General features: G+C 69.3%; 53 protein-coding genes (2 of these 53 only partly in view). 11 read left to right on the top strand and 42 right to left on the bottom strand.

From position 1 onward, the window contains the following. The 20 genes from BN3560_RS13555 to mtnA all read right to left on the bottom strand — a co-directional run. Positions 1–1,053: the 5' end (the start) of an FtsX-like permease family protein gene (locus tag BN3560_RS13555; protein WP_096228459.1), read on the bottom strand. 1,140 nt of this gene lie to the left of the window's left edge; the window shows 1,053 of its 2,193 coding nt (coding positions 1–1,053); the start codon lies at positions 1,051–1,053; the stop codon falls past the left edge of the window. Beyond that, positions 1,043–1,879, bottom strand: a complete 837-nt coding sequence (locus BN3560_RS13550; RefSeq protein ID WP_096228458.1) for an ABC transporter ATP-binding protein — start codon at positions 1,877–1,879, stop codon at positions 1,043–1,045. Before BN3560_RS13550 ends, BN3560_RS13555 begins: the two co-directional genes overlap by 11 nt. 256 nt (positions 1,880–2,135) lie before the next feature. Continuing rightward, positions 2,136–3,161, bottom strand: coding sequence for a sensor histidine kinase (locus BN3560_RS13545; protein ID WP_096228457.1), 1,026 nt, complete (start codon positions 3,159–3,161; stop codon positions 2,136–2,138). A 16-nt stretch (positions 3,162–3,177) separates the two neighbouring features. After that, the gene (locus BN3560_RS13540) at positions 3,178–3,846 is read right to left on the bottom strand and encodes a response regulator transcription factor (protein ID WP_096228456.1); all 669 of its coding nucleotides are present in this window, start codon (positions 3,844–3,846) and stop codon (positions 3,178–3,180) included. Positions 3,847–4,060: 214 nt separating this feature from the next. After that, positions 4,061–4,525: a hypothetical protein gene (locus tag BN3560_RS13535; protein WP_197702195.1), complete on the bottom strand. Its 465-nt coding sequence runs from the start codon at positions 4,523–4,525 to the stop codon at positions 4,061–4,063. Positions 4,526–4,530: 5 nt separating this feature from the next. Beyond that, positions 4,531–5,208: a TetR/AcrR family transcriptional regulator gene (locus BN3560_RS13530; RefSeq protein ID WP_231897409.1), complete on the bottom strand. Its 678-nt coding sequence runs from the start codon at positions 5,206–5,208 to the stop codon at positions 4,531–4,533. Positions 5,209–5,534: 326 nt separating this feature from the next. Next, complete coding sequence (locus BN3560_RS13525) at positions 5,535–6,038, bottom strand: SH3 domain-containing protein (protein ID WP_087191619.1); 504 nt, start codon at positions 6,036–6,038, stop codon at positions 5,535–5,537. Between the two features lie 187 nt (positions 6,039–6,225). After that, positions 6,226–7,158 (bottom strand): tyrosine recombinase, encoded by a 933-nt coding sequence (locus BN3560_RS13520; protein WP_096228695.1) that lies wholly within the window; start codon positions 7,156–7,158, stop codon positions 6,226–6,228. A gap of 25 nt (positions 7,159–7,183) precedes the next feature. Then, entirely contained in the window at positions 7,184–8,611 is a 1,428-nt protein-coding gene (gene trmFO / locus BN3560_RS13515; RefSeq protein ID WP_096228453.1) for a methylenetetrahydrofolate--tRNA-(uracil(54)-C(5))-methyltransferase (FADH(2)-oxidizing) TrmFO, read from the bottom strand. A gap of 140 nt (positions 8,612–8,751) precedes the next feature. Then, positions 8,752–9,048 carry a DUF2442 domain-containing protein gene (locus BN3560_RS13510; RefSeq protein WP_087191621.1) on the bottom strand — a complete coding sequence of 99 codons (297 nt, stop codon included), beginning with the start codon at positions 9,046–9,048 and terminating at the stop codon, positions 8,752–8,754. 18 nt (positions 9,049–9,066) lie between these two features. Then, positions 9,067–9,333, bottom strand: coding sequence for a DUF4160 domain-containing protein (locus BN3560_RS13505; protein WP_096228452.1), 267 nt, complete (start codon positions 9,331–9,333; stop codon positions 9,067–9,069). A 47-nt stretch (positions 9,334–9,380) separates the two neighbouring features. Next, positions 9,381–10,379: a DNA-processing protein DprA gene (dprA, locus tag BN3560_RS13500; protein ID WP_096228451.1), complete on the bottom strand. Its 999-nt coding sequence runs from the start codon at positions 10,377–10,379 to the stop codon at positions 9,381–9,383. Further along, complete coding sequence (locus tag BN3560_RS13495) at positions 10,370–11,863, bottom strand: YifB family Mg chelatase-like AAA ATPase (protein WP_087191646.1); 1,494 nt, start codon at positions 11,861–11,863, stop codon at positions 10,370–10,372. Before BN3560_RS13495 ends, dprA begins: the two co-directional genes overlap by 10 nt. A 5-nt stretch (positions 11,864–11,868) precedes the next feature. Beyond that, the gene (locus tag BN3560_RS13490; RefSeq protein ID WP_096228450.1) at positions 11,869–12,405 is read right to left on the bottom strand and encodes a YraN family protein; all 537 of its coding nucleotides are present in this window, start codon (positions 12,403–12,405) and stop codon (positions 11,869–11,871) included. Positions 12,406–12,756: 351 nt separating this feature from the next. Continuing rightward, positions 12,757–13,545 (bottom strand): ribonuclease HII, encoded by a 789-nt coding sequence (locus BN3560_RS13485; protein ID WP_096228449.1) that lies wholly within the window; start codon positions 13,543–13,545, stop codon positions 12,757–12,759. Positions 13,546–13,867: 322 nt separating this feature from the next. Further along, entirely contained in the window at positions 13,868–14,215 is a 348-nt protein-coding gene (gene rplS / locus BN3560_RS13480; protein WP_015538852.1) for a 50S ribosomal protein L19, read from the bottom strand. A 270-nt stretch (positions 14,216–14,485) separates the two neighbouring features. Continuing rightward, complete coding sequence (locus tag BN3560_RS13475) at positions 14,486–14,818, bottom strand: AzlD domain-containing protein (RefSeq protein WP_087191626.1); 333 nt, start codon at positions 14,816–14,818, stop codon at positions 14,486–14,488. Next, positions 14,818–15,504, bottom strand: coding sequence for an AzlC family ABC transporter permease (locus tag BN3560_RS13470; protein WP_087191627.1), 687 nt, complete (start codon positions 15,502–15,504; stop codon positions 14,818–14,820). Before BN3560_RS13470 ends, BN3560_RS13475 begins: the two co-directional genes overlap by 1 nt. 222 nt (positions 15,505–15,726) lie before the next feature. Continuing rightward, complete coding sequence (locus tag BN3560_RS13465) at positions 15,727–16,770, bottom strand: deoxyguanosinetriphosphate triphosphohydrolase (protein WP_096228448.1); 1,044 nt, start codon at positions 16,768–16,770, stop codon at positions 15,727–15,729. A 30-nt stretch (positions 16,771–16,800) separates the two neighbouring features. Next, entirely contained in the window at positions 16,801–17,877 is a 1,077-nt protein-coding gene (gene mtnA / locus BN3560_RS13460; protein WP_096228447.1) for an S-methyl-5-thioribose-1-phosphate isomerase, read from the bottom strand. A 182-nt stretch (positions 17,878–18,059) separates the two neighbouring features. Here mtnA and BN3560_RS13455 point away from each other — a divergent pair, with 182 nt between their 5' ends. From BN3560_RS13455 to BN3560_RS13445, 3 genes are all read left to right on the top strand, one after another. Continuing rightward, positions 18,060–20,909, top strand: coding sequence for a cation-translocating P-type ATPase (locus BN3560_RS13455; protein ID WP_096228446.1), 2,850 nt, complete (start codon positions 18,060–18,062; stop codon positions 20,907–20,909). A 158-nt stretch (positions 20,910–21,067) separates the two neighbouring features. Continuing rightward, complete coding sequence (locus BN3560_RS13450) at positions 21,068–21,736, top strand: DUF1847 domain-containing protein (protein WP_096228445.1); 669 nt, start codon at positions 21,068–21,070, stop codon at positions 21,734–21,736. A 143-nt stretch (positions 21,737–21,879) separates the two neighbouring features. Next, entirely contained in the window at positions 21,880–22,812 is a 933-nt protein-coding gene (locus BN3560_RS13445) for a MarR family transcriptional regulator (RefSeq protein WP_096228444.1), read from the top strand. A 342-nt stretch (positions 22,813–23,154) separates the two neighbouring features. Here the strand turns inward: BN3560_RS13445 and BN3560_RS13440 are convergent, their stop codons facing one another. Genes BN3560_RS13440 through BN3560_RS13425 form a run of 4 tightly spaced genes read right to left on the bottom strand, consistent with a single transcriptional unit; the run spans position 23,155 to position 26,884 of the window. Further along, on the bottom strand, positions 23,155–23,874 hold the full coding sequence (locus tag BN3560_RS13440; protein WP_096228443.1) for a hypothetical protein: 720 nt from the start codon (positions 23,872–23,874) through the stop codon (positions 23,155–23,157). Between the two features lies 1 nt (position 23,875). After that, positions 23,876–25,726 (bottom strand): FAD-dependent oxidoreductase, encoded by a 1,851-nt coding sequence (locus BN3560_RS13435; RefSeq protein ID WP_096228442.1) that lies wholly within the window; start codon positions 25,724–25,726, stop codon positions 23,876–23,878. Then, a complete protein-coding gene (locus BN3560_RS13430; protein ID WP_096228441.1) occupies positions 25,723–26,229 on the bottom strand; it encodes an FMN-binding protein in 507 nt (168 codons plus the stop codon). The genes BN3560_RS13435 and BN3560_RS13430 overlap by 4 nt, the downstream gene beginning before the upstream one ends. A gap of 22 nt (positions 26,230–26,251) precedes the next feature. Continuing rightward, the gene (locus tag BN3560_RS13425) at positions 26,252–26,884 is read right to left on the bottom strand and encodes a cytochrome c3 family protein (protein ID WP_231897407.1); all 633 of its coding nucleotides are present in this window, start codon (positions 26,882–26,884) and stop codon (positions 26,252–26,254) included. A 323-nt stretch (positions 26,885–27,207) separates the two neighbouring features. Here BN3560_RS13425 and BN3560_RS13420 point away from each other — a divergent pair, with 323 nt between their 5' ends. The 3 genes from BN3560_RS13420 to BN3560_RS13410 all read left to right on the top strand — a co-directional run bounded on the left by BN3560_RS13420 (position 27,208) and on the right by BN3560_RS13410 (position 31,691). Beyond that, the gene (locus tag BN3560_RS13420; RefSeq protein WP_096228440.1) at positions 27,208–27,825 is read left to right on the top strand and encodes a TetR/AcrR family transcriptional regulator; all 618 of its coding nucleotides are present in this window, start codon (positions 27,208–27,210) and stop codon (positions 27,823–27,825) included. 109 nt (positions 27,826–27,934) lie between these two features. Beyond that, positions 27,935–28,972, top strand: a complete 1,038-nt coding sequence (locus tag BN3560_RS13415) for a DUF5692 family protein (RefSeq protein ID WP_096228439.1) — start codon at positions 27,935–27,937, stop codon at positions 28,970–28,972. 307 nt (positions 28,973–29,279) lie between these two features. Continuing rightward, positions 29,280–31,691, top strand: coding sequence for a cation:proton antiporter domain-containing protein (locus tag BN3560_RS13410; protein ID WP_096228438.1), 2,412 nt, complete (start codon positions 29,280–29,282; stop codon positions 31,689–31,691). 241 nt (positions 31,692–31,932) lie between these two features. On the opposite strand, the gene ppdK is transcribed toward BN3560_RS13410, so the two are convergent. The 15 genes from ppdK to BN3560_RS13335 all read right to left on the bottom strand — a co-directional run bounded on the left by ppdK (position 31,933) and on the right by BN3560_RS13335 (position 48,285). Further along, a complete protein-coding gene (gene ppdK / locus BN3560_RS13405) occupies positions 31,933–34,671 on the bottom strand; it encodes a pyruvate, phosphate dikinase (protein ID WP_096228437.1) in 2,739 nt (912 codons plus the stop codon). Between the two features lie 65 nt (positions 34,672–34,736). Then, positions 34,737–35,633, bottom strand: a complete 897-nt coding sequence (locus BN3560_RS13400) for a pyruvate, water dikinase regulatory protein (RefSeq protein ID WP_087191639.1) — start codon at positions 35,631–35,633, stop codon at positions 34,737–34,739. Between the two features lie 4 nt (positions 35,634–35,637). Further along, complete coding sequence (glyS, locus tag BN3560_RS13395; protein ID WP_096228436.1) at positions 35,638–37,728, bottom strand: glycine--tRNA ligase subunit beta; 2,091 nt, start codon at positions 37,726–37,728, stop codon at positions 35,638–35,640. After that, entirely contained in the window at positions 37,721–38,683 is a 963-nt protein-coding gene (locus BN3560_RS13390; protein WP_087191641.1) for a glycine--tRNA ligase subunit alpha, read from the bottom strand. The genes glyS and BN3560_RS13390 overlap by 8 nt, the downstream gene beginning before the upstream one ends. A 67-nt stretch (positions 38,684–38,750) precedes the next feature. Beyond that, the gene (gene lepB, locus BN3560_RS13385; RefSeq protein ID WP_096228435.1) at positions 38,751–39,323 is read right to left on the bottom strand and encodes a signal peptidase I; all 573 of its coding nucleotides are present in this window, start codon (positions 39,321–39,323) and stop codon (positions 38,751–38,753) included. Positions 39,324–39,505: 182 nt separating this feature from the next. Next, positions 39,506–40,078, bottom strand: a complete 573-nt coding sequence (gene lepB, locus BN3560_RS13380) for a signal peptidase I (protein WP_096228434.1) — start codon at positions 40,076–40,078, stop codon at positions 39,506–39,508. 30 nt (positions 40,079–40,108) lie between these two features. Continuing rightward, positions 40,109–40,864: a tRNA (guanosine(37)-N1)-methyltransferase TrmD gene (gene trmD / locus BN3560_RS13375; RefSeq protein ID WP_096228433.1), complete on the bottom strand. Its 756-nt coding sequence runs from the start codon at positions 40,862–40,864 to the stop codon at positions 40,109–40,111. A gap of 38 nt (positions 40,865–40,902) precedes the next feature. Next, positions 40,903–41,424 (bottom strand): ribosome maturation factor RimM, encoded by a 522-nt coding sequence (locus tag BN3560_RS13370; protein ID WP_096228432.1) that lies wholly within the window; start codon positions 41,422–41,424, stop codon positions 40,903–40,905. After that, on the bottom strand, positions 41,425–41,679 hold the full coding sequence (locus tag BN3560_RS13365; protein ID WP_087192342.1) for a KH domain-containing protein: 255 nt from the start codon (positions 41,677–41,679) through the stop codon (positions 41,425–41,427). Positions 41,680–41,684: 5 nt separating this feature from the next. Beyond that, the gene (gene rpsP / locus BN3560_RS13360) at positions 41,685–41,930 is read right to left on the bottom strand and encodes a 30S ribosomal protein S16 (protein WP_087192343.1); all 246 of its coding nucleotides are present in this window, start codon (positions 41,928–41,930) and stop codon (positions 41,685–41,687) included. Positions 41,931–42,321: 391 nt separating this feature from the next. Beyond that, entirely contained in the window at positions 42,322–42,828 is a 507-nt protein-coding gene (locus BN3560_RS13355; RefSeq protein ID WP_096228431.1) for a GNAT family N-acetyltransferase, read from the bottom strand. 294 nt (positions 42,829–43,122) lie between these two features. Continuing rightward, positions 43,123–45,564, bottom strand: a complete 2,442-nt coding sequence (locus tag BN3560_RS13350; RefSeq protein WP_096228430.1) for an ABC transporter permease — start codon at positions 45,562–45,564, stop codon at positions 43,123–43,125. Positions 45,565–45,577: 13 nt separating this feature from the next. Next, positions 45,578–46,351: an ABC transporter ATP-binding protein gene (locus BN3560_RS13345; RefSeq protein WP_096228429.1), complete on the bottom strand. Its 774-nt coding sequence runs from the start codon at positions 46,349–46,351 to the stop codon at positions 45,578–45,580. 63 nt (positions 46,352–46,414) lie between these two features. After that, on the bottom strand, positions 46,415–47,593 hold the full coding sequence (locus BN3560_RS13340) for a sensor histidine kinase (protein ID WP_096228428.1): 1,179 nt from the start codon (positions 47,591–47,593) through the stop codon (positions 46,415–46,417). Further along, positions 47,590–48,285 (bottom strand): response regulator transcription factor, encoded by a 696-nt coding sequence (locus BN3560_RS13335; RefSeq protein ID WP_096228427.1) that lies wholly within the window; start codon positions 48,283–48,285, stop codon positions 47,590–47,592. Before BN3560_RS13335 ends, BN3560_RS13340 begins: the two co-directional genes overlap by 4 nt. Before the next feature lie 182 nt (positions 48,286–48,467). On the opposite strand from BN3560_RS13335, the gene BN3560_RS13330 reads away from it, so the two are divergent. The 5 genes from BN3560_RS13330 to BN3560_RS13310 all read left to right on the top strand — a co-directional run bounded on the left by BN3560_RS13330 (position 48,468) and on the right by BN3560_RS13310 (position 53,237). Continuing rightward, the gene (locus BN3560_RS13330; RefSeq protein ID WP_096228426.1) at positions 48,468–49,139 is read left to right on the top strand and encodes a response regulator transcription factor; all 672 of its coding nucleotides are present in this window, start codon (positions 48,468–48,470) and stop codon (positions 49,137–49,139) included. Next, entirely contained in the window at positions 49,126–50,349 is a 1,224-nt protein-coding gene (locus BN3560_RS13325; protein ID WP_123649932.1) for a sensor histidine kinase, read from the top strand. The genes BN3560_RS13330 and BN3560_RS13325 overlap by 14 nt, the downstream gene beginning before the upstream one ends. Positions 50,350–50,429: 80 nt before the next feature. Beyond that, entirely contained in the window at positions 50,430–51,908 is a 1,479-nt protein-coding gene (locus BN3560_RS13320) for an ABC transporter permease (protein ID WP_096228424.1), read from the top strand. Positions 51,909–51,921: 13 nt separating this feature from the next. After that, complete coding sequence (locus BN3560_RS13315; RefSeq protein WP_096228423.1) at positions 51,922–52,617, top strand: ABC transporter ATP-binding protein; 696 nt, start codon at positions 51,922–51,924, stop codon at positions 52,615–52,617. Next, positions 52,614–53,237 (top strand): hypothetical protein, encoded by a 624-nt coding sequence (locus tag BN3560_RS13310; protein ID WP_096228422.1) that lies wholly within the window; start codon positions 52,614–52,616, stop codon positions 53,235–53,237. Before BN3560_RS13315 ends, BN3560_RS13310 begins: the two co-directional genes overlap by 4 nt. Before the next feature lie 50 nt (positions 53,238–53,287). On the opposite strand, the gene BN3560_RS13305 is transcribed toward BN3560_RS13310, so the two are convergent. The 3 genes from BN3560_RS13305 to ftsY all read right to left on the bottom strand — a co-directional run. Further along, positions 53,288–53,800, bottom strand: coding sequence for a ClbS/DfsB family four-helix bundle protein (locus tag BN3560_RS13305; protein WP_096228421.1), 513 nt, complete (start codon positions 53,798–53,800; stop codon positions 53,288–53,290). Positions 53,801–53,850: 50 nt separating this feature from the next. Further along, positions 53,851–55,266, bottom strand: coding sequence for a signal recognition particle protein (gene ffh / locus BN3560_RS13300; protein WP_096228420.1), 1,416 nt, complete (start codon positions 55,264–55,266; stop codon positions 53,851–53,853). Between the two features lie 174 nt (positions 55,267–55,440). After that, on the bottom strand, positions 55,441–55,900 hold the 3' portion of the coding sequence (gene ftsY / locus BN3560_RS13295) for a signal recognition particle-docking protein FtsY (RefSeq protein WP_096228419.1). Its footprint extends 461 nt past the window's final position; the window shows 460 of its 921 coding nt (coding positions 462–921); its start codon lies off the right edge, out of view; its stop codon occupies positions 55,441–55,443.

Here is a 55,900-nt window from a genome sequence, read left to right as displayed (position 1 = left end):
CATCTGCGCGAGCGCCTCGGGGTCGCGCGTGCCGCCCTGGTTCAGGTACACGTTGGCCGTGAGCGTGGCGTCGTAGACCGTGCCGTCCTCGATGTTTCCGCTGAAGGCGCGCGCCAGCCCCATGCCGGTGGAGAACACGGTGAGCGAGAAGAACAGCATGACGCACACCACCGAAAGCGACACGAACGCCGTGTTCACCTTGCTGGCTATCTGGCGCATCGTGAACATCATGAGGCCCTTGAAGTACACGCCGCGCGTGCGCTCGATCACCGCGATGGCGAAGCCGGCAAGCGACCAGAAGAGCAAAAACGTGCCGACCACCATGAGCGCCGTGGCCTTCCAGAACCCGTCGTCGAACTCCAGAAGGCCGTTTTCGACGAGCGTGGCGTACGCCCATGCGATCAGGCCCACGGCCGCAACGAACCCGGCGAGGCTGATCCACGGGTTGCGCACGCGGAAGCGCGCGTTCTTCGAGCGGGCGGAGAGCAGGTCGATGAGCTTGTAGCGGCGGATGGACACGGTGTTGAACAGGGCCGTCACCGCGAAGATGAGCGCGAAGCACACCAGCGTGAGCAAAAAGGCGTCGAACGAGAATATGAAGCGGTACTGCGTCATCTCGATGTTGAACAGGCCCGCCGTGACGAACGACATGCCCTGCGAAAGCGCGAACCCGAGCGCCAGGCCCACCACGAGCGACACGAGGCCCACCACCGCCGTCTCCATGAGCACGATAGCCGACACGCTGCGGGGATTCATGCCCAGCATGAGGTACGTTCCGAACTCCTGCTTGCGCCGCCTAATGAGGAAGCCGTTCGCGTAGAGCACGAGGAAGCCGAGCACGCAGGCGATGAGCACGCTGAACATGCCGAGGAACTGCCCCGTCAGCGAGAAGACGCTGGCCGAGGCCGTGTCCTCGAGGTCGAAGAGAATGGACTGGCTCGACACCGAGTTGAACGCGTAGAACACCGCCACGCCGAAAACGAGCGTGACGAAGTACACGCCGTAGTCCTTGACCGAGCGGCGGATGTTGCGGAAGGCGAGTTTAGCGAGCATCGCGCACGTCACCGCCCAGGAACGTGACCACTTCCATGATCCGGTTGAAGAAGTCCTTGCGCGAGGTGTCGCCCTTGCGTATCTCGTTGAACACGGCGCCGTCCTTGACGAACAGGATGCGGCTTGCAAACGAGGCGGCGTAGGAATCATGCGTGACCATCATGATGGTGGCGCCGAGCGAGGAGTTCATCATCTCGAGCGTCTCCAGCATGACGGTGGCGCTGCGCGAGTCGAGCGCGCCCGTGGGCTCGTCGGCAAGCACGAGCTTCGGATCGGCCACCATGGCGCGGGCGGCGGCGATGCGCTGGCGCTGGCCGCCCGACATCTGGTAAGGGTACTTCCCCAGCACCTCGGACACGCCGAGCGTGGCCGCGATGGCGTCCACCTTGGGTTTCACCCGGCCGGTGGGCTCGCCCTTCACCGTAAGCGCGAGCGCGATGTTCTCGAAGCCGGTGAGCGTGTCCAGCAGGTTGGAGTCCTGGAAGATGAAGCCCAGGTCGTCGCGGCGGAACTTCGCGAGCGCGCGGGAGCGCAGCCCCGTGACGTCGCGCCCGTCGACGAGGATATGGCCGCTCGTCACGGTGTCGATGGTGGCCACGCAATTGAGCAGCGTGGTCTTGCCGGAGCCCGAGGGCCCCATGATGCCCACGAACTCGCCCGGCATCACGTCGAAGCTGATGTCGCGCACCGCCTTGGTGACGGAATCTTTGCTCCCGTACACCTTCTCTATCTGGCGAACCGACAGGATGGGCCGGGAGCCGGACGCATAGGCGGCCGGCGCCTGCTGCGCGCAAGCCGCCGACGGGGTCGCGTAAACTTCGGTCATGGCAAATCTCCTTCTCTCGGGGTCTGCCAAGATAGTACGTCCGCGGCGCCGCACCCGCCATCGAAGAGGCTTACCGCAACCTTACGAATTTGCAAGGGTGGGGCGCCCGTGACAGGATGCGACAGGGGGATGGGGGTAATATCACGTTCCCTGATGTCTTCCAAACACGCCAGGATCAGGGGGAATGCGACATTGTCCGCGTCCCTCTGCCACGCCAAACGAGACATCATCCCCGTCCCCGCGTCTCACCCGCGTCTCACCCGACGTCCCTGCGCCTGCGGTCGTGCGGAAACGCGAGCATGACGCGGGTACCGGTGCCCTCCTCGGAGGCCAGGCCCACGCCGAGGCCCATCTTCTCGCAGAGCGTGGCCACCAGGTACAGGCCCATGCCGGTGGCCGAGCCCTGGGCGCGGCCGTTCTCGCCGGTGAAGCCGCGGTCGAACACGCGCGGGACGTCCGCAGCGGGGATTCCCCGCCCGTTGTCGGCGATCTCCAGCACGGTGCGCGCCGCGCTCGTGCCCGTGCCCTCCTCGCGCGCGGTGAAGCGCACGGCAGTCGCGCCGTATTTCGCCGCGTTCACCACGACCTGCCCCAATACGAAGGAGAGCCAGGAGGCATCGGCAAACACGGAGACATCGTCCCCCACCTCGATGGACGGGATGGCGCCGTGCTCAATCAGGTAGCGCGCGTTCTTCTTGCAGGCCGCTCGCACGGCCTCGGCCAACGGCAGCTCGCGAATGGCGTAGTCGCGCGCGAGCGAGGTGGAGCGCGCATAGTAGAGCGCCTGCTCCACGTAGGACTCGATACGGTCCAGCTCGGCCTTCAGCTTCGCAGCCACGCCCCCGTGCAGGTCGGCCGCCATGAGATGGGCGGCGGCGATGGGCGTCTTGATCTCGTGTATCCACAGCTCGATGTAGTCGCGGTACGACTCGGCCTGCCGCCGATGGAACGCCACATCGTCGGCCGCGGCCTTTCCCACCGCCTCGAGCGCCTCGTGGGCCAGATGCCCCTCGAGGAAGCCGGGATCCTCCACGAGCTCCGAGGCGAAGTAGGTGCTGTCGAGGTCCTCGACGATGCGCGCGAGCTCGGTATAGAAGCGGCGTCTGCGCACGTAGCCGATGCCGAGCACCACCGCGCCGCACAGCGCCACGAAACACGGCACGAGCACCGTGGCGTCCGTGCCCACGCCCAGCACCGCCAGCATGCCGGCCACGCCCAGGCAGCACAGCACGCCCACGCCGATGGCCGCGAGGTTGTCGCGCAGATAGGCGGACAGGCTCATGGCAGCGCACCGCCCATCAGACGAGGTAGCCCTGCCCCCGGCGCGTGGCCAGGAAGCCTTCGGGCACGCCGATGGAGGCCAGGCTCTTGCGCAGCCGGTTCACGTTCACCGTGAGCGTGTTGTCGTCGATGAAGGCGTCGGACTGCCACAGCTCCATCATGAGCTCCTGGCGCGAGATGATGGCCCCTTTGTTCTCCATGAGCAGGTGCAGCACGCGGAACTCGTTGCGGGTGAGCTCCACCCCGCGGCCCTCGTACTCCACGCGGCTTTTCGCCACGTCCAGCACGACGCCCTTGTGCTCGATGCGCGCAGGCGGCTCGGTGCGCGCCGCGCGGCGGAGCACCGACTGGATGCGCGCCAGCAGCACGGCGGGGTTGTAGGGCTTCGTCACGTAGTCGTCCGCGCCCAGGTTCATGCTCATGACCTCGTCGAACTCGTTGTCCGACGAGGTGAGCATGACGATGGGCACGTCGCTTGCGCGGCGCAGGTCGCGGCACACGGCATGGCCGCCGTCGCCGGGCAGCTTGAGGTCCAGCAGGACGCAGTCGGGATCGGCGGCCAGCGCCTCGTCGGCAATGCGGTCGAACGCCGTGCTGGCCAGCGCAACGTGCCCCTGCAGCTCCAGCAGGCGCATGAGCTCGCCGCGCAGCGCCGCGTCGTCCTCCACGACGAATATCCGGGCCACGGGGCCTCCTTCACACTCGGTTTCTCGCACCGCGCCTCGGGGCCGATGCCATGGTTCGCCCCTCATACTATGGCAAGGGGGCGCGAACGCCCCCGAGCCGTAACCGTTTCGTCAACGTGCCGTCAGCGAACCCGTTGGTTTCGGGCGGTGCCGGCACCGCTTCCTCCGCATGGCGCAACGATGCGCGCCGCAGCAGCTCTGGCAGACCGGCCGGTCAGCCGCGCTTCGCGTAGGTGCGCGGCAACAGGGGGCACCCCGGCTCCACGTTCATGAAGTAACGCAGCAGGAAGGTGAGGCCCGCCACCGTGAGCGCGATGCCCAGGCCCGTGTAGAAGAACGCGATGAACCAGTCGGGCACGAGCCCCGACATGCGCAGGCCGATGCCGCCGCCCATCATGATGGCCATCATGATGTAGCCCTTCTTGTCGAAGAACTTCAGGATGTTCGTCTTGGCCTCCTCGTAGCCGCCGATGCGCTTGGCGTGCTTGCCCACCATCTTCTGGAAGATGCGCGAATGGAACAGCACGAAGATCACCGCCGAGCCCACGAGGAGCGCCCAGATGACCCAGCCCCAGTCGTGCCGGTAGGCCGTGAGCCCGATGTTGGCGATGTTCGCGCCGGCTATGGCCCACACGATGCCCGCTACGAGCATGAGCTTGTTCGTTGAGATCTTGAGCATTGCCATCACCTTTCCCCGGCGGCCGCCGCGGCCGCCCCTTCCGTGCTGCGCGCGGGGGGCTCCAGCCTTCCCGCGCCGTCTGCCGCATCTTCCGCACCCGGCGCGTCCGGTCCATAGAGCCCCGCGCGCAGCAGCGCCGAGAGCACGCGGCAGTCGGGCTCGCCCGCGCACAATCCGGCGATCATGCTCTCGAGCACGAATGCCACGAGCTCGGCCGGCTCGATGCCCGCGCGCCCGGGGTCGGCCTGCGCGTCGGCCTCCAGCACGCCCCGCATGCCGGCGCGTATATGGTCGAACGTCGCGGACTCGCGCATTTTGCCCTCGTCGCGTCCTTGGATGGACAGCGCGCTGATCTGGGGCAGCCAGTCCGAGCGGAACGCTGCGAGCGCCGAGGACATAGCCGCGTAAACCCGACTGACGAAGGCGTCGAAGCGCTCCCCCTCCACGATGAGGCACAGGTCCTCGTGGAAGGCGCGCTGCCAGAACGTGCCGATAACCTCCACCAGGAGGTCGTCCTTCGTCGGAAAGTAGTTGTAGATCGTGCCCACGGACACGCCGCAGGCCTCGGCCACGCTGCGGATACCCAGGCCCGCCAGCCCGCGCTCCTCCGCCAGCGCGTAGGCCGCCTCGGCTATCGCCGCCCGATCGATGCCCTGCCGCGCCATGGCCGCACCTCCCATCATTCTTTGAACCTCGTTCATTTTGCTTATCCCATTATAGCGGGGCGCTAGAACAAGGCAAGCGGTTTATGAACAATGTTCATAAACCGCTTGCGAAAGGTGGGGCGCCCCGCTGCGCGAGAGCAAGAGGGCCGCACGGTGCGAAAAGGCGGCCCGTTGCGCGGCAGGTCGGCACCGGTACGAGGCCGAGCGGCCTCGCAGAACCAGCACGGGCCCGCTCGGAGCCGGGCCATCGTGCTGCCGGCTGGGAGCTGCGCAGGCCGGCACGAACCGAGGATGCAGGCTGCCGCTCCCGACGGGGTCGTCCTTCGCGGCAGGCAGGAGAGCCGCTACTGGTCCAGGCCCTGCTCCGCGGCCGCGGAGCTCACGGCGCCGTCGGCGTTGGATTGGAGTATCTCCAGCTTCGAGGGCCGGAAGTCGGGACCGTCGCCCGAGCCGCTCATGACCACGATCTGGTCGGCCGAGACGGTGGGGTCGTCGACGACGGCGCCGGACTCGTCCACGATGACGACGTCGCCCTTGTTGAAGGTGACCTCGTCCTCCTGGGCCTCGAACTTCTGCAGGCCCTCGCCGTCCGCGGCGCTCAGGTCGCCCAGGACAACGGTGATCTCGTCGCCGTTCACGCCCATGACCTGGCCATAGTAGACGACGTCGCCCTGGCTGCCCGTGTTCTGCTGCTCGGATCCGTTCTGCTCCTGCTGCTCGGTCGAGTTCTGCGAGCCGTTGTCGTTCGAGGAGCCGCCGTCGTCGGTGGCGCACCCGTGCAGAAACGGCGTCATCGCCAGCACGCCGGCCAGAACCATGCCCATCATTCTCATCTTGCGCTTGTTCATAATCGTGTCCCTTCGACGCAGGTGTCCGCGCGACGAGGCGCGCGTGGTATCGGGTTCCGATTGTGAGGGACATCGGCGCCGTGCGCGAGGGGTTCCGGGCAACCGTCAGCCGTCGGTCACGGCGCTGCAACCTTCGCGCAAGGAGCGTCTCGCGGAGCGGAGAACCGCTGCACGAGGGGCCGTGCGATCAGCCGCGCGGGTGGGCGCGACGGTGCACCTGCTTGAGGCGCCCCGGCGAGAGGTGGGTGTAGACCTGGGTGGTGGACAGGCTCGCATGCCCCAGCATCTCCTGCACGCTGCGCAGGTCGGCCCCGCCCTCCAAGAGGTCGGTGGCGAAGGTGTGGCGCATGTCGTGCGGCGAGAGCGTCTCGTCGAGCCCGGCCGCGCGCAGGGACTCCTTGAACATCTTGCGGATGGCGTCGGTGGTCATGCCGTTGCCGCGGGTGGACACGAAGAAGAACGGGCACTCCTTCTCCTTGAGCAGCCGGGGGCGCCCGAGCAGCTGGTAGGTGCGCATGGAGGCGAGCGCCAGGTCGTGCAGCGGCACGATGCGCTCCCTCGCCCCCTTGCCGAACACCTTCACCTGGCCACGCTCGAAATCGACGTTGTCTGCGAGCAGGCCCGACGCCTCGGACACGCGCGCGCCGCACGCGTACAGGAACTCCAGCAGCGCCAGGTTGCGCAGGTCGGCGGGCGACTGCTCGCGCGGGTTGCCGACTCCGTCCCGCTTGCCGTGCACCGAGAGCAACCTCGCCATGTCGGCTGGGCGGATGACGTGCGGCAGGTCCTTCTGCTTGCGAGGGCCCGAGAGCATGCTCGCCGGGTCGCAGTCGCACACGTCCGTCACGTTGAGCCAGCGGAAGAAGCTGCGCAGCGCCGAGAGCCGCCGGTTGACGGTGGTGCGCGAGTACTGCGCGCTGTCGAGCTCGCCCAGGTAGCGGCGCAGCTGTCGATGGGTGGCCGCAAGGGGGTCGATGCCTTCCCGGGCAGCCCAGCGCACGTAGTCCATGAGGTCGATGCGGTAGGCACGCACCGTATGCACCGAGGCGTTGCGCTCTACGCGCAGGGCGTCGCAGAAACCCTCGACGAGGGATGCGGCGCGCGGATCGCATGCGGGCATGCCGTCGTCGGGCACGGGCACGGCATCAGGCACGGGAGCTGCCTTCTGGCAGGCCTTCGACCGGCGCATCAGCGGCGGGAGCCGTTTTCGGCATGAGGCCGCGGTCCGCAAGCTGGGCACGGTAGGCCGCGAGCGCGTCGGCGCCGCGGGCGGCGTAGGCGGCGTAACGCTCGCGTTTGTTGCGCACATGCTCCGCCAGCGGCTCCATGATGCCGAAGTTCACGTGCATCGGTTGGTAAGCCCTCGTCTCGGGGCTCGTGGCGTAGGCCAGAAGCGCGCCGAAGGCCGTCTCGCGCGGCAGCGGCGGCAGGCCGGTCCCCGAGAGCTCGGCCGCCACGGCGAGCGCGGCATGCAGGCCCGAACGCAGCGCCTCGCAGTACCCCTCGGTGCCCGCGAGCTGGCCCGCCACGAACACGGGCACGTCCAACGCGGCGGCCCCGGAAGCCGTGAGGCGCAGGCTGGCGTCGAGCAGGCGCGGTGCGTCCAGGAACGTGTTGCGGTGCATGACGCCGAAGCGGGCGAACTCCGCATGCTCTAAGCCGGGGATCAGGCGAAACACCCGACGCTGCTCGGAAAACGTCAGGTTCGTCTGGAAGCCCACCAGGTTGTAGCACGTGCCGTGCGCATCCTCGGCGCGCAGCTGGAGCGCGGCCCAGGGGCGCCTCCCCGTGCGCGGGTCGGCGAGGCCCACGGGCTTGAGCGGGCCGAAGCGCGGGGCGTCGAGGCCCTTGCGCGCGATCTCCTCTATGGGCTGGCATGCCTGGAACAGCTCGCGCGTCTCGAAGTCGCGCAGCACGACGCGCTCGGCGGCCACGAGCTCGGCGGCGAAGGCCTCGTACTCCTCGCGCGTGAAGGGCGCGTTCAGGTAGTCGCCCGCCCCGTCGGACCCGTCCTCGTAGCGGCTCTGCCGGAACAGGCGCTCCCCGTCCAGCGAGTCGGCCATGACGATGGGCGCGGCGGCGTCGTAGAACGCCAGGTGGCCGGCGCCGGCGACGCGGGCGAGGTCGGCGGCGAGGGCACCGGACGTGAGCGGCCCCGTGGCCACCACGAGCGCATCGGCGCCGCGGGCCTCCTCGGCCAGGCTTGCAGCCTCCCCGCGCACGAGGTCGACCAGCGGGTGCCCTTCGATGAGCGCCGTGACGTCGCGGGCGAACGCCTCGCGGTCCACGGCCAACGCGCCCCCGGCGGGCACGGCGTGCCGGTGCGCGGCGGCCAGCAGGTGCGATCCCAGCGCCTCGAGCTCGGCCTTGAGCATGCCGGCCGCGCTCTCGGGCTTGGTCGACTTCAACGAGTTCGAGCACACGAGCTCGGCGCACGCGCCGGTGGCGTGCACGGGCGTGGGCGTGCCGGGGCGCATCTCCACGAGGCGCACACGGAAGCCGCGGCCGGCAAGCTGGAGCGCCGCCTCGCTCCCCGCAAGGCCGGCGCCGAGTATGGTCACGTTGTCAGACATGCCTGCAAGGATACCAAACCTCGGAGCCGCGGGAAACGGCAGGCGAGAAAAACCGGCGGATCGCCGGAGGGGCGCAGCGCACCGGGCGCGCCAGGCAGGCGCCCGGTGCAGCCGGCCAGAAGCGGATGCCGCCTGCGCCGCTACCCGACAGGCGTGCTGAACTCGTACAGGGCCTCGGGGTATACTTCCTGGCCTTCAGGCCATCCAAGGGCCAAGCCCCCGTCGATGATGCGCACCTGCGCGAAGTATCGCTCTTCCGCCAAGCGTCCGTACGATCCGCCGCAGTCGATAAACGGGGCGGCGTCGAAAAGGCGCCTCTCCCCCGTTTCGAACTCGAGCAGAAGCTCGCTTCCGCCCTTCGGCTCGACCTTCGTCAAGTCGGGCTGGCTTTTGCCCATCCCGCAGGCAACCTCGTCGGCCAAGACCGGCTCCCCCATGAGCGCACCACCTCCTCCCTATCGCAACGGATCGATCTTGAAAGCATCGAGTCCCTCCGAGAGGAGCCTCCAGTCGGCCTCGAGCTCTTCCCGATGAAGGACGACCCATGCTCTAAGCAGCGTCAGCTTCCTCGGCGGGAGGTACCCGTAGAGAACCTCGCCCTCGAAATCGAGCGAGCAGCTGAACTCCGCATAACGGGCGTGGACATGCGGTGCGTGATGCTTTCCAGCCGACTCATTATACATGATGACCACTATGCCGAAGAACATGGAGATCGTCGCCATCTCGCCCCTCCTTCCGCCTTCCCGCTCATCCGCCGATGCGATGCCCCTCACCCCGCCGGCCCCCAGCGGCCGTCGGGATAGCGGGCGACGAGGCCCATGCGCTCGGCCTCCACGAGGCGTTCCATGAGCCAGGCGCGCGGCTCGGCGGAGCCGCAGGACGCGCGGGCCACGGCGTAGAGGTCCTCCATGCCCAGCGGCTGGGCGGCGAGGGCCGCGGCCACGGGGTTGGCGGCGAGGGCGGGCGGGCGCATCCCCGCACGGCCCGCGGCGCCGTCCGCCGTTGCGGCCGCCCCGCCGCCGGCATCGCCCGGGCCCCCGACGCCCGCGCCGGCGGCTGCCGCATGCTCCCCCGCAGGCGGCCACTGCTCCTGCCTCAAACATCCGAACAGGGAGAACAGGGCGTCCTCGAACGTCTCGTCGTCCACGACGGGCAGCGCCCCCTGGTACAGCAGGCGGTTCGCGCCGCGCGACGAGGCCGCCGTGATGGCGCCGGGCACCACGAGCACGTCGCGGTTCGCCGCGAGCGCCTCGTCAGCGGTGGAGAACGTGCCCGACGGCAGCCCGGCCTCCACGATGAGCACGGCCCGGGCGAGTCCCGCGATGAGGCGGTTGCGCTGCCGGAACATATAGGGCCGCGGCTTCCGGTCCCACGGCTGCTCGGACGCCACCGCCCCGCCGCCGTCCACGATGCGCTGGAACAGGCCCGCGTGCGCCGCCGGGTACGGCTCGTCGCAGCCGCCCCCGAGGAACGCCACCGTCGGCGAGCCCTCCGCGAGCGCGGCCTCGTGGGCCGCCGCGTCGCATCCGCGCGCACCGCCCGATATCACCACGACGCCCCGCCGCGCCGCCGCGCCGGCGAAGCGCCGGGCGCAGCCCGTGCCGTAGGGCGTCGCCTTGCGCGCGCCCACCACGGCCAAACCTTCTTGGAGCGCCGCCGGGTCGCCCACGACGTAGAGGCGCCGCGGCGGGTCGGGAACGCGCGCGAGCGCCGCAGGGAAGGCGCCGTCGCCGGGCAAAAGCTCGAAGCGGGGACCCCTCAGCCGCATGCCCCCACCCCCTCCCGCAGGCGGAACGCCAGCGCCTCGCACAGGTGCCCCCGCCCCACCGACGCCGCCTCCTCCATATCCGCGATGGTGCGCGCCACCGCGAGCGTGCGCATGATGGCGCGCCCGCTCATGCGGGCAGCCCGCGCCGCGTCCTCGAAGAAGGCCTCGTCGGCCGGCGCGAGGGCGCACGAGCGCACGAGCGTCTCCGGCCCCTCGCCGCCGCCGGCGCGCGCCCGCCGCCACGAGGCGTACTCGCGCGCGCCCCGCACGGCGGCGCGCATGTCCTCCGACGATGTTCCGCCGCCCGTCCCCAGCACGTCGCGCGGCGCCGAGCGGCGCACGTCGACGTGCAGGTCGATGCGGTCCATGAGCGGCCCTCCGATGCGGTTCTGATAGGCGCTCACCTGGGCCGGCGTGCACGTGCAGGCATGCTCGTCGTCACCGAAGTAGCCGCAGGGGCACGGGTTCGCAGCCGCCACCAGCATGAAGCGCGCCGGGAACGACACGTTGCCGTCGGCCCGCGTGACGGTGACGCGCCCGGACTCCATGGGCTGGCGTATGCCCTGCAGCACCGAGGGCCGGAACTCGGGCAGCTCGTCCAAGAACAGGACCCCTTGGTGCGCGAGCGATACCTCGCCCGGCCGCGGCGGCGTGCCGCCGCCCACGAGCCCGGCGGTCGTGGCCGAGTGGTGGGGGCTGCGGAAGGGTCTCACGCCGCCGAGCAGGGCGCCCATCTCCTCGCCCGCCACCGAATGGATGAGCGCGGCCTCGAGCGCCTCGTCCTCCTCGAGCGGCGGCAGGATGGAGGGCAGCCGCGAGGCAAGCATCGTCTTGCCCGAGCCGGGCGGCCCCATCATGAGCACGCCGTGGCGGCCGGCGGCGGCCACCTGCAGCGCACGCTTCGCCATGTCCTGGCCGGCCACGTCGCGGAAGTCGGGCGCAGGCAACGTTCGGGAGGGTCGCCGGGGAGCGAGGGCGGGGAACTCGCCGGTGCGGAAGTCGGCGATCGTGCGCACGGCACGCTGCTCGAGGCCGTCGATGGCCACAAGGCGCTCCGGCGCGTCCGCGCAGACGAGCGCGCATCCCAGGTCGCGCGCGCACAACGCATAGGCCAGCAGGCCGTCCACGGGCCGCACGGCCCCCTCCAGCGAGAGCTCCCCCACGATGAGCGCGCCCTCGGCCAGACGCGGGTCCACCTGCCCCGTGGCCGCGAGCAGGCCCACCGCGATGGGCAGGTCGAACCCCGACCCCGTCTTGCGCAAGGCACCGGGCGCCAGGTTCACCACCACCCGCTCGTTCGGCATGGAGAAGCCGCCGGCCCGCAGGGCGGCGCGCACGCGCTCGCGCGCCTCCTGCACGGCGGCGTCGGGCATCCCGACGATGCAGAACGCGGGCATGCCGCTGCCCACGACCACCTCCACGTCCACCGGCACGGCCTCCACCCCGCGCAGCGTCGCGCCCTGCACGGCAAAGCGCCCGAACACGCCGCTCACCCTGCCGAGAACGCGCCGATATGGTGCCGTATGAACGCCCGGTCGGGCGGCACCACCACGATCGACACCACGTCGAAGCGCACCGGCACGTCCACCACGTCGTAGTCCACTAAGAACAACGCCGCGATGCGCTCGTAGCGACGGCGCTTGCCTGCATCCACCGCCTCGGACGGCAGGCCCTTCTCGGTGTTCGAGCGCGTCTTCACCTCCACGAACACGAGCGCCTCCCCGTCGCGCGCGATGATGTCGGCCTCGCCCGCCGCGCATGTCCAGTTGCGCTCGACGATGTCGTAGCCGCGCCGGTCCAGGAATCGCGCCGCCGCATCCTCGCCGCGTCGGCCAAGCTCCCGGTTACGGCAGCCGATCGCCTCGGCGCCCCCGTCGTCCTCGGACCGCTCCCGCTTCGGCTTCGCCTTCGCGCGCGGCTTGCGGCGCTTGGCGGAAGCCCCCGCCGGGCGCTCCCCCTCCCCCTTCACGGCGCTCGGTTCCTCCTGCAGCCGCTCCTGCACAGCCGCCGTTCCGTTCTCGTCCATTCGTCGCCCCTTTCTTCTCTAGGGGCATCATAGGGCCGCAACCTTGCCGGGGAACCGTCGCGAAGGCCCGCTCGGAACCGCCCCGATCATGCACGGCCCTTGCACGGCAGCCGCACGAACCTGGCGCGCTTCTTGCGCGGATATGGCAGAAAACCGGCGGAAATTCGGCAGCCGGCCGATGCGGGGACAACTCCGCAGGTGGAACACGCAGGAGCGCTGGCCGGCACCTTGTGCGCCGGCGGCAAGAGGGGCGCGCACGATGGTGGAAAACCGCGGAGCGCGGTAAGGGCCGCCGGAGCGATATGCGCGGGAGCGTCGGCTCGGCGAGTATCCGGGCAGGATGCGGGCGCCCTAGAACAGGGTCGGCTGCGTGAAAGCCGTGCAGAATGTGGCGCGGTGGAGGGGGGTGAGGCCGAAGCGCTTGATAGCCTCGATATGGGCGGGGCTCGCATAGCCCTTGCAGGAATCGAAGCCGTACTCGGGGTAGTCCTCGGCGTAGCGGCACATGAGAGCGTCGCGCTCCACCTTGGCCACAATGGAGGCCGCGGCGATCGACGCGCAGCGGCAGTCGCCTTTCACCACGTTCACCTCGCGGTCGTCGAGGCGCAGCGGGTTTCCGTCGAGCAGGACGACGTCCGGGCGCACGCCCGCGGCCTCGATGTGCGCCACGGCCCGCCTGAACGCGGTGACGAGCGAGGCCGTCATGCCCGCGGCATCTATGTCGGCCGCCTCCACGTACTCCACCGTCCACGCCACGGCCACCCGCTTGACCTCGAGGGCGATGCGCTCGCGCACCTCGGCTTTGAGCTGCTTGGAGTCGTTGAGGCCCTCCACCGCGGGCTCGAGGGGGAGCACGACGGCGCCCACCGCGAGCGGGCCGGCGAGCGGGCCGCGGCCCACCTCGTCGAGCCCCACGACCACGCCGGCGCCGCGCCCCTCGGCGAGCGCACGCTCGAACGCGTACAGCGAGGCCAGCCTCTCGCGCTCGGCCTGCTCGGCCTCGATCCGACGCCGCGCCACCTCAACGGCGTCGCGCACGCCCTTGCGCGTGTCGGCCACGAGCGCGCGCTCGAGCACGGCGAACTCCCGTGCATCCGCCTCCTGCAACCGCTGCCTTATCTCGGCGACCGTCGGCCCCATGCGCCCGCACGTCCCTTCTCTTCCGCGCGCCCGCCCCCGCGGCCGCGCCCGATCCCGTCTCCCCCATGATAGCAAAAGCCGCCCAACCGGACGGCAGAAGAACACGGCGAGCACAAGCACCCCCCCCCTTCGCGCGCAGCGCGAAAGCAAAACACCCAGGTTGGCGTGGCAAGACAGCGAGAAGCCCCCTCGTGCCGATAATCGGCCCGTTTCGCGGCTGAGCGTACTTCGGTACGCGAAGGCAAGCGAAAAAGGGCCGAGGATCGGTGCGAGGGGGCTTCGCAGCGTCGAGCAGTTACGGCGGCCGGAGGCCGCCGTAACCTTACCTGAAGGACTTCTCCTTGATCTTGGCAGCCTTGCCCACCTTGTCGCGCAGGTAGTACAGCTTGGCGCGGCGGACGTCGCCCTTGCGCATGACCTCGATCTTCTCGATCTTCGGGGAATGCACGGGGAACGTGCGCTCCACGCCGATGGAGAAGCTGACCTTGCGCACCGTGAACGTCTCGCGGCTCGAGGCGCCGTGGCGGCGGATGACGTCGCCCTGGAACACCTGGATGCGCTCGCGGCTGCCCTCGACGATGCGGTAATGGACCTTCACGTTGTCGCCCACGTTGAAATCGGGGAGGTCCTGCTTGATCTGCTGCTGTTCGATAGCGCGAATGATGTCCATGTTCGTTATCCTTCTATGCGTTCAGATTGAATCTCGTATCGTGTTCTGTGGAAAGACACAATTGGACAGTATACTGCCCCACGCCCGCTCGCGCAAGGAAAAAAGCGCTGTCTTCCTGCATTTTTTCCCGAAACCGCCCCGTACTCCACGCAAATCCCAGATTCGGCGCGCCCTGGGCTCATCGTTTCACCGCGGGCACCGCCGAGCCGCAACCCGGACGCGGGGCGCGGGACGTCCCCGGCGGAGGCCGCCGGGCGGGCCCGCGCCGCCTCACACAAGCGAGAGCAGCGCATAGGAGGCCACGCCCGACACGGCGCACCACAGAAGCGACTTCGTCCTCCATGCCACGAGCGCCACGACGCCGGCAGCCAGAAGCGGGGCGGCGGCCGGCCAGAGGCCCGCGTCGAACATGCCGGGCGTCAGCAGGTCGTTCGCCACGAGCGCGGCGAAGGCGGCCGGCGGGATGAACCCGAGCGCCCTCTCCACCCCCTCCGGCAGCTGCCTGCCCTTGAGCGCGAACAGCGGCACCGTGCGGCACACGAGCATGGTGACGGCGCAGCATGCGAACACAACGAGGAAGTCGCCCCAGCCCATCGGCTCCATCAGCCACGCTCCTTCACCCAGGTGAACGCCAGCGCAGCCGCAACGCCCGCGAGCGCGCCCACGAGGATGGCCGGCCCCCCGAGCCCCACGGCCTTGCAGGCGAACACGCCCGCGACGGCCACGGCAGCGGCCACGAGGTTCGCCGGCGTGGGCCTCTGGGTGACCAGCAGGCAGACGAAGATGGAGGTCATGGCGAACGCCGCGATGGCCAACGGCACGCCGATGGCGTTGCCCACGAGCACGCCCGCCACGTTCGAGAGCGCCCAGGAGCTCTGCGAGAACAGGTTCACGAGTGTGGCGCGCCCCACCGACCAGTCGCCCGCCTCGAACCTGGCCGTGTTCACACCGTAGCTCTCGTCGGTCACGGTGGCGGCGAACAGGAACGCCAGGCGCTTCCTCACGCCCTTGCACGCCGGCGCGAAGGCGGCGGAGTACAGCATCTGGCGCGTGTTCACCAGCGACACGCTGGCGACGATGGAGGCCAGGGGCGAGCCCGCCAGCCACATGTTCGGGATCATGAACTGCCCGGCACCCGAGTAGAACAGTGCCGAGAGCAGGAACACCTGCAGGGCGTTCAGGCCGATGGAGGCGCACAGGATGCCGCAGGGAATGCCGATGGCCACGTAACCCAGCATGATGGGCAGCGCGGCTGAGAGCGATTGTCGTATGTGGTCCCCGGAAAGCACAGCCTCCCGATTATACAAGTTCCGCGCCCACGATCAACGGGTATCTTGATCGCGGCAGGGTGTGGCAGAGGGCGTGGCAGAGGGACGGGGATAATGTCACGTTCGCGGGAGCCTCACCGCCTCCGAGCGCGTCGGGGAACGTGGCGTTATCCCCGCCCCTCGCCAAACCGGGACGAGCCCCGGGCAAACGCCGGCAGGCAGGCCCGATCGGGGCCGCGGCGCCTAATAATGCACGGAGTGCGGGATGAACAGCTGCTGGAACAGGTTCTTGGCGAAGCGGTCGGTCATGCCGGCCACGTAGTCGGTCACGGCACGCAGATCGTCGCCCTCGGCGATGGCGCGGTACTCCTCGGGCACTTCCTCCGTGTGCGCCACGTAGTAGTCGAACAGGGCGCCCACGAGGCGCGTGGCCTTGTCCACCTCCGCCATCACGACGGGCGCCGTGTACACGCGCGCGAACAGGAACGCCCTCAGCTCCATCATGGCATCCCACACCGAATCGCTCATGCGGATGTCGTCGCAGGCGGCCGACGTCTCAACCATGTCCATGACGAGCGTCTGGATGCGCGAGGAGTGGTCGGGGCCGAGCACCGCGTGCGTCGTGTCGGGCAGGTCGCCCTCGGACAGGATGCCCGCGCGGATGGCGTCGTCGATGTCGTGGTTCACGTAGGCGATGCGGTCGGCCGTGCCCACGATGCGCCCCTCGAGCGTCTCGGCCCGCAGGTCGCCGGTGTGGTTGAGGATGCCGTCGCGCACCTCGGGCGTGAGGTTGAGCCCCTTGCCGCCGTTCTCGATGCGTTCCACCACGCGCAGGCTCTGCTCGTTGTGCCGGTAGAGCGCCTCCGCCTCGGGCGAGGCGGGGTCGATGCCCCGGTGGCGGGCGATGCTGCGCGCGAGCGCCTCCTCGCCGGTGTGGCCGAACGGCGTGTGCCCCAGGTCGTGCCCGAGCGAGATGGCCTCGGTAAGGTCCTCGTTCAGCCCGAGCGCCCGCGCGATGGTACGCGCGATCTGCGCCACCTCGAGCGTGTGGGTGAGCCGGGTGCGGAAATGGTCTCCCTCGGCGGCCAGGAACACCTGCGTCTTATGCGACAGGCGTCGGAACGACTTCGTATGGAGGATCTTGTCGCGGTCGCGCTGGTAATCGTTGCGCAGGATGTCGGGCTCGGCCGAGCGGGCGCGGCCCTCGCTCTCGTCGGCGAACGAGGCGTCCGGCGAAAGCGCCTCGTGCGCCTGCTCCTCCTGGTCTTCGCGATGGATGATGCGCATGGCGGACCTCCTTGCTCGTCGTAGGCGCCCTCAGTATACCAGCTTGCCCGGCTCGAACACGCCGCGCTCCGTGACGATGCGGGTGATCAGGGCGGCGGGCGTGACGTCGAATGCCGGGTTCCACACCTCCACGCCCGGCAGCGGCTGCGGCAGGACCTCGGCGGGATCGCGCTCCTCGATGGGGATGCCCGAGCCTTCCGGAAGCGTCGGGTCGATGGTGGACGTGGGCGCGGCCACGTAGAACGGGATGCCGTGGTGCCGCGCGAGCACGGCCACGCCGTACGTGCCGATCTTGTTGGCGGCGTCGCCGTTGGCGGCGATGCGGTCGGCGCCCACGAGCACGGCGTCCACCCGACCGGCGGCCATGAGGCTGGCAGCCATGTCGTCGCAGATGAGCGTGCAGGGGACGTTCGCCCGCGACAACTCCCATGCCGTGAGGCGGGCGCCCTGGCCCACCGGGCGCGTCTCGTCGGCGTACACGCGCTCCACCTTGCCCTGCGCTGCGGCCGCGTACACGATGCCGAGCGCCGTGCCGTAGAACGCGGTGCCCAGGCTGCCGGCGTTGCAGTGCGTGAGGATGCGGGAGCCGGGCGCAAGCAGCTCGGCGCCGTGGGCGCCGATGGCGCGGTTCACGGCCTCGTCCTCGGCCTCCATGTGCTTGACCTCGTCGAAGAGCTCGTCGGCGACCAAGGCGGACGGCGCCCCCGACGCCACGGCCCGGCGCGCCCGAGCCACGGCGCGGCGCACGCCCCAGGCCAGGTTCACGGCGGTAGGACGTGCGGCAGCCACCTCGTCGGCCACGGGGCCCAGCTCCTCCAGGAAGCATGGCCCTTCCCCTGCGCATCCGCGCGACGTGGCGTGCGCGGCGCCGACGTTGCCCGCCCACAGCGCCACGGCGGCCGCGCCGGCGATGCCGAGGGCGGGGGCGCCGCGCACGGCGAGCGACTTGACGGCGTCCACCACGACCCGCCAGTCGCCCGTGCGCTCGAAGGCGAGCTCGCCGGGCAGGCGCCGCTGGTCGATGTAGGCGAGGCGGGGCCGCCCATCGCCGTCGCGCTCGAGCTCGACGGTGCGCGGCAGATTCTCCAAGCAGAGGGGCTGGCTCATGGGGCATCCTTTCTTCATCGCTGCCATTCTAGCGCATAGAGCCTGCAAAGGGGCGCCGGCGCGCACGTAAAGGCTCCGTGACCGCGGCGTGACGGTTCGGCGGACGGGCGAGGGCTTCGGGTATCGTGGGCCCTGTGCGCGCCGAGCCGTGCGCACGCGGAAGCGCCACCGAAAGGAACCCTATGGAACCCCGCACCACGCCCTCCCCTGCCGCGCCCGAGGGCACGGCCGCCGCAGCAGCCCCCTCCCCGCGCGCAGAGGCCGCGGCAACCCCCTGGCACGCAAAGCCCACCGACGTCGTGCTCGCGGCGCTCGAGACCTCGCCGGACGGCCTGACGGACGCCGAGGCACGCCGCCGCTTGGCCCAGAACGGACCCAACGAGCTGGCCTCGAAACCGCCCAAGACGCTCGGCGCCATGGTGCGCGAGCAGCTGGGCGACCCCATGGTGCTCATCCTCGTGGTGGCGGCCGTGCTCTCGGCGCTTTTGCGGGAGTGGGCCGAGGCGGGCATCATCTTCGCCATCGTGGTGGTGAACGCCGTGATAGGCATCGTGCAGGAGCGCAAGGCGCAGTCGTCGCTCGAGGCGCTGCGGTCGCTCTCCGCGCCCACGGCCCGCGTCGTGCGCGGCGGCGCCGAGGAGATCCTGCCCGCCCGCGATCTCGTGCTGGGCGACGTGGTGCTGCTGGACGACGGCAGCATGGTGCCCGCCGACCTGCGCCTGCTGGACTCGGCGAGCCTGCGCGCGCAGGAGGCCTCGCTCACCGGCGAGTCGGTGCCCTCCGAGAAGGACGCCGATGCGGCGGTCGCCCCCGGCGCGCCGCTCGGCGACCGCTCCACCATGGCCTTCGCCACGTCCATCGTCACGGGCGGGCGAGGACGGGGCGTGGTGACAGCCACGGGGATGGGCACCGAGGTCGGCCAGATCGCGGGGCTTTTGGAGGGCGACGAGGAGCTGGACACGCCGCTCAAGCGCAAGCTGGCCTCGTTCGGCAAGCTGCTCACCATCGTGGGCGTGGCGGCCGCGCTGGCCGTGGTGGCCATCGGCCTGGCCTACGGCCGGCCGTTCGTGCCGCTTCTGCTGCTGGCCGTGTCGCTGGCCATCTCCGTCATCCCCGAGAGCCTGCCCGCCACGGCCACCATCGTCATGGCGCTGGGCGTGCAGCGCATGGCGCGGCACGAGGCGCTCGTGCGGCGGCTGCCCGCCGTGGAGACGCTCGGCGGCGCCACCGTCATCTGCACGGACAAGACCGGCACCCTCACCGAGAACCGCATGAGCGTCGTGCGCGTGGCGCTGGGCCCGGACCTCGACCGCGACACGGCCCAGGAGCCTGCCGCGGCGCTCGCGGCGCACCCCGCGCTCTTCGGCGACCTGGCGTTCGTGGCGGCCCTCTGCAACGACGCGAGCTTCGCGGAGGGCGAGGAGGCGCCCGGGGCCGCGGGGAACGGGGGCGCGGAGGGCGAACGAGGCCCGACCGAAGGCGGAAGGCCGCCTGCTGCTGCCGCCGACGGCACTGCCGCCCCGGACGCCGTGATAGGCGACCCCACCGAGGGCGCGCTGCTCGTCATGGCGCGCGATATAGGCGTGGACCCGGCGGCCCTGCGCGCATCCTACCCGCGCCTGGCCGAGCGCCCCTTCGACTCCGACCGCAAGCGCATGGCCACCGTGCACGAGCGCGAGGGCCAGGTGGTGGCGGCCGTGAAGGGCGCCCTCGACGGCCTGCTGCCCCGCTGCGCCTTCGTCATGGACGACGACGGGCCGCGCCCGATCACCGACGACGACCGCGCGCATGCGATCGAGGTGGCGGCACGGCTCTCCGACGAGGCCCTGCGCGTGCTGGCCTTCGCCACGCGGGCGCTTCCCGCCGTGCCCGGCGACGAGGAGGACATCGAACGAGAGCTCGTGCTCGTGGGGCTGGTGGGCATGATGGACCCGCCGCGCCCGGACGTTCGTGCGGCCGTGGACACATGCCGCACGGCCGGCGTGCGCACCGTCATGATAACGGGCGACCATGCCGCCACGGCCCGCGCCATCGGCGAGGAGCTTGACATCTACCGCCCCGGCGACCTCGTGGTCACGGGCGAGGAGCTGGAGGAGATGGACGACGCGGCCCTCGACGACGCCGTGCGTCGCGCCAGCGTGTTCGCCCGCGTGTCCCCCTACCACAAGCTGCGCATCGTGCGCGCGCTCAAGCACGACGGGGAGGTAACGGCCATGACGGGCGACGGCGTGAACGACGCGCCCGCGCTCAAGGCCGCCGACATCGGCGTGGCCATGGGCATCACGGGCACCGACGTGGCGAAGGACGCCGCCGACATGGTGCTTCTGGACGACCGCTTCACCACCATCGTGTACGCGGTGCGCGAGGGGCGGCGCGTGCACCGCAACATCCAGAAGGTCGTGCAGTTCCTCGTGGCCGACAACCTGGCCGAGATCGTGGTGCTGCTGGCCGCCGTGGCCCTGAACTGGAACGCGCCGCTCACAGCCGTCATGATCCTGTGGGTGAACCTGACCACGGCGACGCTGCCCGCGCTGGCGCTCGGCGTGGAGCCGGCGAGCCGCCACATCATGGAGCACCCGCCGCTGCGCGCGGGCACGCTGCTGGAGGGGCGCCAGGCGCGCCGCGTGGTGTTCCAAGGGCTGTTCGTGGCCGCCTTCGCCCTGCTCGCGTTCGTGGTCGGGCGCGAGGCGGGCGGCGACGCGGTCGGGCGCACCATGGCATTCGGCGTGCTGGCCTTCTCGCAGGTGCTGCGCGCCGTGAACCAGCGCTCCGACACCGACCCCGTATGGGACCGCGAGGGCGGCCGCAACCCGCAGCTCGCCTGGGCCGTGGCCGCCAGCACGGCGCTCATGCTCGTCGTGCTGCTCGTGCCGCCCGTGCGCGAGGCGTTCGGCGGCGCGGCCATGGACGCGTGGCAGTGGGCAACGGTGCTGGGCCTGGCCTTCCTCTCGCTCGTGCAGACCGAGGCGGCGAAGGCCATCGGACGCTGGAGGGCGCGGCGCGGGCAGGGGACGGCCGGCCTGCGGGGCTAGCCTGCGGGCGGGCGCGACACGGGCGGCCCGCCGCCTCTCTCCAGCAGGCGCCCCGCATCCGGACGCGGGGCGCACGATCGTCTATACTGGGGTCTGACGGGCGCGGACGCCGCATGGCGGCCGCGCTTCCTGGGAAGAGGCGTTGAAAGGGGAAGCTGATGGACGGTACCGGGTTCTCGTGCTTGAGCTGCGCCGGCGAGGCGTGCGAGTTCCAGACGGGCGGCAACCCGCCGCAGTGCGTGGAGGGGCTCGTGGGCGAGGTCGTCCGCGAGGAGGTGCGCGAACGCTACCGCGAGCCGGAGAACCACCGCATCATGCAGGCGGCGGCGCTCACGAGCGAGCGCTGCGCGAACCTCACCCGCGTGCAGGAGACCATGGAGTTCGCCGCGCGCATGGGCGCCCGCAAGATCGGCATCGCCACCTGCACGATGCTGCTCGACGAGAGCCGCACGCTGCGCAAGCTGCTGGAGCGCGCAGGCTTCGAGGTGTTCGGCGTGGCCTGCAAGGTGGAGGGCAACCGCCGCGCCGACCTCGGCCTGGCGCCCGCCGCCGGCGGCGGGGAGGGACCGGTGCTGTGCAACCCCGTCATGCAGGCCCGCCTCCTGGAGGAGGAGGGCACCGACCTGAACATCGTCATGGGCCTGTGCGTGGGACACGACACGCTGTTCTACCGCCACTCGCACGCCCCCACGACCACGCTCGTGACGAAAGACCACGTCACCGGTCACAACGCCTGCGCCGGCCTCTACGCATCCAAGTCCGTGTACCGCCGGCGCCTGAACGAGACCGTCGACGCCTGTCGCGAGGGCGGCATCGCGCAGGTCTGACCCTGTTTCGACCTTACAGATGCAGCAAGGCGGAGGCTCCGGTACCGCCCGATGGCCCTTGCGTGGGTTTTCGGCGAACCGCCTTCCCTCGCGGTAGAATATCGTTTCAACGATGAAAGAATCCGAGACGGAGGAGGTGCGGAATGGAAGACGGCGGCGAGGACCTGGCGCTCGACTCCACCTTCTTCGTCGCGTTCGACCTCACCCACCGCGCGCTCAAGAGCGGCCTCGCGGCGGCGAGCCCGCTCAACGTCACGCAGTACCGCATGCTCGTGAAGCTGCTGGCCGCGGGTCCTGACGGCTTCGCGCAGTCCGACCTGGGGCGCCTCCTCGACCTCAAGCCCAACGTGGTCACGCAGGCGCTGAACGCGCTCGAGGAGGCCGGTTTCGCCGAACGCCTGCGCAGCGAGGGGGCCGACGGCCGCACGCGCACCGCGCGCGCCACCGGGGCCGGCGAGGAGCACGTCGCCCGCGCAAACGCCTCCATCGTCGAGCGCCTCTACGCACTCTTCCCCACCGAGGACGCCGACCACCGCGCCATCTTGGAAGCGTCCATCGCCGCCGGCGCGAGCATCGACCCGCCGCTCTCCGGCGACGTCGCCTCCCGCTTCGCCGCCTCGCGCGCCCTCGTGTCGCTCGAGCTGGTGAAGCGCGCGATGGAGGGCGCCCTGCGCCGCGCGGCGGGGGCGCCGCTCGCCGAGTGCCGCGTGCTCCAGCGCCTCGGCGAGGTGGACGAGCCCCTGCGCGTGGGAGACCTCGCCACGCAGCTGCAGATGAGCCCCGTGGCCGTGGCCCGCGCCGTGGACGGCCTGGCCGGGCGCGGATGGACGCGGCGCCTCGCCAGCCCGAACGACCGCAAGGCCGTGTTCGTGGCAGCCACCGACGAGGGCGCGTGCAAGCAGAAGGTCATCGCCCGCACCGTCGACGTCCTCGCGCGCACGCAGCTATGGGCGCGCCTCGACGAAGACCGGCGGCGCGCCCTCGCCCGCACCTGGCGCGTCGTCATCGCCGACGTCCAGGCGCGCAAGGAGCTCGACCGCAAGGCCGCGCTCGAGCTCCTGCAGCCCATCGAGTGACGTCCCGAAGGGGGACGGTCCCCATTGGGACGTTTGGCATAAAAGGGACTGCTCCTTCTCTCCAAGCGCCCTCTTCCCGAAATCGGCAGGTTGAAGTCACCGTTTTTGCCGCTCTGAAGCTTTCGCATTCCCAGAGGCGAGGATCCGATTTTGCCGACCTGCGAAAACGTTCTTCGCCGTCGAAACAGATCGATCAAAAAGGCCTCCTGACCCATCGAAACGCTTCACAGCGTTCAAAACGGTGACTCGGAGGTACCGATTTCGGGAAGGATGCCCTGCCCGTTCGCGCGTGTCGGGGGGGACCGCCCTCCCGACACGCGCAGAACAGCATCGGGCGCCTGTTCAGATCGAACGAGGAGCCTTCTTGACCAGGGCGTTCGCCCCGAAGAGAATGACCAGGTTCACCGCTGTGTCCGCTGCGAACCAGCCGCCGACGGCGGCCAGGTTGATGTTGGCGGTGTTGATGGCCGAGAACGTGCCCACGGTGAGCACCATGACGACGAGGCCGCACCCGAGCGCCGCGAGCACGAGTGCGCGGCCGGGGCGCTTGCGGGCGAGGCACGCGCGCACCACCATCGACGCCGCGCCCAGGAGCGTGCCGAGGAACGCCGCGAAGCCCACGAGCGCGAGGACCAGCACCGGCATGCCCGGCAGCTTCGAGCTCATCGACGCCACCTGCACGGCGGACAGGATCCCGCTCACCGTGACCAGCAGGCACGCGATGGCCACGAGCGCCGTCGCCCAACCCCACAGAAACGCCGCTGCGGGCCGCGCAGGGGCGCCCTCGCCGCGCCAAGCCAGGAAGCCGTAGAGCGCCACCCCCGCCGTGGACACCACCATCGCAAGCGACGCCGCGTACATGAACGCCACCAATGCCGAGCCCGTCAGGATGGAGCACACCACGTCCAGGATGGGCACGTTCGCCGCCGAGATGTAGTCGTAGGAGAGCGTGCCGGTCACGTCCATCACGGCCAGCCCCACGCGCCCTGCGAGCGCCACCGCGAGCGCGATCAGGAACAGCGTCGCGTAGGGCCGGGCCATGGCCTTCATCTGCTCTTTCATGCTACTCCCCTCCCTTCATCTCGTTTTCCACCGCGAACGTGCCGCACAAATACCCGCCGCAGAACGCCAGGCTCACGTCGCCCAAGAGCGAGCCCAGGATGGGGTCGCCGATGTAGCTGTTCTCGCCGCACGCGCCGCCGGCCGTGTGCCAGCCGGCGTACAGGCCCGGGATGGGCCGCCCCTTCGTCGAGATCACCTGCATCTCGTCGTTGATCATGAGGCCCGCCTTCGTGCCGTACAGGTTGCCGCCGATGCGGCAGCCGTAGAACGGCGGGTCCTTGATGGCGTGCAGCCACTCGGGCGGCATGGGGTACATGAAGTCGTCCTCGCCGCGCTCGCAGCACTCGTTCCATTTCTCCACGGCCTCCACGAGCACGCCGGGCTCGAAGCCCAAGTCGCGCTCCAGCTCCTCGAGCGTGTCGCGCCTCTTCAGCACGTCGGCCTCGATGGCGTCCTCGACGCCGTGGTGCCAGTCGCGGTAGTGCTCGGGCACCTTGTCGATCTGCTCCAGGTCGGGCGTGATGAGCTTGCGGCAGTGCTCCTGCGCGAAGCCCGCCAGGTGGTCCTCGTAGTGGGCGTCGAAGACGATGTAGGAGCGATGCCCCGGCGGGGTCATCTGGATGGTGGCCAGGTCGCCCAGCGCGTAGATGGCGTTCGCGCCGTCCTCGCCCACGCGGCTGTCCATGTAGCGCAGGCGGTTGCCGCAGCGGTCGACGGTGAACCACGGCTGGCGCGAGAGCTGCGTCATGCCGTCGTAGAGGAAGCGCGCCCACTGGCCGCCCTCGGCCTCCCAGTCCACGCCGCCGTCGAAGCTCGCCGAGCTGTTGAAGCCCGACACGTCGGCGTTCACGCCCAGGCCCATGCGGAAGCACTCGCCGGTCTCGCCCGCCGTGAGGTAGCTCGAGGCGCAGCCCATGGCCGCCGTGGGGATGTAGCGCTGCAAGAGCGCCTTGTTGTTGCAGAACCCGCCCGCCGTGAGGATGACGGCGCGCTCTGCGTGGATGTACTTCTCCTCGCCGTAGCCCTCGCGCACCACCACGCCGACGATGCGGCCGTCGCCGTCCTGCACGAGCGCCTCGGCCGGGCTCTGGAAGAGGTACTGCACGCCGTGGCGCTGCCCGAACGCGAACATGGCGTCGGTGGCGTCCTTCATCTTCAGCACGTGGTGGTCGAGCGTCGAGTTCTTCGGCGCCACGTACACCGGCACCTCGCCCAAGCGCCAGCGCACGCCGCAGTCGGCCATCCAGTCGATGCACTTCCCGCCCGCCTCGGCGATGCGGTGGATGAGCAGCGGGTCGCAGGCGTAGTGGTACTCGTCGATGGCCCAGTCGGCCAGCTTGCGCGCGTCGAAGGGGTAGCTGGGGAACGCGAAGCGCTTGGACTCCTGCAGCTTCGAGCCGCCGAGGATGGCGCACATGCCGGCCTCCTGGGCGTTGCCGCCGTGCAGGCCCATGGCCTCGACGCAGATGGTCCGCGCGCCCTGCTCGGCCGCGCGCGCCGCCGCGTTCAGCCCGCCGCCGCCCGCGCCCACCACGCAGATGTCGCACTCGTAGTCCCACGTGGCGGGAACCGCGCGCGGCGGGATGGGGCTCGCGTCGTCGGCCGGGAAGGCCGCGCCGTTGTGCTCGCGGTACGTGCCGTCCGACCACGAGGCGTTCGTGGCGGCGCTTGGCGGCACGGACACGTCTTTCGAGCCGTCGGCCGCCCAGTCGCCGATGAAGCCCTCCTGCACGGCAAAGGCAGCCCCCGGCACGGCCGCAGCGGCCGCCGTGCCGCCCAGGGCGGCCGCCGCCCCCGCAAGGAAGCCGCGCCGGGTGAGGCCCCGCGCGCTCTTCTTCATGCTCTCGCTCATCTCGCCTCTCCCCCCTGGCTCGCGGTCGCGCCCGCAGCTGCGGCCTCCGCCTGCGAGAGCGCGTCCTCCACCGCCTGCTTGACGCCCGCCGTGGTGATGGTGGCGCCGCTCACCGCGTCGATGTCGGCCCCCTGAGCAGCCTCGATCATGGTCGCGAACTTGCCGTCGCGGATAGCCTCGTAGCCGCCGCGGCTCTGGCTCTCGCCCTCCTGGGCCGTCTCCAAGCACGAGATGCGGTTGTCCTGCACGAGCAAGGTGACGGTGATGGGGCCTTCCATCCCCTTGCCCTCGCCCGTGTACACGCCGTCGGCGAGCGTCCCTTCGGCCTTCGCCCGCGCGTCGGACGATGCCTCCTGCGCCCACGGGTCGTCGAGGCGCATCGCCAGCTGCTCGGCGCTCGCCGCATCCTTCGACCCCGACCCCTCGAAGGTCGAGGCGCAGCCCGTCATGCCCATCGCGAGCACGGCTGCCCCGCATACGGCCGTTGCCGTCTTCCTCATCATCGCTTCCTCCTTCTCGCGTACCCTATCGGGGGCTTTCCCAGCCGGCGGGCACGTCGTAGTCGTGGCAGGCGTTGCAGTACATATACGACGGGCCGTGGGCACCGTGGCAGTTGCTGCAGTCGATGGCCTCGCCCTGGTGGGACGCGTGCGGGTTCACGCCCGCCTCGCCGCCCCAGTCCTCGGTGGTCGCCTTCACGTCCTCCCAGTCATGGCACCCGCCCGTCGCGCACATCTTCTTGTCGGCCGTCACGCCCTGCACGGTCAGATGCCCCGACTCGTCGGTGGCGAAGTCTCCGCGCACCCAGGCAAGCCCTTCCGTCACCTGCTCCTCGATGTTCGCCTCGTGGCACTGAAGGCACGCGACGTCGGCGCGGGCGTGCTCGTTCGCCATGAGCGCGGCGTCTTCGTAGTAGCCCTCCACGTAGGCGTCCATCGGGTCGTGGCAGACGGCGTTGCAGAAGCCCGGCTGCTCGTGCCAGGCCCAGAACCCGGCCCCGGCGGCAACCAGCACCACCGCCACCACGCCGACGACGATCGGCCAGCGCCTCCCGCGCCGCCTGCCTGCCGGCTCTCCGGCCTCGTGCGATGCGCCGGCTCGGACCTCGGGCGTTCCCACTGCGTCCCTGCGGGCCTCCGCCCCCTGCTTCTCTTCCATGGTCTCCCTCCTCCGCTCCTTGTTTTGCTTCAATTGTGTTTCTTTTTTATTTCATTTCTGAACTTCTTGGGCGCATGCTAGCACCTTTCGAGGGCATGCGGAAGCCGCCGTTGACGGCAGCGCGCCATCCGTCAGCAACCGCTCCGCGCCAGCCGCGCCGAGCCGCTCCCGTCGCCCTCCCAACGGGTTGACGAATCGTCGAAACTGTCTATTGACGCTCCGTCAACGAGGGGCGTATGCTGCGCTCATCAGGGGTCGGACAGATCAGGCGCGGAACGCCCGGCGCGCCGGGCAGCCGGTCCGCGCAGCGCAAGGAGGGCAGCATGGAAACCGCAGGCGACAAAGCACGCAACGCGGCATCGGCAGAACGGCGCGCCGACATCGTGGCCGCCGCCCGCGAGCTGTACGAGGAGCAGGGCCTCTCGAAGACCTCCGTCCAGGACATCACGAACCGCGTGGGCGTGACGCGCTCGCTGTTCTACCACTACTTCCCCGACAAGGAGGCCGTGACCTCGGCCGTGCTCGACGATTACGTGGCGGACTTCATCGAGGCGACGCACTACTGGAACGCACAGCGCCATCCCGGCGACATCGAGAGCGCGCTCGCCAGCGTCGTGAGGCTCATGCGGCTGGGCGTGTTCGAGCACGACGCCTTCCGCCGCTCGCTCGCCTCGCGCGAGAACGCAGCGCTCTACATCGACTTCGTGAACCGCGTGGCCGATCGCGTGGCCTCCTACATCGTGGAGACGACGGTGCGCGACTACGGTGCGCTCCACGAGATACGCATCGAGCACGTCTACGAGACGTTCTACGTGCTCATCCTGGGGATCGTGGGCTACCTGCGCACGCACCCCGACGCCAGCGACGAGGTGCTGAAGGACCTCATCGCCCAGACCCTGCACATGGACCGCGGCGACGCGAGCCCGCCCGGCGGAAGCTAGCCGCACGCGGCGCCTCGGGCACATCAAGGGCACGCGACCATCTCATCTTAGGAATCAGCAGGCCGGAAGGCGGCCTGTGCGAAGCATACCCGAACAAAGGAGGGTTTCCATGTTGTTCCAAGTTTACGGGGAGAACGCCCTGTACCAGTGGCTCGGCTGGGCCATGGTGTTCATCGGCCTCATCCTGATCAACGAGGTCGCGCGACGCTCGAAGATCGGCGGCACCGTCTGCTTCATCGGCGTGCCGCTGGCGCTCACGGCGTACTTCGTCGCCATCTACGTCGGCGCCGGCATGGGCGCCGACTGGGCGCTCAACAACCCCACGTACCTGCACATGAACAGCTGGTTCCACTACGCGAAGCTCTACGCCGCCACCATCGGGTGCATCGGCTTCATGGCGCTCAAGTACCGGTGGGGCAAGATCGGCAAGTCGCACTGGTTCAAGTGCTTCCCGTTCGTCATCGTGGCCATCAACATCCTCATCGCCGTGGTGAGCGACTTCGAGAGCGCCTTCCGCGCGTTCGGCACCACCTGGGTGTCCTCCGAGGGCGTCACGCTCTACGGCGGCTGGCACAACGTGTTCAACGGCGTGGCGGGCCTCATCAACATCGCCTGCATGACCGGCTGGTTCGGCATCTACGTGTCCAAGAAGAAGCAGGACATGCTGTGGCCCGACATGACGTGGGTGTTCATCCTGGCCTACGACCTGTGGAACTTCTGCTATACCTACAACTGCCTGCCCACGCACTCGTTCTACTGCGGCCTCGCGCTGCTTCTGGCCCCCACCGTGGCGGCCATGTTCTGGAACAAGGGCGGCTGGATCCAGAACCGCGCGTTCACGCTGGCCATCTGGTGCATGTTCGCGCAGGTGTTCCCCGCGTTCCAGGACTACAGCGTGTTCAGCGTGCAGTCGGTGAACAACCCGAACGTGAACCTCGTGGTGTCGGTGATCGCCCTCGTCGCCAACGTGGCCGCCTTCGCCTACATCATGTACCGCGCCAGGAAGCTCAAGGTGAACCCGTACCTGAACGAGGTGTTCGTGGGAACGCGCGACTACGACCAGGCCATGGCCCGTCGCGAGGACGCGCCGCAGCTGCCGAGCGATCCCAAGCCCGACCTGGACGACGCCGCCCCGCAGGGAGCGTAAGCTCCTCCGGATCCGACCAGCGAACCGACCCGCTCCCTAGAGCCCGCCGTTCCCGGCGGGCTCCTTCTTTCGGTGGCACGGGACCGGTGAGAGGACCTCCTCGCCCTTGCCGCCCCCCTTACTGCCTGGCCGCGGCCCGCTGTCGGCAAGGCGCACGTGCGGGACACCGATCGGCATGCGCTCCGATCGGTCAGCGACGCCGCGGCACGAGATGCGGCGGGGCGCAAGGAGCATCGACCTGCTAGAATAGGGTGGTTGGATGCCGCGCTCCTGCGACGCCGGGCACCCCCCGCCCAGGAAGGAACCCATGCAGAACCTGCCGCAGCTCATCACCGACCTCGCCCTCATCCTCGCGGTGGCGGCGGTCGTAACCATCGCGTGCCGGCGCTTCAGGCTGCCGCTCGTGGTGGGCTACGTGCTGGCGGGCTTCCTCGTGGGCCCGGCCATCGTATGGGTGCCCACCGTGGTGGACACGGCCAGCATTACCACGTGGTCGGACATCGGCGTCATATTCCTCATGTTCGGCCTGGGGTTGGAGTTCAGCGTGCTCAAGCTCACCACCGTGGGCCGTCCTGCCATCGTGACCGCCGCCACCGAGATGTCGCTCATGATCGCGCTCGGGCTGATCGTGGGCACGCTTCTGGGCTGGCCGTTCGTCATGAGCCTGTTCCTCGGCGGGATGCTCGCCATCTCGTCGTCGTCCATCATCGTGAAGACGTTCACCGACCTGGGGATCAAGGGCCAGGGCTTCGCCGAGCTCGTGTTCGGCGTCCTCGTCATCGAGGATATCGCGGCCGTGTTCCTGCTCGCAGTGCTCTCCACGGTCGGCGCCGGCGCCGGCGCCGACCCGGCGGACGTCGCACTCAAGATCGGCCGCATGGCCCTCTACCTCATCGTATGGTTCACGCTGAGCGTCATCGTGGTGCCGAGCGCCCTCAAGCGCATCCGCGACACGGTTAACGACGAGATACTGCTCGTCGCCTCTATCGCGCTGTGCTTCGGCATGGCGGCGCTCGCCGTGGGCATCGGGTTCTCCTCGGCCCTCGGCGCGTTCATGGCCGGGTCGATCCTCGCGGGAACCGTGCAGGCCCCGCGCATCGCAGCCCTGTTCAAACCGCTCAAGGACCTGTTCGGCGCCGTGTTCTTCGTTTCGGTGGGCATGCTGGTAGCGCCCTTGGCCGTGCTCGACAACCTGGGAGCGGTCGTGCTGCTGGCCGTCGTGACGGTGGCGGGCCGCTCGCTTTTCTGCTGCCTGGGCGCGCTCTTGTCCGGCCAGTCGCTCAGGACGGCGGTGAAGGCGGGCTTGAGCCTCGCCCAGATCGGCGAGTTCTCGTTCATCATTGCAGCGCTCGGGCTCTCGCTCGGCGCGACCGCGGATTTCCTCTACCCCGTCATCGTCACGGTATCGGTGGTCACTTCGCTCGCCTCGCCCCTGCTCGTGCGCAATTCCGAGCGCGTCTACCGCCTGCTCGTGCGCGCGCTGCCCGCACGAGCGCTCGCCTTCCTCGAGCGGCGCGCAGAGGCGGCCGAGGAAGATGCCGACGACGAGGGCGAGAACCTGTGGCGCGACTACCTGAAGCGCTGGTTCTTCAAGGCGGGGCTCGTGGTGCTCAGCGCCGTGGCCTCGGTGGAGGTGCTCGTGAGGATGGTGCCGCGCCTCTTGCACGGCATAGCGCCCGCGCCCTTGCTGACCGTGGGCATGGCGGTCCTCGGCATCCTCGTCACGGGCATCTTCATGGCGAACCTGTTCTACACGTGGCGCAAGAACGAGTTCGGCGCGCTGTGGATGCGCCGCCGGCGCAACCGCCCCGCCCTCGTGGCGCTCTCGACGGCGGGCATCGCCGTCTCGTTCGGGTCGGTCCTGTTCATCGCCTACGCGGCCGGAGCGGACAACCTCGCGTGGATGGCGCTCCTCGGCATTGCCTGCACCCTCGTGCTCGGCCGCTCGCGCACGCTGCACTCGCTGTTCCTCAAGCTGGAAACGAGCTTCACCGGCAACCTCAAGGAAAGCGTGCTGGCCGAGCGCCGGGCGAGCCTCTCCCACGAGGATCATGCCAACTGGGTGGAAAAGCACCTGTACGCCGTGGAGGTGGAGGCGTCCCGCACGCTCAGGCTGCTCGGCTCCGAGCGCTCCACCGACGTGATGTTCGGCATCGCGCACAACCTGGACCTCATGGCCATCGTGCGCGACGGCCGGCGGGTGGGAGAGAACGAGGTAGCACGCCTTTCGAAGGAGGAGCTGACGCGACGCATCAACGACCCGGAAGACCCCCTCGGCGTGCGCGAGGGCGACGTGCTGGCGTTCCTCGGCACCGAGGCCGAGGTGGACGCCTACCTGCAGAGCATGCTCAAGGACGGCTCGCTCGAAGAGGACGAGGCCGAGAGCGCCATGCTCGACACCTACCTCGCGCACGGCCCGGCGCGCTTCGACGCCGCCTGCTTCGCGCTCGACGTTGAGGCCGGCTCTCCCTTCGCAGGCAAGACCATAGCCGCGAATGACTTCAAGGGCACTTTCGGCAGCCTGGTCGTGGCCCACGAGCACGAGGCGCTCCTGAGGATGAAGCCCTCCCGCAACACGCGGCTGTTCGCCGGCGACCGCGTTTGGCTCGTCGGCGATCCCGCCCGCGCAGCGGAGCTCATCGGGCAGGCCGCCATCCTCCCGCAGCCTCCGTCCGCAAGGCAGGAGGAGGAAGACGACGTCCCCTTCGCCGGCAGGTGAGTGGTGAGCCACCGCTCCCCGGCCGGGCGAGCACTCCCCGCCTCCTTGGAGAGGCGGGGTCATCGGGAGTATAGCCTGGGCGCCCACGCGCCGCCGCACCCGGACGAAAGCGACCTCGCGGCCTTCGGAACCGGCCGCCCTCCCCGCCGTCCGCGCGCAGCTGCGTGGGCGCGCTTCCCGAAAACGGCGGAGGGCCCGCAGCTGCGGGCCCTCCGTGAGGTGCCGGGTGCTGGCGAACGGCCTACTTGTCGCGGTGGTCGCCCATCTTCTCGGCCAGCGCCGCCTGGCCGGCGGCGAGGCGCGCGAGCGGCACGCGGTAGGGCGAGCAGCTCACGTAGGTGAGGCCGATCTTGTGGAACGTCTTCACGGAGTCGGGGTCGCCGCCGTGCTCGCCGCACACGCCCAGCTGGATGTCCGGGTTCGTGGCGCGGCCCTTCGTGCAGCCCATGTCCACGAGCGCGGCCACGCCGGCATCGACCGTCTCGAACGGGTTGCACGGCAGGATGCGGCGCTCCAGGTAGCGCGGGATGAACTTGGCTTCCACGTCGTCGCGGCTGAAGCCGAACGTCGTCTGGGTCAGGTCGTTCGTGCCGAAGCTGAAGAAGTCGGCCTGGGTGGCTATCTCGTCGGCGGTGACGGCCGCGCGCGGCAGCTCGATCATCGTGCCGATGGGGATGTCCAGCTCCACGCCCTCGGCCTCGCACACCTCGGCGATGACGGCCTCAACCTCGCCGCGCAGCGTCTCCAGCTCGGGAAGCACGCTCACGAGCGGGATCATGATCTCGGGCTCGGGGTCCAGGCCCTCCTTCTTCAGGCGGGCGGCGGCGGTGGCGATGGCGCGCGTCTGCATGGCCGGCAGCTCCGGGTAGAGGATGGCCAGGCGGCAACCGCGCAGGCCGAGCATCGGGTTCGCCTCGGCCATGGCGTCCACCAGGCTCAGCAGCTGGCGCTTGTCGGCGAGCTCGGCGGCCGGCGTGCCCGACGCCTCCAGGCGCGCGATCTCCACCTCCAGGTCGCGCGGGCTCTCCAGGAACTCGTGCAGCGGCGGATCGAGCAGGCGCACGATGACCGGCAGCCCGTCCATGGCCTTGAACATGCCGTAGAAGTCGCCCGTCTGGGCCTCCAGCAGGTCGGCGAGCGCCTTCTCGCGGATGGCCGGCTCGTCGTTCAGGATGAAGGACTGGATGATCTGCTTGCGGTCGCCCAGGAACATGTGCTCGGTACGGCAGAGCCCGATGCCCTCGGCGCCGAAGCTGCGGGAGAGCTCCGCGTCCTCGGGGTTGTCGGCATTGGCGCGCACGCCCATGGTGCGGAACTCGTCGGCCCACTCCAGGATGGTGTCCAGGTCGCCGGTGAGCTCGGGCAGTACGAGATCCACGGCGCCCAGCACCACGGAGCCCGTCGTGCCGTCGATGGAGACCATGTCGCCCTCGCGGATGACGATGTCCGTGCCGGCCACGGCCGCTTCCTTCTTCTCGGCGTCGATCTTCAGGGCCTCCACGCCGCAGACGCACGGCGCGCCCATGCCGCGGGCGATGACGGCCGCGTGGCTCGTCTTGCCGCCATGCGACGTGAGGATGCCCTCGGCGGCGATCATGCCGGCCAGGTCGTCGGGGTTCGTCTCCCAGCGCACGAGCACGCACTTGCGGCCGGCCTCGGTGACGGCCACGGCGTCGGCGGCCGAGAACACGGCCTCGCCCACGGCGGCGCCGGGGGACGCGTTCAGGCCCTTGGCCACCACGTCGTAGGAGGCGTTCTTGTCGAACTGCGGGTGCAGCAGCTGGTCGAGCTGCTCGGGGTCGACGCGCATGACGGCCTCCTCCTTGGAGATGAGGCCCTCCTTCTCCATCTCGATGGCGATGTGCAGCGCGGCGGCGGCGGTGCGCTTGCCCACGCGGGTCTGGAGCATCCAGAGCTTGCCCTGCTCGATGGTGAACTCGATGTCGCACATGTCGCGGAAGTGGTTCTCCAGCGTGACGAACACCTCTTCCAGCTCGCGGCCGGCCTCTTCCAGGCCCTCCACGTGCTTGAGGTCTGCGATGGGGCTCGTGTTGCGGATGCCGGCCACCACGTCCTCGCCCTGGGCGTTCACCAGGTAGTCGCCGTAGAACTCCTTCTCGCCGTTGGCAGGGTTGCGCGTGAACGCCACGCCCGTGGCCGACGTGTTGCCCTTGTTGCCGAACACCATGGACTGCACGTTCACGGCGGTGCCCAGGTCGTCGGCGATCTTGTTCTGCTTGCGGTAGAGGACCGCGCGCGGGTTGTTCCAGCTGCCGAACACGGCCTCGATGGCCAGCTGCAGCTGCGCGCTCGGGTCCTGCGGGAACTGCACGGAGCCGTCCACCACGAGGCTCGGGTACTCCTCGGCGGACACGTTCTCGGAGAAGATCTGCTTGAACTCGGCCACGAGCTCCTTGAGGTCGTCGGCCGAGAGGTCGGTGTCGGAGGCGGCGCCGCGCACGTTCTTCATGGACGTGATGGCGTTCTCGAACAGGTCGCCGTCAAGCCCCATGACCACGTTGGAGAACATCTGGATGAAGCGGCGGTAGGAGTCCCAGGCGAAGCGCGGGTTCTCGGTCTGGGCGATGAGGCCGTTGATGGACTCGTCGTTCAGGCCGAGGTTCAGCACCGTGTCCATCATGCCGGGCATGGACATCGGCGCGCCGGAGCGCACGGACACGAGCAGCGGGTCGGCCGCATCGCCGATCTTCTTGCCCATGCGGGCCTCGAGGTCCTCGCGGTAGGACTGGATGGTGTCGAGCGCGCCCTCGGGCCACGTGTTGTCGGCGTTGGCGTACTCCATGCAGGTCTGGCACGTGATGGTGAAGCCGGGAGGCACGGGCAGCCCGATGTTGGCCATCTCGGCGAGGTTGGCGCCCTTGCCGCCCAGCTGCGCCTTCATGTGCGTGTTGCCCTCGGTTACGTTGTTGCCCTGAGCGTCTTTGCCGAATGCATAGACTCGTTTGACTTCTTCGGTCACCTTTTTCTCCTTAAACGCGACGTTTCAATCGTACAGAGTACCGAACCCCTTGCTGGTTCGCAGGCCTAGCCCATCATATCAGCGGATGGAGGGTGGGCGCGCTCATAGTAGCGCAAAATTTCTTGAGCCGTTTCCTCAACGGCGCGATTTTCGGTGTGGATGACAATACAGCCGAGTTTGCGCATGAGCGCACGGGCCTTCTCGAGATCCTGGTACACGTACTCGGGATCCGCGTAGCTCGACGCCACCACGCTCGCATTGCCCAGGCGGCGCTGGCGGATGCCGATGAGCACCTCGGCCGTGGTCATGAGCCCGAACAGCCTCGTGCGCTCCACGTCGAGCAGCTCGCGCGGCGGCTCGGTGGCGGGGTCGAGCGGAATGTTCGACACCTTGTAGCCCTGCTGCGCCAGGTAGATGGACGTGGGCGTCTTCGACGAGCGCGACACGCCCAAGAGCACGATGTCGGCCTGGGAGAGCTCCTGCGGGTTGCGCCCGTCGTCGTGGGCGATGGTGAACTCGATGGCCTCGATGCGCTTGAAGTAGTACTGGTCGGCCACGTGCAGGCCGCCGGGCTTAGTGGACGGATCGCGCCCCGTCATGCGCGCGATGGCCCCGATGGCGTCGGTCATGAGGTCCACCGCCACGATGTCGTCGCGAGCTGCCGCATAGGCAGCCAGCTGGCCCGCCAGATGACCGTTCACCAGCGTGTAGAACACGAGCATGCGCCCGTCGCCCGAGTTCTGCCGGTGGACGGCGCCGTGCTCGTCGATGAAGGACTTGATCTCCTCGAACGTGCGCACCTTCGGCAGCACTTCGATGGCGGGGTTCGTGACCCCGAACTGGGCGGCGGCCGCGCGGGCCACCGCCTGGGCCGTGAGGCCCACCGAGTCGCTGACCACGTGTATGGTGGGGAGGCCCCCGGGGCCGGCGCTCGGCGTGCCGTACGAGACGAGGTCGTCCATGGCGCTACTTGCCGCCCTTCGCCATCTTGCCGAAGTCGGCCACGTCCGTGAACACGCCCACGAAGCGGTTCAGCAGGCGCAGGCGGTTCGCCCGCACGGCCTCGTCCTCGTCCATGACGAGGACGTCGGCGAAGAAGGCGTCGATGGGCGCGCGCAAGTCGGCGAGCGCCGCGAGGGCCGCCGCGTAGTCGTCGGCGGCGAGCGCGGCGGCCACCTGCGACTCCACGTCGCGCGCGGCGGACGCGAGGGCGCGCTCGGCGTCGCCCATCAGGGCCTCGTCCACCTCCTCGCCCAGCTCCGCGTCGCGCAGGTTGTTGGCGCGCGCGTAGGCCGTGGCCAGATCGTCGAACGCCTCGCGCTCGCCGGTGCGGGCGGCCTCGAGGGCGCGCACGCGGGCGATGACCTGGGCCGGCTCCTCCACGCCTGCCGCCAGCACGGCGTCGATGGCGTCGGGGGACGCGCCGGAGTCGCGCAGCATGACCTTCGTGCGCGTGACGAAGAAGTCGGCCACCTGGGCACGCACGTCGTCGCGATCGAAGCCGATGCCGGCATCCGCGTACGTGGCGAGCGAGGCGTCCACGGCCCCCATGAGCGACACGGGCAGGCCGGCCTCCAGCATGGCCACGATGCCGATGGCGCTGCGGCGCAGCGCGAACGGGTCTGACGAGCCCGTGGGGCCCTGGCCCACGGCGAACAGGCCGCAGATGGTGTCCAGCTTGTCGGCCATGGCCACGACGCGCCCCACGTCGGACGCAGGCGGCTCGTCGCCGGAGAAGCGCGGGCGGTAGTGGTCGGCGATGGCGCGGGCCACCTGCTCGTTCTCGCCCGACGCCTCGGCGTAGTACGAGCCCATGACGCCCTGCACGCTCGTGAACTCCACCACGGCGTTCGTCACGAGGTCGGCCTTCGCCAGGTACGCGGCGCGCTCGGCATCGGCGGCGTCCGCCGCGCCCAGCTGCGCGTCGGCGGCCAGGTGGCGCGCCAGCGCCGCGATGCGGTCGGTCTTGTCCTTCATGGTGCCGAGCACCTCCTGGAACACCACCTCGTCCAGGCGGTCGACGTACGTCTCCAGCGGGTGCTTCAGGTCCTCCTCGTAGAAGAACTTCGCATCGGACAGGCGCGCGCGCACCACGCGCTCGTTGCCGTCGATGATGGTGGCGGCATGCGCCGGGTCGCCGTTCGTCACGACGATGAACTTGTTCGTGAGCCTGCCCTCCCCGTCGTACAGCGGGAAGTAGCGCTGGTGCATGAGCATGGCGTCCACGATGATCTCCTCGGGAACGCGCAGGAACTCCTCGTCGAACGTGCCCACGAGCACCGTGGGATACTCGGAGAGGTTCACCACCTCCAGAAGCGTCTTCTCGGGCAGCTCGGCACGGTAGCCCGTCTGGGCCTCCGCCTCCGCCACGCCTGCGCGGATGCGCTGCTCGCGCGCCTGCTCGCTCGTCACCACGAAGGCGCCCTCCACCACAGGGAGCAGGTCGGCGGCCGCGGCCACCTCGTGCGGGCCGGGGGCCAGGAAGCGGTGGCCGCGCGTGAGCCTGCCGGCCGTGAGGCCCGCGAACTCCACGGGCACCACGCGCTCGTCGAGCAGGGCCACGAGCCAGCGCACCGGGCGCGAGAAGAACTCGCTGCGGGTGCCCCAGCGGCACGACTTCGGCCAGGAGATGCCGGTGATCACGCCCTCCAGCACGCCGGGCAAAAGCTCCGCCACGTCGCGGGCGGGCACGCTGCGCTCAGCGAACACGTACTCGGCGCCGTTCTCCTCGCGGCGCTCGAGCGCTTCCACGTCCAGGCCCTTGCCGCGCGCGAAGCCGATGGCGGCCTTCGTCGGGTTGCCCTCGGCGTCGAACGCGATCTTGGCGGACGGGCCGCGGAACACCTCCTGGAGCGCCTCGGTCTCGTCGGCCACGTCCTCTGCCAGCACGATGAGGCGGCGGGGCGTGGTGTGCACGGACACGGTCCCGTGCGGGATGCGCACGGCGTCGAGCGCCTCGGGCACGAGCTTCTCCAGCTGGCCCGTGGCCTTGTGCAGGTCGAACGCGGGAATCTCATCGGTGCCTATCTCGAAGGCGAGCGTATGCAGGCTAGCCACGGTCGGCCTCCTCCCCTTCCTCGGCGGGCTTCATGCCCACCACGTGCTCCATGTAGCTCGCGCACACGGCCTTTGCCAGCGTGCGCACGCGCAGGATGTAGGCCATGCGCTCCGTGGCAGATATCACGCCGCGGGCGTCCAGCAGGTTGAACGTGTGGCAGCACTTGAGCACGCTGTCGTAGGCCGGCAGCGGCAGGTTCGCCGCGAGCGTGCGCTTGCACTCCTCCTCGCGGTCGTTGAACTCCTGGAACAGGAAATCGGTGTCGGCCACCTCGAAGTTGAACGTGGAGTACTGGCGCTCGTTCTCCAGGTACACGTCGCCGTACGTGAACGTGACGCCGTCGGCGCCGCGGCTCCACACGATGTCGAACATGGAGTCCACGCCCTGCACGAACATGGTCAGGCGCTCCAGGCCGTAGGCGATCTCCACGGGCACGGGGTTGCACTCGAAGCCGCCCACCTGCTGGAAGTAGGTGAACTGCGTCACCTCCATGCCGTCGATCCACACTTCCCAGCCCAGCCCCCACGCGCCGAGCGTCGGGCTCTCCCAGTCGTCCTCCACGAAGCGCACGTCGTGCGCGTCCACGTCGATGCCGATGGCGCGCAGCGACCCCAGATACATCTCCTGGATGTCGTCGGGCGAGGGCTTCATGAGCACCTGGAACTGGAAGTAGTGCTGCGTGCGGTTCGGGTTCTCGCCGTAGCGGCCGTCCGTGGGACGGCGGCAGCCCTGCACGTAGGCGGTGCGCCACGTGTCGGGGCCCAGCGAGCGCAGCGTGGTGGCCGGGGCGTTCGTGCCGGCGCCCACCTCGTTGTCGTAGGGCTGCAGGATGACGCAGCCCGCGCCCGCCCAGTAGCGCTGCAGGCTCATGATGACGTCTTGGAACGTGGGCGGCAGCGCCTCGGCGGCCGCCTGCCCCGCCGCACGGGCGGCGGGCTCGGTTTCGGTTGGCATGGCTCTCCTTGTCTTCCCTATCCTATGCAGTCGCGCGAGGCGGCTTCGATCCCTGGGTGCGGGCCTGCTAGTCCAGCAGGCCGAAGTTGTTGAACGGCCAGTACACGAGCGCGGCGCGTCCGGTGAGCGTGTCCTCGTCGACGGCGCCGAAGTAGCGCGAGTCGTTGGAGTTCGTGCGGTTGTCCCCCATGACCCACAGGTGCCCCTCGGGCACGGTGTAGGGGTAGGACACCTCCACGCCGAGCGCCGTCTTGAGCGGCTCGGAGGGCAGGCCGCGGGTGTAGGGCTCGTCGAGCGCCACGCCGTCCACCACCACGCGCCCGTCCACGAGGTCGACCGTCTGGCCGCCCACCGCGATGCAGCGCTTGATGAGCACGCGGCCGGGGATCTCCGGGTCCTGGAACGTCACGATGTCGCCGGGCTGGGGGTCGCGCAGGTAGTAGCTGATCTTCTCCGAGAACACCATGTCGCCGGTCATGATGGTGTTCTCCATGGAGCCGGAGGGTATCTCGTAGGGCTGGAATACGAACGTGCGCAGCGCCCATGACAGCCCGAAGATGAAGGCCACCATGACCAGCAGGCTGAGGATGGTCCTGAACGCGCCCGATCGGCGCGGCTCGGCGTGTTGCCCGGAGTCCATGAAGGTTGTCTATCCTTTCCGAACGGGCGCGGAGGGCGCCCGGATGAAGTCACGAGCGTATATGATAGCGCTTCGCGCCAGCACGCCCGGCGCGTTCGATAAACTCTTCAGAAATTCCCGATCAGCGGGCGAAATCCGGGCGGACGGCCCGCGCGCGCCCGTTGCTCCGCCCGCAGGCGCCCCTACCCGATAAGGGCGGCGTCCTCCAGCGGCCAGATGACGGCCACGCCGCGCGCGGTCACGGACGAGCGCCCGACGGCGCCGAAGTAGCGCGAGTCGTTGGAGTTCGTGCGGTTGTCCCCCATGACCCACAGGTGCCCCTCGGGCACGGTGTAGGGGTAGGACACCTCCACGCCGAGCGCCGTCTTGAGCGGCTCGGAGGGCAGGCCGCGGGTGTAGGGCTCGTCGAGCGCCACGCCGTCCACCACCACGCGCCCGTCCACGAGGTCGACCGTCTGGCCGCCCACCGCGATGCAGCGCTTGATGAGCACGCGGCCGGGGATCTCCGGGTCCTGGAACGTCACGATGTCGCCGGGCTGGGGGTCGCGGAACAGGTAGCTCACCTTCTCAGCGTAGACGCGGTCGCCGGTCATGATGATGTTCTCCATGGAGCCAGAGGGCACGGCGAAGGCCTGGTGCACGAACGTGACCTGGAGCCACGCCAAAGCAACGACGAAGGCTGCCCACCAGAGCGCCGCGACGATCCTGCGCGGCGCCCTCGGCGCGCCCGTGCGCGCATGCCGGCCGTGGTCCATGATCCCGCCTTCCCTCTGTTCCGTGCGGGCCTAGCGCCCGCTTCCGTCCGCCAAGTGTAGCAGAAACCTGCGGTCGGCGTCCGAGAGGTCGGCCGCGTCCAGCAGGTCGGGGCGCAGGCGCGCCGTGCGCTCGAGGCTCTGCTCGCGCCTCCAGCGGGCCACGGCGCCGTGGTCGCCCGAGAGCAGCACGGCGGGCACGTCCCTGCCCCGGAACGTTGCCGGACGCGTGTACTGGGGGTATTCCAACAGGCCGTCGGCGAAGCTCTCTCCTTGGGCGCCGGTGGGCGCCCCCAGCACGCCGGGCAGCTTGCGCACCACGGCGTCGATGACCACCATGGAGGCCAGCTCGCCGCTCGTGAGCACGTAGTCGCCCAGCGAGACGGTGCGGTCGGCCAGCGCATAGGCGCGCTCGTCGATGCCCTCGTAGTGGCCGCACACGAACAGAAGGCGCTCCTCGCGCGCCAGCTCGCAGGCCAGCGCGTCGTCGAAAGGCCGGCCGTGCGGGGCCAGGAAGATGGTGCAGGGGCACGGCAAGGCCTCGCCGTCAGCGCCGGCTCCGCAGGTCAAGTCGTCGTAAGCCTCGAACAGGGGCTCGCACTTCATGACAAGGCCGTCGCCGCCGCCGTAAGGGTCGTCGTCGGTCGTGCGGTGCCGGTCGTGCGTCCAGTCGCGCAGGTCGTGCGCCTTGAACGAGATGATGCCCTTCTCCTGGGCGATGCGCATCATGGACGCGCCCATGACGGAGTCGTACATGGAAGGGAACGTCGAAAGCGTCTCGATGATCATGGGAAGTCCAATCGGTAGGCGGTACGGCGGCGCTGCTGCTACAGCTCGAGCAGGCCGTCGGGCAGGTCGACGTCGATGCGCCGCGCCTCCTCGTCCACGCCGGCCACGAGCGCGTCGACGAGCGGCACGAGCACCGTCCGGCCTCCGGCCGCTGGGACGACTTCCAGCAGGTCCTGGCCCGGCAGCTCCTGGATGCCCGCCACCGTGCCCACGAGGCCGGCGCGCGCGTCGTGCACCTCCCAGCCGTCCCAGGTGCCGGCATGCGCGTCCAGCGCCCCCTCTGGCAAGTCTGCGCGGCGCACGAGGCAGTGGCAGCCTACGAGGGCCTCGGCCGCGTCGATGCCCTCCACAGCGTCGAACGCCACGACGGCCGTGCGGTCATCGATGGCAGACACGGTCGTCACCCGCGCGCAGCGCGGGGCGTCCGACACGGGCGGCACGAAGGCCACCTCCAGGCCCTCCGACAGCAAAAAGGGAAGGCCCGCCGCGCTCTGCGCGACGAACCCTCCCTGCAGGTTCTTCGTTCTCGCCAGTACGGCGACGTCCGTCCAAGCGCGCATCTAGTCGATGAGCTCCACTTCGACATGGGTGTTCGTGCGCGACGCGGCGGCACGGGCGAGCGTGCGGATGGCCTTGATGACCCGCCCCTGGCGGCCGATGACCTTGCCGGCATCCTCCTCGTTCACGCGGAGCTCCACGAGGATGGAGCCGTCCTCGGCATCGCTCGCCTCGATCTGCAGCTCATCGGGAAACTCGATGAGCGGGCGCACGACGGACTCGACGAGGCCGACGATGTCTTCCGTCTGCTCGGCCATGGCGCTTACGCGTTCTCGCGGGCGTTCTTGAGCAGGCGCGCCACCGTGTCGGTGGGCTGGGCGCCGTTCTTGATCCACTGGTCGACCTTCTCCAGGTCGAACTGCACCATCGTGGGGTTGGCGCAGGGGTTGTAGCGGCCGACCTCCTCGATGAACTTGCCGTCGCGCGGGCAGCGCGCGTCGGCGACGACGATGCGGTAGTACGGGCGCTTCTTGGCGCCGTGGCGGGCCAGGCGAATTTTGACTGCCATGAAGGTGAACTCCTTTTGCTTCTTACGTCAGGTCGGGCGGGTTGGGCGGCGCCTTCTGGGCGCGCGCACGATTCCCGCAAAACAGCAATTGCTTATGATACGGCGTAATCTTCCGTTTGACAAGCGATTGTCGTCTCGTAGTGCCCGCTATTGTACGCGAACCCCCGCAAAGCCAGCATCCCCGACCCCCCACGTCCTCGAAAAGCCCACGTTTCGGGCGCTCCCCCTGCGCTCGGCACGTGGGGGGCTTGGCGAACCGGGCGAGAAGGCCGCGGCGTGCCACGACCGGGAGGCTGCCCGCTGCTCGGGACGGCAGGCAGCCCGGGAGGGCGGTTCGGGGAGCCGACGCCATTCCCTCCCCCTGGCAGCCCCGACCGGGGCCTTCCTAGCCTCAGCAGGGACGGCGCGTGTCGACGCAGTCGCGGTAGTAGATATGGATGTCCTCATAGCCGCCCATGAAGTTCACGAAGCCGCCGGGCACGGTGCCCACGCGGGTGAAGCCCAGGTCCTCGTACAGGTGGATGGCACCGGCGTTGTCGGCCACCACGGCGTTGAACTGCAGGCCCCGGAAGCCCTTGCGCGCAGCCTGCGCGAGCGAGTCCTCAACAAGGGCACGACCGAGTCCCAGCCCGCGCACGCTCGAGGCCACGGCGTAGCTCGCGTTGCCCACGTGCGCGCAGCGCCCCACGTTGTTCGGGTGCAGGATGTACAGGCCCATGACCTTTCCGTCGAGGTCGGCCACCACGGAAAGCGTCTGGGCCGCGAAGAACTCCGCGGCGGTCTCCAACGTGAGCGGCTCGATCTGGGGGAAGGCCTCGCCACCCTCCACAACCTCGTTCCACACCTTGAGCATTCCCGCGAGGTCCTCCTCGCGGTACGGCCGAATCTCCAGGCCCATGGGCGCATCCTTTCTCGCGGGCTTCACCATGCGGCGCCAGTATAGCAGAGGGCGCCGCGCCCTGCCTCCCCGTCCACGCGACGCGGCGGCAACCGTCGAGAGCAGGAGGAAGCAAGATCCGGCGAGGTTGGCGCAGCGAATCAGCGACGGCGGCCGTGATGCGGCAGATTCGCGGGGTTGCGAAGGCGAAACGCACAACAGATATGCGGGTCTCCGGGATCGCGCGAAGGCGGAGCGCCACGGCCGGCCGCGGCATCGAGCGGTTCCGACGGCCGGCAAGCCGACGGAGCAGGACTATTCCGCCACTAGCTTGCGCACGTCCACGCGCTTCACCTTGCGGGCGCTCGCGTAGGCGGCGATCAGGAACAGCGTCGAAAGGCCCAGCGTGAGGCCGCCTACCATGAGCGGATTCGTGTCGATGGCGAACCGCGAAACGCCGAAGAGGCCGAACAGCTGCCCCATGAGCCAGCTGCCGCCGAGCGCCGCCAGCGTTGCGCCCGCCGAGCAGCCCGCGAGCGCCACGAGGAAGAAGCGCAGGGCGAACTGCACGCGAAGCGCGCGCGTCGTGAACCCGAGCGCGCGGTACACGCCCAAGTCGTGACGCTCGGCCGTGAACATGCGCCCGATGATGAGCGACACGGCGAGGAACACGAGCGTCGCGGCGACCGTCGCCATGGCGAAGCCCATGATGGTGAACAGCTGCTGGATAAGGCCGACCATGCCCTCGGTATCGCTGAACATGCCGGCAGGCCGCGCGTCCACCGCATCGCCGAAGCGCGCCTCGATGGCCGCACGCGCCTCGTCGGCCTTCTGCGGATCGGCCAGGACGTACTGCCGCGCCGTCTCGGCGACGTCCGCGCCTTTTCCGGCCAGGTCGCACACCCCGTCGTAGGTGAGGATGGTGCCGTAGCCGGCATTGAACATGGCGGAGAGCAGCCCGCACACCACGAAGCGGCGCTCCTCGCCGTCCGCCCCGTCGACAGCCAGCTCGTCTCCAATGCCAAGACCCATCGACTTCGCAAGGTTTCCGCCGATGAGCGCCTCGTTGTCGTGAATCGGCAGACGCCCTGCCACCACACCCGTCACCAGCGAAAGGTCGCTCAAGCCCGCGAACGAGTGGCTCTCGCCCCCGAAGCTCACCATGGCGAACGACTCCTTCCACGACTTCTCTATGGGGCTGACCTCTTCGATGACCCGCTCCACCTCGTCGAAGCTCGCGTCGGGCGAGACGAGGGTGGCCGACACGTCGCTCGTCCACATGCCGAAAGCCTCCTTCGCCGCATTCGGGCCGCCGAGCGCGCCGCCTATGCCGAACACGAGCACGATGAATGCACACATGACCAGCGCGCATCCCGCAAGCCCCACGTAGCGGCGCTTCGCCGACACGATAGCGCGCACGGCCAACCCCAAACCGAGATGGGAGCCGCCCAACGGGCGGGCAGCCCGGCTGCGGAACGTCACGTCGGCCGCGCCGCCCCGGAAAGCGACGAGCGGCGAGATGCGCGAGAGCTTGTGCGTCTTGCATACGACGACGGCCGCGACCAGCGCCAGCAGCGCCGCCAAAAGGAGCAGCGCCGCCGCAGGAGGCGCTGCGTTCGTCGCCAGCACGCCGGTGAATTGCGCGAAGAACGGCAGGACGGGAGGCACGAGCGCCCAGCCCAACCCGAGGCCGGCCGCGAGTCCCAGAAGGCTCACGCCCACGTACTCCACGCCCAGCATGCCGCGCAGCGAGCGGTTCGACAAGCCGAGGGCCTTGAGCGTGCCGTAGTCCGCGTAATCCTCCTCGATGGACGTCGCGATGGCGTGCGTGCAGATGACGAGCGCTATCACGAACAACAGCAGCGCGAACACGCCCAGGACGGCACCGCCGATGACCACGACCATCATCGCATAGCCGGCAAGCGTGTCGGCGGCGAACATGCCCGTTGCCGTGTTCGCCCAGGCCACCTCATCCGCGATGAGCCGGGCGAGGTCGGTCGAGGTCGTGCCCGTCGCGCGGGCCTCGTCCGACAAGCGCACGTTGATCTCGGCCATGCGATACGCCGACATCTTCGACGAGGAAGAAAGAACGTCGGCCGGTTCGCCGCCCTGCGCGACGGTCGCGTCGACGAGCGAGCCCACCTCGTCGTAGGCTCCCTGCGCCACCACGTAGCGTTTCATCTCCAGAAACGGCGTGCCAAGCTGAGGATCCTCGAAGAATCCCGCGATGGTGAAGCGGCGTGCCTCGTCGCCCACCAGCACTTCCAGCTCGTCGCCTACCTGAACGCCAGGAGCGACCTTGAGCGACGCCGGCACGTAGACCTCGTCGGGGCCCGGCTCGCGGGCCTCGTCGACGAGATGCGTCCCGTCGTCGGAGAACAGGCGGAAGCCGAGGGCGTCGCCCCAAGCCACAAGCGCGGTGCCCGAGGTGGGGTTCTTGTCCACGGCCTCGCCGCCCGCATCGTAGAACCTCACGGGAACGGAGAGGGCGCCGTTCACCCGCGCCTCGCTTACCTCGGACAGCGCCTCCACCTCGGCGGCCACCTCGTCAGTGAGGTTCGTCGCCATATCGACGGCATACACGTCGCCCGCCCCGATCTCGGCAAGCGCGGCCTCCTCGCGGGCGTTCAAGTCCGCGTACATGCTCACGGTGAAGGTGAGCGCAGCGGCGGTGAGGGCCATGAGCAGGAAGATGCCCGCGAACGAGCCCTTCCCCCGTTTGAGGCCGGCCGCGACGAGCGTGCGCATGAGCGCCATAACGTCCACCCCCCTACCAAGCCAGCGACGACAGCCAGGCGTTCACCTGGGCGTCGCGGGCCTTGAGGTAGGCGCCGCCGCCGTCGCCGCGGAAGGCCGGCAGCTCGAGCTCGCCTTTGATCGAGCCGTCCTCCAGGTACAGCACGCGGTTCGCGCGCAGGGCGCACAGCACGTCATGCGTGACCATGCAGATCGACTGGCCGCTGCCGTTCAGCTCGCAAAGCAGCGAGAGCACCTCGAGCGTGTTGGCACGGTTGAGCGCGCCGGTGGGCTCGTCGGCGAACACGATGTCGGGATCGTTCACCACGCTGCGGGCCACGGCGCAGCGCTGCTGCTGGCCGCCGGAGGCCTGGCTGGGAAGATGATGCGCGTCGGCATCGAGCCCCATGCGCTCGACGAACGCCTGCGCGACCGCGCGCGTGTCGGCAGCCGAGCGCCCGGCCTTCAGATAGCCGGGCACGGCCACGTTCTCGAACAGCGTGAGGTTCGACACGAGGTGAGCCTGCTGGAACACGAACCCGAAGCGCTGCGCGCGCAGCTCGGCCATGTCGCGCTCGCGCAAGCCGGTGATGGACGAGCCTCGATAGCGCACGTCGCCGGCCGTCGGGGCGTCCATGCCGGAAAGGCAGTACAGAAGCGTGGACTTGCCGGAGCCCGACGGCCCCATGATGGCGGTGAAATCGCCTTCGTAGAGCGTCAGGTCGACGTTGCTCAGCACGTGGGTCTGCACCCCGTCGGCCGCGTAGCTCTTGCACAGCCGCTCGGTTTGGATGATGGGATTCTTCATGATGCCCTCTCGTCTCGCCTATTCGTTGGAAGGCATCGTAGCCGCGCGAACATTAAGGCGTCCTTAAGATGCGAGGGGGAGTTCGAGGACGGCGGCGAGGCCGGGCTCGGCGTTCTCGAGGCTTAAGCCGCCTCCCATCTGCTCAACCAGGTAGCGCACGATGAACAGCCCGAGGCCCGCGCCCGGCGCATCGCCGGCGTTCGAGCCGCGGTAGAAACGGTCGGCGACGAACGGCAGGTCCTCGGGCGGGATGCCGGGGCCGCGGTCGCGCACGCGCACGCGATAGGCGCGCGCGGCGGTGTCGAGGACACCCTCCACCTCCACGTCCGCGCCGGGCGCGTACTTGGCGGCGTTCGCCAACAGGTTCCCGATCGCCTGCTCGAGGCGCTTCGGGTCGCAGCTCGCCTGCGCCTCGTCGAGGCGCCCGAGCGTCACCCTGCCGCCCGCGTCGAAGTCCGCGACCGCCCGAGCCACGACGCGGGCGATGGGCGCTTCCTCGCAGCGCACCTGGATGCGGTCGAGGTCGGCGAGCGCGTGGAGGAACAGGTCGTCGGTGAGCGACGTCACCTCGTCGCACTTGCGCGCGATGGTGCGCGCGTAGCCCTCGCGCTCCGCTTGCGTGCGCGCGAGGCCCAGCTCGAGCGCCTCGGAGTAGGCGCGGATGGACGCGATGGGCGTCTTTATGTCGTGCGACAGCGCGGCGACGGCCGTCTTGCCCCGCTCCACGGCCTCGGCCTCGGCGGCGCGGGCGCGTTTGATCTCTGCGCGCATGTTGTCGAACGCCCAGGTGAATCGGCCGAACGGGTTGCTGCGCTCATAGGCGAGCGGGGCGTCGAGGTTGCCCGTCGCCACGTCCTGCGCGAACGCCTCCAACCGCATGAAGGGACGCACGACACCGACGTAGAGGTAGGCGACGACGCCCCATGCGAATGCCGCGCCGAGCGCGGCGAGCGCCCAGACGAGCGCGACGGGGAGGCCGCCGCGCGCGTCGGCGGCCGCTCGCAGCGCATCCTGCGCGCGCGAGAGCGCGGCGTCGGCGGCCTCCACGTCCGCGCCTTCGGGCAGCTCGGCGCGGGCCGCGTTCAGCTCCACGGTCTGCGCCCGCATCTCGGCGGCCGGCCCGTCGCCCGCGAGCAGGGCCGTGGCCGCGAGCGCCGCCAGGGCGAGGGCTAGCGTCGCGGAGGCGGCGATGCCGACGAGCCGTCGCGCGATGCGCGCGCCCTCGCGCGAAGCCGCCGTCACGACGCGCCGCCCTCGGCGTCGAAGCGGTAGCCCCTCCCCCGCACGGTCTTGAAGTGGGCCGGGCGGGAAGGGTCGTCCTCCACCTTCGCGCGCAGCCAGCTCATGTGCACCGACACCGTCTGCGGCTCCACCTCCGAGAACGCGCCCCATACCTCGGCCAGCAGGCGCTCCTTCGACACTGTCTCGCCCTCATGCGCGATCAGGAAGCGGGCGAGCGCGAACTCCTTGGGCGACAGCGCCGCGACGACGCCGTCCTTCGCGAGCGTCCCGGCGGCTTCGTCGAGGGCGAACGGTCCCGCGACGAGCGGCCGTCCCGCGCCGCCGGAGCGCCCCCGAGAGCGCCTGAGCAGCGCGTTCACGTGCGCGAGCAGCTCGCGCAGAGAGTAGGGCTTGGGCAGGTAGTCGTCGCCGCCCGTGTCGAGCCCGACGATGCGGTCCGTCTCGCTCGTGCGCGCCGACGCGAACACGATGGGCACGTCGCTCGCGCGCCGAAGGGCCTCGCACGCCGCGAAGCCGTCGTCGCTCGGCAGGTTGATGTCGAGCAGCACGAGGTCGAACGGACGGGCGCCCAGCACGTCGTAGGCCTCTTCGGCGCTCGCAGCGCGCACGACCGCGAACCCCTCGCTTTCGAGGTAGCGCGCCACGATGGCGGACAGATCCGCGTCGTCGTCGACTATGAGTACGCTCGGCATCGCTCCCCTTCCCTCGCTCCCTTCCCCGCATCGGGCGGAACGCCTCCATTGTAGCAAGGAGCGACGCCGACCGCCCTCGCGGGACGGGGGTTTCGCGCGGATCCGGCGAGCCGTTCGCAGAACCTGTGTCGTTCGGGCGCAGCAGCGAGGGGCTGTGATACCATGCGCGCAGGAGGTGCCCCATGGCCCACATGCTGACCATCGAAGACGAACCAGCCATCCGCACCGTGCTCGCCGAGGTGTTCAAGAGCGCGGGCCACGACGTGGCGCTCGCCGCCGACGGGATGGAGGGCATCGCGGCGTTCCACGCGCGGCCTTGCGACCTCGTCGTGCTCGACCTCATGCTGCCGAAGATCGACGGCTTCACCGTGTGCGAGCTCATACGGCAGGAATCCGACGTTCCCGTCATGATGCTCACGGCGCTCGGTGCCGAGTCCGACGAGCTGCGCGGCTTCGAGCTTCTTGCCGACGACTACGTGACGAAGCCGTTCTCCGTGAAGGTGGTCCTGCGGCGCGCCGAGGCCCTGCTGCGCCGGGCCGCGCACGCTCCGGCCGACGGCGCCGACGGACTGCTGCGCTGCGGCGACGTAGCGCTCGACCCCGCCGGCCGCACGGCGAGCCGCGGCGGAAGCCCCGTGGACCTTACCCGCACCGAATTCGACGTGCTCGAGCTGCTGCTCGCCCATCCCGGCCGGGTGTTCACGCGCGACGAGCTGCTCTCCCTCGTGTGGCACTACGAGTTCGCCAGCGATCCGAAGATCGTCAACATCCACGTCATGAACATCCGCAAGAAGCTCGGCGCCGGCCTCGTGGCCACCGTTCGGGGGATTGGGTACAAGCTTGGAGAGGCGTAGGCGGCATAGCGACGAGAGCAGGCGACGGCGCCGCCTCGGACTCAAGGTGTTCCTGGCCGTGGCCGCCGCGCTCGCGCTGACGAGCGCGCTCATCTACGCGCTCGTGGCCGTGGCGCTGCCCGCCAGCTACGAGAACGTGGCCACATCGCGCGTGCACGAACGCCTCGACGCGCTCGGCGCGCAGCTCGCCGAAACGCCCTACGCCGATGCGGCCCAGCCCATCTACGACTTCTGCATCGAGAACAACGCAACCGCCGTGCTCGTCGTGGGCAACGACTCGTCCCGTTTCGGCACCGAGCCGGACACGGGAAGCGAATCGGCCGTCGCCCTGTCGACCAACGTGCGGTTCGCCGACCAGGACAGCGGCTACCTCACCATCGTGGCCAACCTGCCCGCCGCCGGCGAGCTGCCTTCGGCGTTCTGGAGCATGCTGCCCGCCGTCGTCACGGCCATCCTCGCCGCGGCCGTGCTCGTGGCCTGGGGCGTGAGCCGCATCATCAACCGGCTCGTCGCCGACGTGGCCGATGCCAAGCGCGCCGAGCGGCAGCGCCGCGACTTCTTCGCCGCCGTGTCCCACGAGCTGAAGACGCCCCTGTGCGCCCTCAAGGCCCAGATCGAGTGCATGCTGTACGGTATCGGCGACTTCGCCGACCGCGACAAGCACCTGCCGGTGGCGCTCGAGACCGCCGAGCGCCTCGAAGGGCTCGTCGGCGAGATCGTGCTCGTCGCCGGCATGGAGGCCGACGACATCGACCGCGCCTGCGAGGACGTCTCGGCGACCGCGCTCGTGCAGGAGGCCGTCGACGCGTGGGCGCCGCGGGCGGCCGAGCGGGGGCTCGCATTCGACGCCGACGTGCAGCGCGACGCCATCATCCGGGCGAACCGCGCACTCGTGGCCAAGGCGCTGGCGAACGTCGTCGGGAACGCCGTGACGTACTCGCCGCCCGGCGCGCAGGTGTCCGTCCGCCTCGCCGACGGGACGCTCGTCGTGGAGAACACGGGCATCGAACTCTCCGACGACGAGCTGGCCCGCGCGTTCGAGCCGTTTTTCCGTGCCGAAGCCTCGCGCAGCCGCGCAACGGGCGGCAGCGGCCTCGGTCTCTATATCGCGAAGACGGCGTTCGACCGCTACGGCATCCGCTTCGCGCTCGACAGTGCGAACGACCGCGTCACGTTCTGGGCGCGCTTCCCCAAGGGCCGCAGCATCTAAACCGAATCTAAACCGACGCTCAACCGGATCCTCGCCTTTCTGGCCGATAGTGGAATTCCACCGAACGGAAAGGAGTCTTCATGGGACTTGGCAAACGCGCCCTGCTGTACCTTACGCGCAAGCGGGGCAAGACGCTCATCCTGTTCCTGCTGCTGCTCGTCATCGCCACGATGGCGTTGTCAGGGCTGGCCATCAAGCAGGCCGCGCAAACCGCGCAGCTCAACGTGCGTGAGGCGCTGGGCGGGTCGTTCGCCCTCAAGCAGAACACGAGCGACGCGAGCAAATGGGAGTCGGTCCAGCAGGGATCGAACGGCTCGAAGGGGTTCTATCGCGGCGAGCCCATCACGAAGGAATTGGCCGACCGCATCATGGGAAGCGTGGACGGTATTAAGGGCTACAACGCATCCTATCAGTCCACCGTGCTCATGAAGAAGCAGGGGGCCTATCTCGATCTCGTCGAATCGGACGCGGAGGACGGCGGAGGGCTGGGCGCGATGCTGGCCTCGTCGGGCGACATGAACAAGACCTCAACCGCCTTCGGCGCAACCGACACCGCTTTCGACTCCTACTTCGCCCAGGGCTTTCTCAAACTCGTGGACGGGCGGCACCTCGAGCACGGCGAAACCGGCAAGGCGCTCATCAGCAAGGAGCTGGCCGAGAAGAACGGCCTCGCGGTGGGCGATAGGCTCACTCTCCAGCAGAGCGAGACGAAAGCGCAGATGAACGGCATCGATCCCGAAGACACGAAGATAGACGTCGAGATCGTGGGGCTGTACGAGCCCACCGCCAAGGCGAGCGCCGTCATGAGCAACTGGTCCATCGACAACGCAGTGTTCACCTCGCTTGAGGTCATCCAGCACGTGCGCCCCGAGACGGGCGGCGAGAGCTACGAGCGCGTGGACTTCCACGTGGACGATCCCGCCGAGGTGAACCGCATCGTCGAGGAAGTGAAGAACCTCGACGGCCTCGACCCCACCGACTTCACGGTTGACGTGGACACGGGCAACGTCGATTCAGTCATCGAGCCGCTCGAGAACATGGACAGCCTCATGACCGGGCTCATCGCGGTCATGGTGGTCATCGGCGCGATCATCCTCTATCTCGTGCTGGCCGGACGGGTGCGTGAGCGCATCCATGAGAGCGGCGTGCTGCTTTCGCTCGGCGTGACCAAGCGGGCCATCGTCGCGCAGTACCTCGTGGAGATCGCCCTCGTGGCCGTGCTCGCGTTTGGCGCCTCGTACTTCACGAGCGGGCTCGTGGCCCAGACGGCGGCTGCGCAGCTGCTCGACTACGCCACCGAGCAGGCGGGCGACGTGGGCGGATCAGGCGCACAGGGGCCGACGAGCAGCGGAGACGGCATGATGGCAGCCAACTCAAGCTCGATGGCGCCGAAATTCGAGCAGAACCGCGACATGACGAAAATTGAGGTCGTCATCGATCCCGCAGCGCTCGTAGGCGTCTACCTGGCGGGCGGCGTGCTCATCATCGGCTCGGTGGCCGCGGCTGCGCTGCCGGTACTGCGCCTCAAGCCCAAAGAAATACTCACGAAGATGAGCTAGAAAGGACTCTGTCATGCACCTAATGGAACTAGAAAACGTACGTTACTCCTACGGCTCCGCACAACCCGTGCTGCGCGATGTGTCGCTGGCGCTCGAACCGGGAAAGCTCTACGCGATACTCGGCCCGTCCGGCTGCGGCAAAACCACGCTGCTGTCCCTTATGGGCGGACTCGACTCACCCGACGGCGGCACCGTCCGCTTCAGCGGCGAGGACATTGCCGACACGGGACTCGCCGAGCACCGCAAGCATCACGTGGCGTTCGTCTTCCAAAGCTTCAACCTTATCGACTACCTCACTCCGGCCGAAAACGTGGCGCCCATCACGCGCTCGTCGCCCTACCCGCTGCTGGAAGAACTGGGACTGACTAGCGAGGAGGCGCGCCGAAACGTGCTGAAGCTATCGGGCGGCCAGCAGCAGCGTGTGGCCATCGCCCGCGCACTGGCGACGGACGCGCCCGTCATCCTAGCCGACGAGCCCACGGGCAACCTCGACGAAGACACCGCCGCCGAGATAACCGGCATCCTGCGCAGCTGCGCCCACAAGATGGAGAAGTGCGTGGTGGTGGTCACCCACTCGCGTGAGCTGGCCCGCAAGGCCGACTGCGTGCTGAGGTTGAAGAAAGGTGTGGTGAGCCAAGAGGACGTCGGTTCATCCGTTGTCGGATCGACCTCCCGCCGAAATGCTCCGCGGGGAAGGAGCCGATCATGAGGGGCCGCGAGCGCGCAGGTCGCATCGGCGCTCGCGCCGTGCCCACCATCCCGGCCTTCACCATCGCCTCGTACGCAGCCAGCGGCATCCTCGCAGCCTGTTTTGTTCTCGCTGCGGTTGCCACCTGGACGAACGTGTCGGCGCAGCTGACCCAAGGTGTGCCCGTGGCAGGCAACGAGCTAGCCATAGCGAACGCCGTCCTGTCAGGCTGCGCGTCGTACGCAGCGTTCGCCTTCCTCGCCTTCGCGGCCGGGACGGTGTACCGCGGCTTCGGCCGATACTCGGCGGCAGGTGGCGATAGCAGCGGCGGTAGCGTCGGTGACGATGTTAGTGCTGGCGAACTGGGCGACCCAGAGACCGACGAGGACGCGTTTTGGGACGAGGACACTCAGGAGGCCGAGTCACCACAGGACAGTGGGACGCAAAGCACTGGGACACCCAGAGCGTCGAACGACTTAAGCGGCCAAGAGCGCGACCCACAGGATAAGAAGGACACCGAAGGCCGCAAGAACACCGGAGACGATGATACCTCCGTATACTGCGCCGACCTCAACCGGTTGTTCGCCGTGCGCCAGACCGTATCGCTCGACCAAGCGCTCAGAAGCGTGTACACCCGCTGACAGCGCAGCACGCAGAAGCGCGCGACCCTCGGGGCATCGCCCGACGTCGCTTAAACGCGCGCCTTCTTCCATTTGCGGATCTTGCTGCGGAACGATTTGAACGGCGCGACGGTGTTCGTGTGAATCCATTTCCACACCGGCCAGTTCGAAGGGGTCGACTGCGCCCAGGCCCTGCCGCCCGGCTCGAACAGCTCCTCGTCGGAGAACCCGTCGACCCACTGCACGAGCGCGTCCACGTCGTCCTCGAACGACCGCTTCAGGTGCTCGAACGGTTCCGCGCGATGCTCGTCGTAGAAGCCTTGGTACAAAACGCCCATCTGGTTCCACTTGCAGCCGGGCGCCGGCATGGCCACGTCCATGTCGGCCAGCTCGTCGGCGTCCCAGCCGCGCAACAGCCCCATCCACCCCAGCTGGTAGGCCAGCATCTCGCGCGGCGTGCGGTCCACGCCCTCGACCGTCGAGTCGGCGTCGGCCTCGGCCACGTCGTCGAACTCCGCGGCGAACAGCCCGGCCGTCTTCCGGATCTCGGCGATCAGCGCTTCCTTGCTCTCGTAACCCTGCATAGCGCCCCTCCTCAAACGAATGCGGCGGCCCCGTTGCCGCCGCATCATGCCTATTCGCCCATCATGTCCTGGAGCTTTTTGATGTCGGCCATGCTCATGCCTCCCATGCCGGGCAGGCCCATGCGACGCCGCCGGCTCTTCTTGCCCTTCTTCCCCTTCTTGCCGCCCTGCAGGTCCTCCACGGCGGGCATCATCTTCTTCATCATCTTCTTCGTCTCGTTGAACTTCTTGATCAGCTGGTTCACGTCCGAGACGGTCACGCCCGCGCCGGCGGCGATGCGCGCGCGGCGCGAGCCGTTCAGCAGGTCGGGCTTCTCGCGCTCGGCCTTGGTCATGGAGTTGATGATGACCTCCATGTGGTCGAGCGCGCCCTCGTCCACCTGGCCCTGCGACATGGCCTTGTCGCCGCCGGGCAATGCGCTGATCAGCTTGGAAATGCCGCCCATCTTGCGGATCTGGCGGTTCATGTCGATGAAGTCGTTGAGCGTGAGGTTCGCGCGCATCATGCGCTCGGCCTGCTCCTGCTCGACCTCCTCCTGTTGCACCTTCACGGCGCTCTCGATGAGGCTGACCACGTCGCCCATGCCCAAGATGCGCTTCGCCATGCGGTCGGGGTGGAACTCCTCGAGCGAGTCCGGCTTCTCGCCGGACGAGATGAACTTGATGGGCTTGCCCGTGACCTGCTTGATGGACAGCGCGCCGCCGCCGCGGGCGTCGCCGTCCATCTTCGACATGATCACGCCGTCGAAGTCCACGCGCTCGGAGAAGGCGGCAGCCACGTTCACGACGTCCTGGCCGGTCATGGCGTCCACCACCATGAGGATCTGGTCGGGCTTGACCGCACGCTTGATGGCCTCGGCCTCGTCCATCATCTCGTCGTCCACGTGCAGGCGGCCCGCCGTGTCCACGATCACCACGTCGCGCAGGTTGTCGATGGCGTCCTGGATGCCCTCGGTGGCGATGCGCACCGGGTCCTGGCCGTCACCGCGGTACACCCGCACGCCGATCTCGCCGCCGAGCGTCTGCAGCTGGTCGGCCGCGGCGGGACGGTACACGTCGCAGGCCACCAGCAAGGGCGAGTGTTTCCCCTGCTTCAGGCGGTAGGCCAGCTTCGCGGCGGCCGTCGTCTTGCCGGAGCCCTGCAGGCCCACGAGCATGATGACGTTGGGAATGCGGCTGGAGAGCACGAGCTTGCTGTCCGTGCGGCCCAAGAGCTCGGTGAGCTCGTCGAGCACGATCTTGATGACGTTCTGCGCCGGCGTGAGCGAGTCGAGCACCTCCGCGTCCAGGCAGCGCTCCTTCGTGCGGGCGATGAAGCCCTTCACCACCTTGAAGTTCACGTCGGCTTCCAGAAGCGCCATGCGGATCTCGCGCATGGCGTCGTTGATGTCGTCCTCGGTCAGGCGGCCCTTGCCGCGCAGCCCGCTGAATATGCCCTGAAGGCGTTCGGAGAGGTTCTCGAGCATGGAAGTGCGCTCCCATCGGTCGGTCATGTCGTACGCTTAATGGGAGATTATACTTGATCGACGCATGCGGACGCGAACTTCACCTTTTCAACGACTGGGGGTGGTCTTCCGAACAATTACGAATACGGCCTTCGCAGTGCCATGGTTCTACCGAGCACCAGACCCCATGCGCTCTTAGCCCCGCTCGTCGAAGTCGCCGACGAGGGCGCGCGCGAAGTCGTGCGCGTCGAAGTCCTTGAGGTCGTCGAGGCCCTCTCCTACGCCGATCTTGAGCACGGGCAGCTCCAGCTCGTGGCTCACAGCCAGCGCGATGCCGCCCTTCGCGGTGCCGTCGAGCTTCGTGACGATCACGCCGTCCAGATCGAGCGCGCGGTCGAACTCGCGTGCCTGCTGAAGGCCGTTCTGGCCGGTGGTGGCATCGATAACGAGCACGGTGAACACGGGCAGATTCGAGCGCTTGCGCACCACGGCCACCACCTTCTCCAGCTCGCGCATGAGGTCGGCCGACGTGTGCAGGCGCCCGGCTGTGTCCACCAGCACGAGGTCGGCGCCCTCCTGCTCGGCGCGCTCGAGGGTGTCGTAGCAGACGCTCGCCGGGTCGCTGCCGCGCTCGCGCGTGCACACGGGCACGTTC

Origin of the sequence: Gordonibacter urolithinfaciens, assembly GCF_900199375.1 — a bacterium.
Lineage (GTDB): Bacteria > Actinomycetota > Coriobacteriia > Coriobacteriales > Eggerthellaceae > Gordonibacter > Gordonibacter urolithinfaciens.
This window is presented reverse-complemented; position numbering and strand designations above follow the sequence as displayed.

What these genes read in the sequence shown, in the direction of transcription:
- BN3560_RS13550 (WP_096228458.1), bottom strand. Translation starts at nt 1,879, where the DNA reads ATGACCGAAGTTTACGCGACCCCGTCGGCGGCTTGCGCGCAGCAGGCG.
- BN3560_RS13545 (WP_096228457.1), bottom strand. Translation starts at nt 3,161, where the DNA reads ATGAGCCTGTCCGCCTATCTGCGCGACAACCTCGCGGCCATCGGCGTG.
- BN3560_RS13535 (WP_197702195.1), bottom strand. Translation starts at nt 4,525, where the DNA reads ATGCTCAAGATCTCAACGAACAAGCTCATGCTCGTAGCGGGCATCGTG.
- BN3560_RS13530 (WP_231897409.1), bottom strand. Translation starts at nt 5,208, where the DNA reads ATGATGGGAGGTGCGGCCATGGCGCGGCAGGGCATCGATCGGGCGGCG.
- BN3560_RS13525 (WP_087191619.1), bottom strand. Translation starts at nt 6,038, where the DNA reads ATGAACAAGCGCAAGATGAGAATGATGGGCATGGTTCTGGCCGGCGTG.
- BN3560_RS13520 (WP_096228695.1), bottom strand. Translation starts at nt 7,158, where the DNA reads ATGCCCGCATGCGATCCGCGCGCCGCATCCCTCGTCGAGGGTTTCTGC.
- trmFO (WP_096228453.1), bottom strand. Translation starts at nt 8,611, where the DNA reads ATGTCTGACAACGTGACCATACTCGGCGCCGGCCTTGCGGGGAGCGAG.
- BN3560_RS13510 (WP_087191621.1), bottom strand. Translation starts at nt 9,048, where the DNA reads ATGGGGGAGCCGGTCTTGGCCGACGAGGTTGCCTGCGGGATGGGCAAA.
- BN3560_RS13505 (WP_096228452.1), bottom strand. Translation starts at nt 9,333, where the DNA reads ATGGCGACGATCTCCATGTTCTTCGGCATAGTGGTCATCATGTATAAT.
- dprA (WP_096228451.1), bottom strand. Translation starts at nt 10,379, where the DNA reads ATGCGGCTGAGGGGTCCCCGCTTCGAGCTTTTGCCCGGCGACGGCGCC.
- BN3560_RS13490 (WP_096228450.1), bottom strand. Translation starts at nt 12,405, where the DNA reads ATGGACGAGAACGGAACGGCGGCTGTGCAGGAGCGGCTGCAGGAGGAA.
- BN3560_RS13485 (WP_096228449.1), bottom strand. Translation starts at nt 13,545, where the DNA reads ATGGGGCCGACGGTCGCCGAGATAAGGCAGCGGTTGCAGGAGGCGGAT.
- rplS (WP_015538852.1), bottom strand. Translation starts at nt 14,215, where the DNA reads ATGGACATCATTCGCGCTATCGAACAGCAGCAGATCAAGCAGGACCTC.
- BN3560_RS13475 (WP_087191626.1), bottom strand. Translation starts at nt 14,818, where the DNA reads ATGGAGCCGATGGGCTGGGGCGACTTCCTCGTTGTGTTCGCATGCTGC.
- BN3560_RS13465 (WP_096228448.1), bottom strand. Translation starts at nt 16,770, where the DNA reads ATGCGCATCATCCATCGCGAAGACCAGGAGGAGCAGGCGCACGAGGCG.
- mtnA (WP_096228447.1), bottom strand. Translation starts at nt 17,877, where the DNA reads ATGAGCCAGCCCCTCTGCTTGGAGAATCTGCCGCGCACCGTCGAGCTC.
- BN3560_RS13455 (WP_096228446.1), top strand. Translation starts at nt 18,060, where the DNA reads ATGGAACCCCGCACCACGCCCTCCCCTGCCGCGCCCGAGGGCACGGCC.
- BN3560_RS13450 (WP_096228445.1), top strand. Translation starts at nt 21,068, where the DNA reads ATGGACGGTACCGGGTTCTCGTGCTTGAGCTGCGCCGGCGAGGCGTGC.
- BN3560_RS13445 (WP_096228444.1), top strand. Translation starts at nt 21,880, where the DNA reads ATGGAAGACGGCGGCGAGGACCTGGCGCTCGACTCCACCTTCTTCGTC.
- BN3560_RS13440 (WP_096228443.1), bottom strand. Translation starts at nt 23,874, where the DNA reads ATGAAAGAGCAGATGAAGGCCATGGCCCGGCCCTACGCGACGCTGTTC.
- BN3560_RS13435 (WP_096228442.1), bottom strand. Translation starts at nt 25,726, where the DNA reads ATGAGCGAGAGCATGAAGAAGAGCGCGCGGGGCCTCACCCGGCGCGGC.
- BN3560_RS13430 (WP_096228441.1), bottom strand. Translation starts at nt 26,229, where the DNA reads ATGATGAGGAAGACGGCAACGGCCGTATGCGGGGCAGCCGTGCTCGCG.
- BN3560_RS13425 (WP_231897407.1), bottom strand. Translation starts at nt 26,884, where the DNA reads ATGGAAGAGAAGCAGGGGGCGGAGGCCCGCAGGGACGCAGTGGGAACG.
- BN3560_RS13420 (WP_096228440.1), top strand. Translation starts at nt 27,208, where the DNA reads ATGGAAACCGCAGGCGACAAAGCACGCAACGCGGCATCGGCAGAACGG.
- BN3560_RS13415 (WP_096228439.1), top strand. Translation starts at nt 27,935, where the DNA reads ATGTTGTTCCAAGTTTACGGGGAGAACGCCCTGTACCAGTGGCTCGGC.
- BN3560_RS13410 (WP_096228438.1), top strand. Translation starts at nt 29,280, where the DNA reads ATGCAGAACCTGCCGCAGCTCATCACCGACCTCGCCCTCATCCTCGCG.
- BN3560_RS13400 (WP_087191639.1), bottom strand. Translation starts at nt 35,633, where the DNA reads ATGGACGACCTCGTCTCGTACGGCACGCCGAGCGCCGGCCCCGGGGGC.
- BN3560_RS13390 (WP_087191641.1), bottom strand. Translation starts at nt 38,683, where the DNA reads ATGCCAACCGAAACCGAGCCCGCCGCCCGTGCGGCGGGGCAGGCGGCC.
- lepB (WP_096228435.1), bottom strand. Translation starts at nt 39,323, where the DNA reads ATGGACTCCGGGCAACACGCCGAGCCGCGCCGATCGGGCGCGTTCAGG.
- lepB (WP_096228434.1), bottom strand. Translation starts at nt 40,078, where the DNA reads ATGGACCACGGCCGGCATGCGCGCACGGGCGCGCCGAGGGCGCCGCGC.
- trmD (WP_096228433.1), bottom strand. Translation starts at nt 40,864, where the DNA reads ATGATCATCGAGACGCTTTCGACGTTCCCTTCCATGTACGACTCCGTC.
- BN3560_RS13370 (WP_096228432.1), bottom strand. Translation starts at nt 41,424, where the DNA reads ATGCGCGCTTGGACGGACGTCGCCGTACTGGCGAGAACGAAGAACCTG.
- BN3560_RS13365 (WP_087192342.1), bottom strand. Translation starts at nt 41,679, where the DNA reads ATGGCCGAGCAGACGGAAGACATCGTCGGCCTCGTCGAGTCCGTCGTG.
- rpsP (WP_087192343.1), bottom strand. Translation starts at nt 41,930, where the DNA reads ATGGCAGTCAAAATTCGCCTGGCCCGCCACGGCGCCAAGAAGCGCCCG.
- BN3560_RS13355 (WP_096228431.1), bottom strand. Translation starts at nt 42,828, where the DNA reads ATGGGCCTGGAGATTCGGCCGTACCGCGAGGAGGACCTCGCGGGAATG.
- BN3560_RS13350 (WP_096228430.1), bottom strand. Translation starts at nt 45,564, where the DNA reads ATGGCGCTCATGCGCACGCTCGTCGCGGCCGGCCTCAAACGGGGGAAG.
- BN3560_RS13345 (WP_096228429.1), bottom strand. Translation starts at nt 46,351, where the DNA reads ATGAAGAATCCCATCATCCAAACCGAGCGGCTGTGCAAGAGCTACGCG.
- BN3560_RS13335 (WP_096228427.1), bottom strand. Translation starts at nt 48,285, where the DNA reads ATGCCGAGCGTACTCATAGTCGACGACGACGCGGATCTGTCCGCCATC.
- BN3560_RS13330 (WP_096228426.1), top strand. Translation starts at nt 48,468, where the DNA reads ATGGCCCACATGCTGACCATCGAAGACGAACCAGCCATCCGCACCGTG.
- BN3560_RS13320 (WP_096228424.1), top strand. Translation starts at nt 50,430, where the DNA reads ATGGGACTTGGCAAACGCGCCCTGCTGTACCTTACGCGCAAGCGGGGC.
- BN3560_RS13315 (WP_096228423.1), top strand. Translation starts at nt 51,922, where the DNA reads ATGCACCTAATGGAACTAGAAAACGTACGTTACTCCTACGGCTCCGCA.
- BN3560_RS13310 (WP_096228422.1), top strand. Translation starts at nt 52,614, where the DNA reads ATGAGGGGCCGCGAGCGCGCAGGTCGCATCGGCGCTCGCGCCGTGCCC.
- BN3560_RS13305 (WP_096228421.1), bottom strand. Translation starts at nt 53,800, where the DNA reads ATGCAGGGTTACGAGAGCAAGGAAGCGCTGATCGCCGAGATCCGGAAG.
- ffh (WP_096228420.1), bottom strand. Translation starts at nt 55,266, where the DNA reads ATGCTCGAGAACCTCTCCGAACGCCTTCAGGGCATATTCAGCGGGCTG.